General features: G+C 53.8%; 49 protein-coding genes and 1 CRISPR repeat array (2 of these 50 cut by a window edge). Of the genes, 21 read left to right on the forward strand and 28 right to left on the reverse strand.

Annotated elements, in window-relative coordinates; genetic code table 11:
- A protein-coding gene (locus AC2A1E_RS10580; RefSeq protein ID WP_484383760.1) for an amidase crosses the window boundary here: on the reverse strand, window positions 1-644 show its 5' portion. 478 nt of this gene lie to the left of the window's left edge; the window shows 644 of its 1,122 coding nt (coding positions 1-644); the start codon lies at window positions 642-644; its stop codon lies off the left edge, out of view.
- Between the two features lie 339 nt (window positions 645-983).
- A complete protein-coding gene (locus AC2A1E_RS10585; protein ID WP_484383701.1) occupies window positions 984-1,451 on the reverse strand; it encodes a MarR family winged helix-turn-helix transcriptional regulator in 468 nt (155 codons plus the stop codon).
- 410 nt (window positions 1,452-1,861) lie between these two features.
- Between AC2A1E_RS10585 and hpaX the strand changes: the two genes are divergently transcribed.
- From hpaX to AC2A1E_RS10600, 3 genes are all read left to right on the forward strand, one after another.
- Window positions 1,862-3,250, forward strand: coding sequence for a 4-hydroxyphenylacetate permease (gene hpaX, locus AC2A1E_RS10590; RefSeq protein ID WP_484383702.1), 1,389 nt, complete (start codon window positions 1,862-1,864; stop codon window positions 3,248-3,250).
- A gap of 119 nt (window positions 3,251-3,369) precedes the next feature.
- Window positions 3,370-3,657, forward strand: coding sequence for a type II toxin-antitoxin system RelB/DinJ family antitoxin (locus AC2A1E_RS10595; RefSeq protein WP_484383703.1), 288 nt, complete (start codon window positions 3,370-3,372; stop codon window positions 3,655-3,657).
- Between the two features lie 8 nt (window positions 3,658-3,665).
- Window positions 3,666-3,941 carry a type II toxin-antitoxin system RelE/ParE family toxin gene (locus AC2A1E_RS10600; RefSeq protein ID WP_484383704.1) on the forward strand — a complete coding sequence of 92 codons (276 nt, stop codon included), beginning with the start codon at window positions 3,666-3,668 and terminating at the stop codon, window positions 3,939-3,941.
- On the opposite strand, the gene nrdG is transcribed toward AC2A1E_RS10600, so the two are convergent.
- From nrdG to AC2A1E_RS10615, 3 genes are all read right to left on the reverse strand, one after another.
- Window positions 3,938-4,402 carry an anaerobic ribonucleoside-triphosphate reductase-activating protein gene (nrdG, locus tag AC2A1E_RS10605; protein WP_484383705.1) on the reverse strand — a complete coding sequence of 155 codons (465 nt, stop codon included), beginning with the start codon at window positions 4,400-4,402 and terminating at the stop codon, window positions 3,938-3,940. The genes AC2A1E_RS10600 and nrdG overlap by 4 nt on opposite strands.
- A gap of 145 nt (window positions 4,403-4,547) precedes the next feature.
- On the reverse strand, window positions 4,548-6,686 hold the full coding sequence (gene nrdD / locus AC2A1E_RS10610; protein WP_484383706.1) for an anaerobic ribonucleoside-triphosphate reductase: 2,139 nt from the start codon (window positions 6,684-6,686) through the stop codon (window positions 4,548-4,550).
- A 336-nt stretch (window positions 6,687-7,022) separates the two neighbouring features.
- Window positions 7,023-7,931, reverse strand: coding sequence for a LysR family transcriptional regulator (locus tag AC2A1E_RS10615; RefSeq protein ID WP_484383707.1), 909 nt, complete (start codon window positions 7,929-7,931; stop codon window positions 7,023-7,025).
- 105 nt (window positions 7,932-8,036) lie between these two features.
- Here AC2A1E_RS10615 and AC2A1E_RS10620 point away from each other — a divergent pair, with 105 nt between their 5' ends.
- On the forward strand, window positions 8,037-8,561 hold the full coding sequence (locus tag AC2A1E_RS10620; protein WP_484383708.1) for an NAD(P)H-dependent oxidoreductase: 525 nt from the start codon (window positions 8,037-8,039) through the stop codon (window positions 8,559-8,561).
- Here the strand turns inward: AC2A1E_RS10620 and AC2A1E_RS10625 are convergent.
- The 5 genes from AC2A1E_RS10625 to treR form a co-directional block, all read right to left on the reverse strand.
- Entirely contained in the window at window positions 8,558-8,857 is a 300-nt protein-coding gene (locus AC2A1E_RS10625; RefSeq protein WP_484383709.1) for a GIY-YIG nuclease family protein, read from the reverse strand. The two genes, AC2A1E_RS10620 and AC2A1E_RS10625, sit on opposite strands and share 4 nt — an antisense overlap.
- Before the next feature lie 227 nt (window positions 8,858-9,084).
- Window positions 9,085-10,673: a CRISPR direct-repeat array (repeat unit 28 nt; unit sequence GTTCACTGCCGTACAGGCAGCTTAGAAA).
- Between the two features lie 68 nt (window positions 10,674-10,741).
- Window positions 10,742-12,406 carry an alpha,alpha-phosphotrehalase gene (gene treC, locus AC2A1E_RS10630; protein ID WP_484383761.1) on the reverse strand — a complete coding sequence of 555 codons (1,665 nt, stop codon included), beginning with the start codon at window positions 12,404-12,406 and terminating at the stop codon, window positions 10,742-10,744.
- A 61-nt stretch (window positions 12,407-12,467) separates the two neighbouring features.
- Window positions 12,468-13,883 (reverse strand): PTS trehalose transporter subunit IIBC, encoded by a 1,416-nt coding sequence (gene treB / locus AC2A1E_RS10635; RefSeq protein ID WP_484383710.1) that lies wholly within the window; start codon window positions 13,881-13,883, stop codon window positions 12,468-12,470.
- Between the two features lie 253 nt (window positions 13,884-14,136).
- Window positions 14,137-14,493, reverse strand: a complete 357-nt coding sequence (locus AC2A1E_RS10640) for an SH3 domain-containing protein (protein ID WP_484383711.1) — start codon at window positions 14,491-14,493, stop codon at window positions 14,137-14,139.
- A 54-nt stretch (window positions 14,494-14,547) separates the two neighbouring features.
- Window positions 14,548-15,495, reverse strand: a complete 948-nt coding sequence (gene treR, locus AC2A1E_RS10645) for a trehalose operon repressor TreR (RefSeq protein WP_484383712.1) — start codon at window positions 15,493-15,495, stop codon at window positions 14,548-14,550.
- A gap of 397 nt (window positions 15,496-15,892) precedes the next feature.
- On the opposite strand from treR, the gene mgtA reads away from it, so the two are divergent.
- A complete protein-coding gene (mgtA, locus tag AC2A1E_RS10650; RefSeq protein WP_484383713.1) occupies window positions 15,893-18,601 on the forward strand; it encodes a magnesium-translocating P-type ATPase in 2,709 nt (902 codons plus the stop codon).
- A gap of 157 nt (window positions 18,602-18,758) precedes the next feature.
- Here mgtA and AC2A1E_RS10655 read toward each other — a convergent pair whose 3' ends face one another.
- A complete protein-coding gene (locus AC2A1E_RS10655) occupies window positions 18,759-19,688 on the reverse strand; it encodes a LysR substrate-binding domain-containing protein (protein ID WP_484383714.1) in 930 nt (309 codons plus the stop codon).
- Between the two features lie 419 nt (window positions 19,689-20,107).
- On the opposite strand from AC2A1E_RS10655, the gene AC2A1E_RS10660 reads away from it, so the two are divergent.
- The 8 genes from AC2A1E_RS10660 to AC2A1E_RS10695 all read left to right on the forward strand — a co-directional run bounded on the left by AC2A1E_RS10660 (window position 20,108) and on the right by AC2A1E_RS10695 (window position 31,570).
- Entirely contained in the window at window positions 20,108-20,713 is a 606-nt protein-coding gene (locus AC2A1E_RS10660; RefSeq protein WP_484383715.1) for an ankyrin repeat domain-containing protein, read from the forward strand.
- A 74-nt stretch (window positions 20,714-20,787) separates the two neighbouring features.
- Window positions 20,788-21,753 (forward strand): oxamate carbamoyltransferase subunit AllH family protein, encoded by a 966-nt coding sequence (locus tag AC2A1E_RS10665; RefSeq protein WP_484383716.1) that lies wholly within the window; start codon window positions 20,788-20,790, stop codon window positions 21,751-21,753.
- On the forward strand, window positions 21,731-23,278 hold the full coding sequence (gene fdrA, locus AC2A1E_RS10670; protein ID WP_484383717.1) for an acyl-CoA synthetase FdrA: 1,548 nt from the start codon (window positions 21,731-21,733) through the stop codon (window positions 23,276-23,278). Before AC2A1E_RS10665 ends, fdrA begins: the two co-directional genes overlap by 23 nt.
- Complete coding sequence (locus AC2A1E_RS10675; RefSeq protein WP_484383718.1) at window positions 23,278-24,696, forward strand: YlbE family protein; 1,419 nt, start codon at window positions 23,278-23,280, stop codon at window positions 24,694-24,696. The genes fdrA and AC2A1E_RS10675 overlap by 1 nt, the downstream gene beginning before the upstream one ends.
- A 239-nt stretch (window positions 24,697-24,935) precedes the next feature.
- Window positions 24,936-26,486 (forward strand): xanthine permease, encoded by a 1,551-nt coding sequence (locus AC2A1E_RS10680; RefSeq protein ID WP_484383719.1) that lies wholly within the window; start codon window positions 24,936-24,938, stop codon window positions 26,484-26,486.
- A 157-nt stretch (window positions 26,487-26,643) separates the two neighbouring features.
- Complete coding sequence (locus AC2A1E_RS10685; RefSeq protein ID WP_484383720.1) at window positions 26,644-27,594, forward strand: carbamate kinase family protein; 951 nt, start codon at window positions 26,644-26,646, stop codon at window positions 27,592-27,594.
- A gap of 13 nt (window positions 27,595-27,607) precedes the next feature.
- A complete protein-coding gene (locus AC2A1E_RS10690; RefSeq protein WP_484383721.1) occupies window positions 27,608-28,996 on the forward strand; it encodes an amidohydrolase family protein in 1,389 nt (462 codons plus the stop codon).
- A gap of 180 nt (window positions 28,997-29,176) precedes the next feature.
- Window positions 29,177-31,570, forward strand: coding sequence for a beta-N-acetylhexosaminidase (locus AC2A1E_RS10695; RefSeq protein ID WP_484383722.1), 2,394 nt, complete (start codon window positions 29,177-29,179; stop codon window positions 31,568-31,570).
- A gap of 171 nt (window positions 31,571-31,741) precedes the next feature.
- Here AC2A1E_RS10695 and AC2A1E_RS10700 read toward each other — a convergent pair whose 3' ends face one another.
- Together AC2A1E_RS10700 and AC2A1E_RS10705 are read right to left on the reverse strand one after the other, a co-directional pair.
- Window positions 31,742-32,212 (reverse strand): hypothetical protein, encoded by a 471-nt coding sequence (locus AC2A1E_RS10700; RefSeq protein ID WP_484383723.1) that lies wholly within the window; start codon window positions 32,210-32,212, stop codon window positions 31,742-31,744.
- Window positions 32,209-33,024 (reverse strand): winged helix-turn-helix domain-containing protein, encoded by an 816-nt coding sequence (locus AC2A1E_RS10705; RefSeq protein ID WP_484383724.1) that lies wholly within the window; start codon window positions 33,022-33,024, stop codon window positions 32,209-32,211. Before AC2A1E_RS10705 ends, AC2A1E_RS10700 begins: the two co-directional genes overlap by 4 nt.
- A gap of 1,137 nt (window positions 33,025-34,161) precedes the next feature.
- Between AC2A1E_RS10705 and AC2A1E_RS10710 the strand changes: the two genes are divergently transcribed.
- Together AC2A1E_RS10710 and AC2A1E_RS10715 are read left to right on the forward strand one after the other, a co-directional pair.
- On the forward strand, window positions 34,162-34,578 hold the full coding sequence (locus tag AC2A1E_RS10710) for a winged helix-turn-helix domain-containing protein (RefSeq protein WP_484383725.1): 417 nt from the start codon (window positions 34,162-34,164) through the stop codon (window positions 34,576-34,578).
- Window positions 34,579-34,620: 42 nt separating this feature from the next.
- Window positions 34,621-35,253 (forward strand): hypothetical protein, encoded by a 633-nt coding sequence (locus tag AC2A1E_RS10715; protein WP_484383726.1) that lies wholly within the window; start codon window positions 34,621-34,623, stop codon window positions 35,251-35,253.
- A 716-nt stretch (window positions 35,254-35,969) separates the two neighbouring features.
- Here AC2A1E_RS10715 and AC2A1E_RS10720 read toward each other — a convergent pair.
- The 8 genes from AC2A1E_RS10720 to pyrB all read right to left on the reverse strand — a co-directional run bounded on the left by AC2A1E_RS10720 (window position 35,970) and on the right by pyrB (window position 44,100).
- A complete protein-coding gene (locus AC2A1E_RS10720; protein WP_484383727.1) occupies window positions 35,970-37,118 on the reverse strand; it encodes a fimbrial protein in 1,149 nt (382 codons plus the stop codon).
- A 25-nt stretch (window positions 37,119-37,143) separates the two neighbouring features.
- Entirely contained in the window at window positions 37,144-37,863 is a 720-nt protein-coding gene (locus tag AC2A1E_RS10725) for a fimbria/pilus periplasmic chaperone (protein WP_484383728.1), read from the reverse strand.
- A 12-nt stretch (window positions 37,864-37,875) separates the two neighbouring features.
- Window positions 37,876-40,356 carry a fimbria/pilus outer membrane usher protein gene (locus AC2A1E_RS10730; protein WP_484383762.1) on the reverse strand — a complete coding sequence of 827 codons (2,481 nt, stop codon included), beginning with the start codon at window positions 40,354-40,356 and terminating at the stop codon, window positions 37,876-37,878.
- 71 nt (window positions 40,357-40,427) lie between these two features.
- The gene (locus AC2A1E_RS10735) at window positions 40,428-40,955 is read right to left on the reverse strand and encodes a fimbrial protein (RefSeq protein WP_484383729.1); all 528 of its coding nucleotides are present in this window, start codon (window positions 40,953-40,955) and stop codon (window positions 40,428-40,430) included.
- 68 nt (window positions 40,956-41,023) lie between these two features.
- Window positions 41,024-41,545, reverse strand: coding sequence for a fimbrial protein (locus AC2A1E_RS10740; protein ID WP_484383730.1), 522 nt, complete (start codon window positions 41,543-41,545; stop codon window positions 41,024-41,026).
- Window positions 41,546-42,124: 579 nt separating this feature from the next.
- Entirely contained in the window at window positions 42,125-42,511 is a 387-nt protein-coding gene (ridA, locus tag AC2A1E_RS10745) for a 2-iminobutanoate/2-iminopropanoate deaminase (protein WP_156293981.1), read from the reverse strand.
- 176 nt (window positions 42,512-42,687) lie between these two features.
- Window positions 42,688-43,152 (reverse strand): aspartate carbamoyltransferase regulatory subunit, encoded by a 465-nt coding sequence (gene pyrI, locus AC2A1E_RS10750; protein ID WP_484383731.1) that lies wholly within the window; start codon window positions 43,150-43,152, stop codon window positions 42,688-42,690.
- Between the two features lie 12 nt (window positions 43,153-43,164).
- Window positions 43,165-44,100 carry an aspartate carbamoyltransferase gene (gene pyrB, locus AC2A1E_RS10755; protein WP_459401118.1) on the reverse strand — a complete coding sequence of 312 codons (936 nt, stop codon included), beginning with the start codon at window positions 44,098-44,100 and terminating at the stop codon, window positions 43,165-43,167.
- Between the two features lie 358 nt (window positions 44,101-44,458).
- On the opposite strand from pyrB, the gene AC2A1E_RS10760 reads away from it, so the two are divergent.
- Window positions 44,459-44,692: a type II toxin-antitoxin system CcdA family antitoxin gene (locus AC2A1E_RS10760; protein WP_484383732.1), complete on the forward strand. Its 234-nt coding sequence runs from the start codon at window positions 44,459-44,461 to the stop codon at window positions 44,690-44,692.
- Between the two features lie 31 nt (window positions 44,693-44,723).
- Here the strand turns inward: AC2A1E_RS10760 and AC2A1E_RS10765 are convergent, their stop codons facing one another.
- From AC2A1E_RS10765 to AC2A1E_RS10785, 5 genes are read right to left on the reverse strand one after another with little or no spacing between them, the layout of a single operon-like run.
- Complete coding sequence (locus AC2A1E_RS10765; RefSeq protein ID WP_484383733.1) at window positions 44,724-45,446, reverse strand: ABC transporter ATP-binding protein; 723 nt, start codon at window positions 45,444-45,446, stop codon at window positions 44,724-44,726.
- Window positions 45,433-46,269: an ABC transporter ATP-binding protein gene (locus tag AC2A1E_RS10770; protein ID WP_484383734.1), complete on the reverse strand. Its 837-nt coding sequence runs from the start codon at window positions 46,267-46,269 to the stop codon at window positions 45,433-45,435. Before AC2A1E_RS10770 ends, AC2A1E_RS10765 begins: the two co-directional genes overlap by 14 nt.
- Window positions 46,262-47,083 carry an ABC transporter permease gene (locus AC2A1E_RS10775; protein ID WP_484383735.1) on the reverse strand — a complete coding sequence of 274 codons (822 nt, stop codon included), beginning with the start codon at window positions 47,081-47,083 and terminating at the stop codon, window positions 46,262-46,264. The genes AC2A1E_RS10770 and AC2A1E_RS10775 overlap by 8 nt, the downstream gene beginning before the upstream one ends.
- On the reverse strand, window positions 47,080-48,135 hold the full coding sequence (locus tag AC2A1E_RS10780; protein WP_484383736.1) for an ABC transporter permease: 1,056 nt from the start codon (window positions 48,133-48,135) through the stop codon (window positions 47,080-47,082). Before AC2A1E_RS10780 ends, AC2A1E_RS10775 begins: the two co-directional genes overlap by 4 nt.
- Before the next feature lie 11 nt (window positions 48,136-48,146).
- Window positions 48,147-49,715 carry an ABC transporter substrate-binding protein gene (locus AC2A1E_RS10785; RefSeq protein ID WP_484383737.1) on the reverse strand — a complete coding sequence of 523 codons (1,569 nt, stop codon included), beginning with the start codon at window positions 49,713-49,715 and terminating at the stop codon, window positions 48,147-48,149.
- Between the two features lie 573 nt (window positions 49,716-50,288).
- On the opposite strand from AC2A1E_RS10785, the gene AC2A1E_RS10790 reads away from it, so the two are divergent.
- Genes AC2A1E_RS10790 through AC2A1E_RS10800 form a run of 3 tightly spaced genes read left to right on the forward strand, consistent with a single transcriptional unit; the run spans window position 50,289 to window position 54,426 of the window.
- On the forward strand, window positions 50,289-52,169 hold the full coding sequence (locus tag AC2A1E_RS10790) for a beta-glucoside-specific PTS transporter subunit IIABC (RefSeq protein WP_484383738.1): 1,881 nt from the start codon (window positions 50,289-50,291) through the stop codon (window positions 52,167-52,169).
- Complete coding sequence (locus AC2A1E_RS10795) at window positions 52,166-53,590, forward strand: glycoside hydrolase family 1 protein (protein WP_484383739.1); 1,425 nt, start codon at window positions 52,166-52,168, stop codon at window positions 53,588-53,590. Before AC2A1E_RS10790 ends, AC2A1E_RS10795 begins: the two co-directional genes overlap by 4 nt.
- Entirely contained in the window at window positions 53,587-54,426 is an 840-nt protein-coding gene (locus tag AC2A1E_RS10800) for a PRD domain-containing protein (protein WP_484383740.1), read from the forward strand. Before AC2A1E_RS10795 ends, AC2A1E_RS10800 begins: the two co-directional genes overlap by 4 nt.
- 166 nt (window positions 54,427-54,592) lie before the next feature.
- On the opposite strand, the gene argF is transcribed toward AC2A1E_RS10800, so the two are convergent.
- On the reverse strand, window positions 54,593-55,612 hold the full coding sequence (gene argF / locus AC2A1E_RS10805) for an ornithine carbamoyltransferase (protein ID WP_484383741.1): 1,020 nt from the start codon (window positions 55,610-55,612) through the stop codon (window positions 54,593-54,595).
- A gap of 301 nt (window positions 55,613-55,913) precedes the next feature.
- On the opposite strand from argF, the gene rraB reads away from it, so the two are divergent.
- Together rraB and miaE are read left to right on the forward strand one after the other, a co-directional pair.
- On the forward strand, window positions 55,914-56,342 hold the full coding sequence (rraB, locus tag AC2A1E_RS10810; protein ID WP_484383742.1) for a ribonuclease E inhibitor RraB: 429 nt from the start codon (window positions 55,914-55,916) through the stop codon (window positions 56,340-56,342).
- Window positions 56,343-56,389: 47 nt separating this feature from the next.
- Window positions 56,390-57,151 carry a tRNA isopentenyl-2-thiomethyl-A-37 hydroxylase MiaE gene (gene miaE / locus AC2A1E_RS10815; RefSeq protein ID WP_484383743.1) on the forward strand — a complete coding sequence of 254 codons (762 nt, stop codon included), beginning with the start codon at window positions 56,390-56,392 and terminating at the stop codon, window positions 57,149-57,151.
- Between the two features lie 69 nt (window positions 57,152-57,220).
- Here the strand turns inward: miaE and AC2A1E_RS10820 are convergent, their stop codons facing one another.
- A protein-coding gene (locus AC2A1E_RS10820; RefSeq protein ID WP_484383744.1) for a GMC family oxidoreductase crosses the window boundary here: on the reverse strand, window positions 57,221-57,671 show its final stretch. 1,157 nt of this gene lie beyond the right edge of the window; only the last 451 of its 1,608 coding nucleotides appear in the window; the start codon falls outside the window, past its right edge; its stop codon occupies window positions 57,221-57,223.

Here is a 57,671-nt window from a genome sequence, read left to right on the forward strand (position 1 = left end):
GCTCCCGCCTGTTTCAACACCCGGTGAATTAACGCATCGATAGACGGCGCGGCGGCGCTAATCACGCCTATTGCTGGCAGGGTTAGCAGCCTGTTACCCGGTTGAATGGCTAAGCGGCTCAATACCTGGCGCAGCACACCTGCCTGGCGGGCAAACAGGCCCACGCAGTCTAACGAACTCAGTGCTGGCGTGACCCCCTGGCGGCTGAGCAGGCCATAGGTTGGTTTTAGCCCTAGAATGCCGCAGCAGGCCGCAGGCAAGCGAACCGAACCCCCGGTATCGGTGCCGATGGCGAAATCCACGTCACCAGCGGCCACCACCGCCGCTGAACCGCTGGAAGAACCACCGGGGATCAATGCGGGATACTGAGGGTTCAGCGGGGTTCCGCTCCATGGGTTAATCCCGGTGACGCCAAACGCCAGCTCATGCAGCGTGGTCTTTCCCACCAGAACGCAGTGTTGATTGAGCAGGGTATTCACCACCTGTGCATGCTGCTGCGCCAGGGGGGCCGATGCGAGAGCTCGGCACCCTGCCTGCGTGGCATAGCCTGCGACATCGAGGGTATCTTTCACCGCAAAGTGCAGATCGCCTTGCCCCAGGGTAAATTTCTCAACGTAGGCATTGCTGTTACTGAAATGGTTCATCATTGCCACCTTGGACTTAAAAAACGTATCTGTTTTTAGAATAACCAGGAGTTCGTTTTTTATTCAGATTGACGATGAATCCATCATGGATGATTTAGATGAAAATTCAAGTAATATTTCACATAAAAATTACATCTTGATAACAATCGATATAACATTAAAAATAGCAGGGTTAATAACCTATCATGATGAATAAAATGAAAAATCAGGTTATTTTTCCAATAAAAAAACCGTCGGGGAAAATCCCAGACGGTGGTGATAACGTCTTTATTTACAGGGTGTTAATTGCTATTTTAATCGCTCGATCACAGTTTTGCGATCGAGGTAGCGCGGGGGAGGTTACAGCTCATTGAGATTATCCAAGACTCGCCCGAGAGACTGGTTCATTTTTTCTTGCTGTGCCGCTGTCATGCCCTTAAATGCCTTTTCAAATACCTTCTGCGTCAGGCGGTGCGCCTCTTCCACTTTGGCCTTGCCGGTAGCGGTGAGTGTCACTTCTGTCACGCGGGCGTCCCGTTCGCTGCTGACGGTCGTCACTAATCCATCGTCACGCAGCCGCCCGACAATTTTAGTGACCGTCGGCATTTTAGCCATCGCATACTCGGAAATCTGCGAGATGCTGGCACTGCCATACAGGCGGGTGATCACCAGCACCCGAAAGCGCGACACATCCAGCTGAACCTTCTTGAGCGTGACTTCCATGATTTGGGTATAACGCGCGTAGACATTGACGATCCAGTAAAACGGGAATTCCTCACGGTGAAAAACCGGATCTTCCTGAGACGGACTATCTGGTATTTGGCTCATGATTTTCCTTACTGAGGGGGGTATTTTCGCGCTGATTATAGCTGCTAATGGTGGGGGTCTATAGCATTACCACATACCTCATGATGCTCTCCTTGCCGATCGCCAGCGTGTTATGGCCGAATATCGCACAGAGATGATACAAAAATGCAACATGGTTAACATTTTTGTATCATTTATGAAGAAACCTGTTGCTACCCGGATCTGTTCCTTCCTATAAGTGAGCCCATGTTTTGGTGTCGAATTGAGCAATAACGAAAAAGAGATGGTTCATGAGAACCTCTGGGAACGGCCATTTTTAATATAAATATCAAAACATTACATATTCCCCGCGAGCCGATAACGCGGTGGATCGTCTATCCGCGTGCTTGCACCGGATTTTCAACACCCATGAACCTTATTGCGGAGATATCATGAACGGTAGCCCCTCTTCTGAGCAGATACAGTGTGACCCGCCGGTGCTCCCTGCGGCCGATGGTGCGCGGCTGAATGCCCGCCAGCAGGCCGTAATTAACAAGCTGTTTCGTCGGCTGCTGGTGTTTCTATTCATCCTGTTTGTTTTCTCCTATCTGGACCGCATCAACATTGGGTTTGCCGGTCTGACCATGGGGAAAGATATCGGCCTGACGAGCACCATGTTTGGCCTGGCGACTACCCTGTTTTACGTGATGTATGTGGTGTGCGGTATTCCCAGCAACATCATGCTGGGGATCGTCGGCGCACGGCGCTGGATTGCGATTATTATGGTGATCTGGGGCGTGGCTTCTACCGCCACGATGTTCGCTACTGGCCCTAACAGCCTGTATGTATTGAGAATGCTGGTGGGCATTGCCGAGGCTGGTTTTTTACCCGGTTTATTGCTGTATCTCACCTACTGGTTCCCCGCCTATTACCGCGCGCGGGCCAACGCCCTGTTCATGATCGCGATGCCGGTCACTATGGCGCTGGGTTCGCTGGCATCCGGCTACATATTGAGCATGGACGGCCTGCTGGATCTCCGTGGCTGGCAGTGGTTGTTCCTGCTGGAAGGTTTCCCTTCGGTACTGCTGGGAGCGGTGGTCTGGTTTTATCTGGATGACAGCCCCGCCAAGGCCAAATGGTTAACCGACGACGACAAAATCTGTTTGCAGGAAATGATGGAGGCAGACAAGTTGAGCCTGGTGCAAGCCCAGGGGAGCACCAGCTATACCGCGCTACAGAGCGGCAGTATGTGGCGTGAGCTGTTTACCCCGGTGATTATGCTCTACACCTTGGCTTACTTTTGCCTGACCAACACGCTGAGTGCCTTAAGCGTTTGGACCCCGCTGATTTTGCAGAGTTTTAATCAAAGCAGCAGCAATATCACCATTGGTTTTCTCAGCGCTATTCCGCAGGTTTGTACCATTATCGGGATGATTTGGTGGAGTAAACGTTCAGACCGTTTGCAGGAGCGCAAAATGCATACGTTGCTGCCCTATCTTTTTGCTGCGGCAGGCTGGATGTTTACCGCATTGGGCACCACCAGTCTGGTGCAGTTACTGGGGATTATTATGGCGTCCAGCGGGGCGTTTGCCGCGATGGTGATCTTTTGGACCACGCCCGATCAATCCATCAGCCTGCGGGCGCGTGCTATCGGTATTGCGGTGATCAATGCCACGGGGATGACTGGCGCAGCGCTGGGCCCACTCTTGATGGGTTGGCTGAGGGATGTCACGGGAAGTTTCAATGCGGGAATTTATCTGGTCGCCGGTTTTCTGGTGTTGGGGGCGGTGGTGGTCTCGCTGATCCCCATGAAGAGCAGCCGACCCAGAGCGGCTCCTTGAGGAGTGCGTTTGACTATGAACAAAAATCAATCACCTGAGTTTATTGTGTTGTCACAAATGTGCTAACGTTGGTTGTTCATGAGTGGTGAATTATTTGAGTAGGCTCAGGGGATTTAAGAATGGAAAGCCGTATCCAGTTTCGTATTGAGAATGAAACAAAGCGATTGGCACAGAAAGCGGCGGAGGCTAAAGGCACCACCTTAAGTGAAGCCTGCCGTCGCTTGGTAGAACAACTGGCTGATGAACAACGCGCAACCGAAGAGCATGAAAATTGGCTCAAGGAGAAGGTTGACGCCGCTTTTGCCCGTTTGCATGAAGGGAATGCGGTTTACGTCAGTGAATCGCAGGCTGAACAACGAATGGATGATTTTAAAGCTAAAGTCAGGGCCAGATACGTAGCTAAATAAGGAAGATCATGCGCATCGAATGGGATGACGTTGCGTTGCAGGATCGGGAACGCATTTTTGAATTTCTCTATCCGTTTAACCCGTTGGCAGCAGAGCAGGCCGATGCTGAGATTGAGCGGGCTGCTAAACGATTATTGGATAATCCGAATCTGGGTAAGCCTTGGTATGGAGAGGCATGCAACTTATTGATCAGCAAAGCCTCTCTGGTGCTGGTTTATATGACTGTGGGGGACGCCATAAAAATCTTGGCCGTTGCCCATCAGCGTGAAAAATTCCCCAGCTAACGCAGCTTATGCACCACCTGATTGCTGCTGCCGCGCCAGATCAGCGCCGGATCTTTTAACTCCTGCACAAATTTGCCGTCGATCAGCACGTTGATTTGATCGACGATCTGCCGCTGTGCGCTATCCAGCTCATTCATCTGATAACCGGTCCACAGCCAGATATCCTTGCCGGGGCATTCGGCGCGTACCCGTTTCACCAACTGCAACACGGCGGTGACGTTGGCAGGGTGCAGCGGATCGCCCCCGGAGAGCGACAGCCCTTGGCGCGGAATGCGAACGTCGTTGAGATCGGCCACGATCTGGTCTTCTATCTGCGGGGTAAACGGCAGGCCGGAATCCAGCCGCCAAGTGCTCTGGTTGTAGCAGCCTTTGCATTGGTGCACGCAACCGGCCACAAACAGCGTGCAGCGGGTGCCGGGGCCGTTGACCACGTCGATGGGGTAATACTGGTGGTAATTCATGGTATTAGCTTCTTTTTTGTTCCCCTCACCCCGGCCCTCTCCCCCTAGGGAGAGGGAGAAAAGCGTGGCTTGGGTGGGGGCTGGACTAAAATCTGGCACCGTCCATCCCCTCTCCCTGTGGGAGAGGGTTAGGGTGAGGGGGCTGTTAACCAATCTGCCCATTCCCCAGGTGTTTCACCCGGCGTTTCACCTCTTCCTGTTTACCGGCGTTGAACGGCCGTGCATCCGGGCTGCCCAAATAGCCGCAAACGCGGCGGGTAACCGATACTTTGGCCGAATCGTGGTTACCGCATTTCGGGCAGGTGAACCCTTTGCTGGTGCAGGCAAACTCGCCGGTAAAGCCGCAGGCATAGCATTCGTCAATCGGCGTGTTGGTGCCGTAATAAGGCACGCGGGTGTAGCTGTAATCCCACACGTCTTCCAGCGCTTTCAGGTTGTGCTGCAAATTCGGGTATTCGCCGTAACAGATGAAGCCACCGTTGGCGAGCGGCGGATAAGGCGCTTCGAAATCCAGCTTGTCGTAAGGGTTAACCTTTTTCTCCACGTCGAGGTGGAAACTGTTGGTGTAGTAGCCTTTGTCGGTCACGCCCGGCACTACGCCGAACTCGCTGGTATCCAGGCGGCAGAAGCGATCGCACAGGTTTTCGCTCGGCGTGCTGTACAGGCTGAAACCGTAGCCGGTTTCGGCTTTCCAACTTTCGGTAGCCGCCTTCAGGCGCTCGACGATGGCGATAGCTTTGGCGCGCAATTTCTCATCGTCATACACGTGCTTTTCCGCGCCAAACAGGGCGTTAATGGTTTCATGTACGCCGATATAGCCCAGCGAGATCGACGCTCGGCCATGCTTGAAGATTTCCGCGATATTGTCGTCGGCTTTCAACCGCACGCCGCAGGCCCCTTCCATATACAGAATCGGTGCCACGCGAGCCTTGATGCCTTCCAGCCGCGCAATGCGGGTCATTAACGCCTTTTTCGCCAGCAGCAGGCGCTCATCCAGCAGCGCCCAGAAACGGCTTTCATCGCCGTGGGCTTCCAGCGCGATGCGCGGCAGGTTGAGGCTGATCACGCCGATATTGTTGCGGCCATCGTGGACTTGCTCGCCATTCTCTTCGTAAGTCCCCAGGAAACTGCGGCAGCCCATCGGGGTTTTAAACGAACCGGTGACCTGCACCACCTGATCGTAATTGAGGATGTCCGGGTACATGCGCTTGCTGGCGCACTCCAGCGCCAGTTGCTTGATATCGTAATTGGCATCGCCGAATTTGTGGTTCAGGCCGTCGCGGATGGCGAACACCAGTTTCGGGAACACCGCCGTTTTGCGGTTTTTGCCCAGCCCGGCGATGCGGTTTTTCAGGATCGACTGCTGGATCATGCGCGATTCCCAGCTCGTTCCCAGGCCAAAGCCGAAGGTGACGAACGGCGTCTGACCGTTGGCGGTGTGCAGGGTATTCACTTCGTATTCCAGAGATTGGAAGGCGTCGTAACACTCTTTCTCGGTGCGCGCCATCGCATAGCCTGCCACGTCCGGGATCTGCCACTGCTGCGCGATCTGCTGGTGCTTGTGGAAGCTTTCGGTGACAAAGGGTGCCAGGATCTCATCAATACGGTTGATGGTGGTGCCGCCATAAATATGGCTGGCCACCTGGGCGATGATCTGCGCGGTGACGGCGGTGGCGGTGGAGATCGACTTCGGCGGTTCGATCTCGGCATTGCCCATTTTGAAGCCGTTGGTCAGCATGCCTTTCAAGTCGATTAGCATGCAGTTGAACATCGGGAAGAACGGCGAGTAGTCGAGATCGTGATAATGGATCTCGCCGCGTTCGTGCGCCAGCACCACGTCGCGCGGCAGGATATGCTGTTTGGCGTAGTGCTTGGCGACGATCCCGGCCAGCAGATCGCGCTGGGTGGGGATCACCTTGCTGTCTTTGTTGGCGTTCTCGTTCAGTAGCGCCACGTTGCTTTGCTCCACCAGACCACGGATCTCCTGGTTCAGCCGCCCGCGCAGCTCGCGCGACACATCGCGATCGTGGCGATATTCAATATAGGTGCGTGCCAGTTGCTTGTAGTGGCCAGCCATCAGCTGGTTTTCGACCGCCTGCTGTATCTCATGGATATCGACACGCGGCTGCTGTTCCATCTGTTGAGCGACCACACGGGCGACGGTAGCGCAGTAGTCGGCATCGATCACGCCAGCGGCCAGCGCGGCCCGCTCAACGGCCTGCTTGATGCGCTCTTCGTCAAAAGAGACCTGACAGCCGTCCCGTTTAATCACTACTGGTTTCACGTTGTTACTCCTGTTCCCGTTGGGGAACGTTACACCCGCATGCTGGGGTATTGGCACAGTTTCGGCTTATCCACAGGGCAATGCCGCAGAACACAAGGGCTGCGGGGGCGTGTGGATGACTTTGTGGATAACTACTATATATAGATTATTAATTTACTGTGAGCACTATATATGGGTGTGTCGTCGGCTTTTTTGACCTGGGACAAAGAATTCAGGAGAGCGTTTGAAGGATGTACAACGGCCAATTTCAGGAAGAATGGCAGCCCTTGCTATCAGCGGGCTGAACGCCAAATGGCCGTAACACGCCAAAATCGCTAAAGCGTGATGACGATCGTATCACGCCGGAGAGTGGCGAAAATGGTCCAGTAAAAAATCGACCCAGGCGCGCACTCGTGGCGGCAGATCGGCCGAGGCGTAATACAACCAGATTTGCGTTGGCCGTGGCCAGTATTCCTGCAACAGCGGTTGCAGCGTGCCCTGTGCGAAATGCTTTTCCGCATACCAGCGAGACAGGTAGACAATCCCCAGCCCGGCCAAGGCGGCATCCAGCAGCATTTCTGGCTGGCTGCTCATCAGGCGGCCACGCAGATCCAGCGCCTGGGTTGCGCCGTGCTGCTGCAACCGCCATTTGACGCTGCGCCCGGTCGCCGGGTTGCGGTGCAGCAGGCAATGGTGTTGCAGCAGATCGGCGGGGGTTTGCGGCGTGCCGTGCTGGGCCAGATAGCCAGGAGCGGCCGCCAGCAGCATCTGCATCGGGTAGAGCGGGCGTGCTACCAGGCGGCTGTCGGGATCGATCTGGCTGCCGATCCCGACATCAAAACCTTCCCCCACCAGATTGACCACCCGCGCATCCAGTGACAGATCCAGATCGATCTGCGGGTAGCGCGTGAGAAACTCTGGGATCAGCGGCATCAGTATCTGGCGGCCAAAGCCGGGGATCATGCTGACGCGCACCGTGCCGGAAGGTTGTTGTTGCGTGCTTCCGGCCATTTCCAGCGTGGCGGAAAGCGCCTGCCACAGCGGTGCTACCTGAGCCAGCAGGGTTTTGCCCTCTTCGGTCAACAGCACGCTGTGGGTATTACGCTGGAACAGACGCAGCGCCAGTTTCTCTTCCAGCACGCGGATATTTTTGCTGATTGCCGCAGGCGTGACGCCCAACTGGCGTGCGGCGGCGGAGAAGTTCTGCGTTTGGGCCGCGCTGAGAAACGCAGGCAGCAGACGATGTACGTCAAAAGGCAGCGACATAGTGGTTGATACTTTAGGTTGAAATTAATGTGACTGATAACAGCCTACACCGGAAACGGCAGAAATGAAAAAATGGGGCATATTAAATCAATTAAGGATCGAATTATGTCACGTATTCTCGTGTTAACCGCCCACCGTTCTCCGGATGATTCCCGGATCAACAAAGCGCTGATCGACGCGTTGCGCCCATTGCCGAACGTTACCGTGCATGAACTGATGCGCAATTACCCGGATTACCAGATTGACGTGGCCCGCGAGCAGGAACTGCTGCAAACCCACGATGCGATTGTGATGCTGTTTCCATTTTACTGGTACAGCTCACCGGCGATCCTCAGTGAATGGCAGGACGCGGTATTAACCTACGGTTTCGCTTACGGCAGCGAAGGCACCAAGCTGCATGGCAAACCGTTGCAACTGATAGTGACTACCGGCGGTAATGCGCAGGCCTATTCGCCGGAAGGGTATAACCGCTATCCGGTGGCCGATTTGCTGCGCCCGTTCAACGCTATGGCCAATCTGACCGGCATGGATTATCTGCCACCGCATTTGGTGCAAGGGGTATTTGATATGAGCGATGAACGCTTGGCACAAGCAGCGGCAGGCGTAGTACAGTTGGTACAGCGGTTTTAAGCTTTTTGGCGCGTATCTGTGAGTAAATCGTTTAGGCAACTGGGCGGATGCACCACCAGGTTTTCTTTCTGTTTTTTGCTCAGTTGCTTAACCCGATATTCCAGCTTCAGTGCCGTTGAGCGATCGCCCGCCTGGCAGTGAAAAACCAGCACCAACTCACCTTTGCCCCGCAGCGCTTTTGCCCCTTTACCCGCCTGATGTTGCGCTATACGCCGCGCGACATCGGTGGTGATGCCGGTATACAGCATGCCGCCCGGCATGCGCAGCATATAGAGGTGCCAGATCACTTCATTCATAAATGCCTATACCGTTTTTCATCAAGCAAAATACCAGCCGTCATTCTTCAGCGTTGTCGAAAAGAGTTCAACGTATAAATAGCCAAGGTGCCGTGGACCCTCTTTTTTAGCGCATAACTAATGTATTGATTTTAAAGGAGAGAAAAGAAGACGGTGGAAAAAGGGTTTTTTAGCCTTTTGCGTTGTTACTCAATGATAAATAAAGCGGTTAGCGCTATTCTTGAACGGTTCACTGCCGTGCAGGCAGCTTAGAAACTGAGATGATCCATCTTAACGATATCGCCCAGGTTCACTGCCGTGCAGGCAGCTTAGAAAATGAGCACTCAGATCGCATTCCGTGACGTTAAGTTCACTGCCGTGCAGGCAGCTTAGAAAAAAACACAGTGCAGCCGCTTATCATGGCCGCCGTTCACTGCCGTGCAGGCAGCTTAGAAAAACGAGGGCGTTGTGCTGTTTCAAATCGTGGAGTTCACTGCCGTGCAGGCAGCTTAGAAATGGACGGTATCGGTAAAGATTTGGTTACTGAGGTTCACTGCCGTGCAGGCAGCTTAGAAAACGGGCTTGCAGCCCGCCGCATTGGCATTAACGTTCACTGCCGTGCAGGCAGCTTAGAAATAGAACGGTATGTCAGTGTCAAAATCAAAATCGTTCACTGCCGTGCAGGCAGCTTAGAAAATGATGTAGGGTGACGATGCGCTGCATGCGCCGTTCACTGCCGTGCAGGCAGCTTAGAAAAGCACGAAGAAAGGTCGTGATGCGATGGCTTCGTTCACTGCCGTGCAGGCAGCTTAGAAACGAGCCCGGGCGGGAGGGTGAGGACATGCGAAGTTCACTGCCGTGCAGGCAGCTTAGAAAATTCTGGTTCACTGCTAGTGCCAAAGTTGAGCGTTCACTGCCGTGCAGGCAGCTTAGAAAGTGCAAAGCGGCGTAAAGCTGCGTGAGGTTCGGTTCACTGCCGTGCAGGCAGCTTAGAAACGCGACGCTGGAAACGGGCGATAGTGCGACCTGTTCACTGCCGTGCAGGCAGCTTAGAAATGCCATGATTCCGGCAGTTCTGGCGTTCCGGTGTTCACTGCCGTGCAGGCAGCTTAGAAATGTAGCGGCATCGGCAGGTAGTCATGCGGGTAGTTCACTGCCGTGCAGGCAGCTTAGAAAAGAGATTTCCGATCCTTCCCAATGCTCGAAGAGTTCACTGCCGTACAGGCAGCTTAGAAACAGTCGGGCCTGATCTGCCAGAAGGTGTCCGCGTTCACTGCCGTACAGGCAGCTTAGAAATGGTAACCGCCCTTGTAATCTGTCGCTGCTGGGTTCACTGCCGTACAGGCAGCTTAGAAAATTAACAATGGAATACTTGGATTATCTGGAAAGTTCACTGCCGTACAGGCAGCTTAGAAAGCGATACGCTCCAGCTTTCTCTGTTGGCTACGGTTCACTGCCGTACAGGCAGCTTAGAAAGTTGTCGTAGTACAGCTTGCGGAACGTATCGGGTTCACTGCCGTACAGGCAGCTTAGAAATGAAAGCATTGTTAAAGAAATCGACAAGGAACGTTCACTGCCGTACAGGCAGCTTAGAAAAAGTTACCCAGGAATACACGGAAATCGTAAAAGTTCACTGCCGTGCCGGCAGCTTAGAAAGTAGCCATGGGCGCGATTAAGGACCGCGATGATGTTCACTGCCGTGCAGGCAGCTTAGAAAACCGGTACGAATATGCTCCATCGTGATCAACAGTTCACTGCCGTGCAGGCAGCTTAGAAAAGTTGAACCCGGCACATTCCCGCTGGCTAATGGTTCACTGCCGCACAGGCAGCTGAAATAATGCGATAAATAGCCAACCGCCATTCTGTGGTATTCCCCGCGTTAGGGGGAATACCACAGAGAAAACATTATCCCTTCACCAGCCAATATACTGCCTCAAACGGCCGCAGCGTCATGGCCTGCGGTTGTTCTGCCGCATCTGCGTAGTTGCTCATCAGCGGTTGCCACACATCGGCCAGCTCAACCCCTGCGGCGTTCCACGCCAAGGGTTCGCGGCTCAGGTTGGCGACGACCAGCAGCCGCTGCCCGTTCCAACTGCGCTGATAGCACCATAATGCCGGGTGATCCGGGGCCAGATCCTGATAATCACCGTGCGTCAGCAGTGGATACTGTTTGCGCAGGGCGATCAGGTGGCGATAGGCATAAAATACCGAATCCTGATCCGCCAGTGCCGCTTCGGCGTTAATCTGCGGGTAATTCTCTGCGCAGGCGATCCACGGCGTGCCGCGGGTAAACCCGGCGTGGGTGCTGGTGTTCCACTGCATCGGCGTGCGGCTGTTGTCGCGCGATTTGCTGGCCAGGATCGCCAGCAGTTCGGCGTCGCTTCTGCCCTGTGCGCTCAGTTCGGCGTACATATTCAGGCTTTCCACATCACGATATTGATCGATATGGTTAAAACCAGGATTGGTCATGCCGATCTCTTCGCCCTGATAAATATACGGCGTGCCCTGCATACCATGCAGCAGCATCGCCAGCATCTTGGCGGCGGTGACGCGCAGCTCACCTTCGTCGCCAAAGCGGGAAACGATGCGCGGCTGATCGTGGTTACACCAGAACAGCGCATTCCAGGCGCGGTCGTGCATACCTTGCTGCCAGTGGCGGAAAATCTGCTTTAGCTCGACGTAATTGGGCGCTGCCAGCGTCCACTTTTGCCCGTTAGCGTAGTCCACCTTCAGGTGATGGAAGTTGAAGGTCATCGACAGTTCTTTGCCGCTGTGCGCCGCGTACTGCTGGCAGTGCTCCAGCGACGTGGAGGACATTTCGCCCACGGTCATCAGGCCGCGCGGTTGGAATACCTCACGGCTCATTTCTTGCAGAAATTCATGGATGCGTGGGCCATCGGTATAAAAACGGCGGCCATCGCCTTGGGTATCGTTGGGGAAGTCCTGCTGTTTGGACACCAGATTGATCACGTCGAGGCGCAACCCGTCGACGCCCTTATCCGCCCAGAACTGACACACTTTCTTCAGTTCTTCGCGCACCGGCGGGTGTTCCCAGTTGAGATCGGCCTGTTCGGTGGCGAACAGATGCAGGTAATACTGACCGCTTGCCGCATGCCATTGCCAGGCGTTGCCGCCGAACTTGGAGCGCCAGTTATTGGGCGGTGTATCACCTTCACCGTCGCGCCAGATATAGAACTGGCGCAGCGGGCTGTTACGATCCTGTGCCGCTTTAAACCACGGGTGCTCGGTGGAGGTATGGTTGAACACCATATCCATCACGATGCGGATGCCACGCTGGTGGGCCTGTGCCACTAACTGCTCGAAGTCTGCCAGGGTGCCATAGGCCGGATCGATGGCGCAGTAGTCGGCCACGTCGTAGCCGTTATCCACCTGCGGTGAAACATACACCGGCGTCAGCCAGATGGCGTCGATCCCCAGTTCCTGTAAATAGTCCAGCCGCTGGATAACCCCCGCCAGATCGCCATAGCCGTTACCGGTGCTGTCTTGGAAGCTCTTCGGGTAGATTTGATAGATGACACCGTTTTGCCACCAGGGGATAGGATTGCTCATCGGAACCTTAGCCTCTTTATGTATTGCCATAGGCCCACCCGCAGGCAGGCCCCTTATTGATTCAGACCGGCAATTCGCCGCGGCTGGCCTTGCGTTTGTACACCATGATGGTCAACAACAGCGGGACCACCACGGCAACCAGAATCGCCAGAGAATAGATTGCCCAGAACTGCGGTTTAATGGAGAGAATGCCCGGCAAACCGCCGACGCCGATACCGTTGGCCATCACGCCGGTCAACCCGCAGATCAGGCCCGCCATGGCTGAGCCGATCATCGCGCACAGCATTGGGAAACGGTATTTGAGGTTGATGCCGTACATCGCCGGTTCGGTGACGCCGAGGTAGGCAGAAATCGCCGCTGGGACTGAAATTTCACGCTCGTTGGCCTTGCGGCTGATAATGATGATGCCGAGCACCGCCGAAGCCTGCGCGATGTTAGAAAGCGCAATCAGCGGCCAGACCGGCGTGCCGCCCATGCTTTGGATCATCTGCATGTCGATCGCCAGCGTGGTCTGATGCACACCGGTAATCACCAGCGGCGCATACAGGAAGCCAAACAGCGCAGCGCCGATCGGCGCAAAGCTGCCGGTCATCACCGCTTTCACCGCCCAGGCTACGCCGTCGCCGATCATGCGGCCAAACGGACCGATCAGCGTATGCGCCAGGAACACCGCCAGCAGCAGAGAAACCACCGGTACCACCACCAGATACAGATAATCCGGCACGATCTTTTTCAAACGGGTTTCGATCCAGCCCAGCGTCAGGCCCGCGAGGATCGACGGGATCACCTGCGCCTGATAACCCACTTTCTGAATGGTGAACCAGCCGAAGTTCCACACTTCCGGCACCTGCTGGCCGAGCAGATAGGAGTTCATTAGCTGGGGTGAAACCAGGGTAATGCCCATCACAATGCCGAGCACCGGTGTGCCGCCCATCTTTTTCACCGTTGACCAACAGATGGCGACCGGTAGGAACATAAAGATGGCCTCACCGAGCAGCCACAGGAAATCGTAAATGGTTTTCCACGCTGGGTGCATCTGGGCCAGCGTTTGGCCGCCAGACATCGGGATATCACCGATCACGTTGCGGAAACCGAGGATCAAACCACCGCTGATTAACGCAGGCAGCAGCGGGAAGAAGATTTCGGCGAAGTGCGAGATGGCGCGCTCGGACCAGGTCATGTTCTGGCGTGCGGCCAGCTTGGCCTGTTCTTTGTTGGCTTCGTTGCCGCCGGTGGTGGCGATCAACGCCTGATAGTAATCGCCCACTTCCGGGCCAATCACCACCTGGAACTGCCCGGCGTTGGTAAAGCAGCCTTTGACCATTCGCAGCTCTTCAATAGCTTTGGGGTCGGCCTTGGCGGGATCGTTAAGCACGAAACGCAAGCGGGTAATACAGTGGCTGACGGTGGCGATATTCTCGCGGCCGCCCACCAGCACAATCAGGCGGTCAATATCCTGCTGCTGAACTTTACTCATGATGAAACCCTTTTTTAGGCGCAGAGGTGGGGATAAATAAAGCTTAGTCATTCGTGGGTTTTTATGAAATGGGAACGTTCCCATTTTGAGTTGAGGATCACAGAATGGCGAATAAAACTGCAATAGCATGAAGATAAGCTCTGGTGTTGAGCAGATTGAAGCGTTGCTCGTTCTATGGCAAAACCCGTCTTTTGCGACAAAAGACGGGTAAATTGGCTTGTTTGGTGCGGTTATTTCTGAAAAAACAGCTAACTTATTCTATTCTTTTAAGGATTTTTATCGGCACCCACCCAATGTCATTATCTGAGAGTCGCTGGCACCATAACCAGCCGTTCAGGAGTTTTATCGCCTGAAACTTATCACCTTCATCAACATCAAGCTCTTTTGCCGTATAGTCATCTTTCGCCACACCCTGGCCAGGTTTGATGCTTCGCTCTATAAGTTGTTCAGGAACCCAGCCGCCGGAATGGTTTGGTACGGTACAGAAATACCAATTATCCCAATCTTCATCACCTTCATACTTATCCCCTATAATAAGTTGAGTCCCACTTGTGAACGTTATAGGGTCTGGGTATTCACTTCGATGTTGACCAATTGCAATGAATTGCATCTTGTTTTCCATAAATAACTCACTTATCTAATTTGTTGTGCTTCAGGCCCCTAATCAGGCCAACTGGCTGGGGATAATAATCTGGCGAATACCGAGCTCACCGCTGAGCTGGCCCAGTAGCTGTTGTGCAGCCTGCTGTCCGGCGGATCCATAGCCTAGTTCGACGGAAAAAACCTCAGGGAACAGGAAGTTAAGCAACGGGGTATTGCCGATTGCGCACACCTGTATCGGTGAAGTGGGCTGCTGTTGCAGGTATTTCATCGCGCCGAGGGCGATGGTATCCGACGCGCACACCAGCGCGGTGGTGTGTGGCTCAATCACGCTGGCGGCCAGTTGGAAACCGCTCTGATAGTTCAGTTCACCGAGTGCGGCAACCGGCGGGATCTTTAACTCACGGCAGGTGTCGAGATAGGCCTGGTGGCGGCGCATCCCGGTGGTGGCGTCCGCTTCCTGCACACCGAGGTAGCTGATATGGGTATGGCCTTGCTTGCGCAACCGTTGCATAAGCAGTTTCACCGCACCGTCATCGTCGTAACAGACGGAAGAAATCCCCGGGTAGTCACGCGCCATCACCACCATTTTTTCCTGCCAGGGGGCGAGCATCGCGGCGGTCAGGCCGGTAAAGCCGAACAGGATCACCCCGTCGACATGGCGCTGTTGCAGCACATGCAGATGCTCCTGCACCAGCCGGGTTTCAAACTGGCTTTCCATTACGATCGGGTCAAAACCTTGCTGATACAACAACGGCAGCATGGTGCGCACCGCTTGGTTTTCCGATGGCGAATCCAGCCGCGAAACGATAATAGCCACCACTTTATCGCTTTGGCCGCGCATGGCCCGCGCCGACTTGGATGGCGTAAAGCCATGGCTGCGGATCACCGCTTCCACCCGTTCACGGGTTTGCGGGCTTACGCTGCCTTCGTTATTAAGCACGCGTGAGACGGTGGACTTGCCTACTCCGCTCAGGCGGGCGATATCCTTGATTGTCAGCCGGTTTTGCATGGTTTACTTACTGTTTATGTTAATAGGTCTAGACTTACAGCATACGATTTATACCCGTCACAATAGCGTATTTTTCTCAACGAATCTTTGTGCAAAACAGAATGACTGCGATTGTCGTTCACTCTTTTTATTTACCGGAGATGATTGCCCGTATGGACCCTGATCCTAGCCCCGAAAACAGCTATTCGGTTCCCCGGTAAAGCCTCTTCGCGCTGCGTGGCTGTTTTATCGGTGAAATAAACGGTAAACAGCGGCGTGTGCTTCGCAATTCGCCCCTGTTGTTAACATATAGAGCATCTGCCTAGGCGGGCGTTTTTTGGCGTGCCAAAAAGCGTTGCGGCGTGCAGATTTGCTGTTCATCCACTGTCGTGAGGCATTGGGCGACAAGGTGCGCACCATGAAATTCAAAAATATTCCCCGTCAACTGCTCGGCTTGTTTAGCCGCAGCCTACCGCGCCGCCTGGTACGGCGCGATGCCCTGCTGGCAAGCGTCAGCGGAGCGGCACATGAACTGCCCACTGGTCTGGCCCAGCAGCGCCTGGAGTGCGCGGCAGCCAGTAAAATGCAGCTTTATGAGCGCTTCAACAGCCACCCGGAAGGCATCACCGACCGCGAGGCGGAAACCGCACGCAGCCAGTTTGGTGCCAACGTAATTGAAAACCAGCAGGCCGAGACCTGGTGGCGCCACCTGTGGCACTGCTATCGCAACCCGTTCAACCTGTTGCTGACGCTGCTGGGGCTGATCTCCTACGCCACCGAAGACCTGACCGGTGCGCTGGTGATTGGCCTGATGGTGGCGATCTCCACGCTGCTGCACTTTATTCAGGAGGCCCGTTCCAACAAGGCGGCGGATGCGCTGAAAGCAATGGTGAGTAACACTGCAACGGTTTACCGCAGCGACGCGCTGACCGGCAAAAGCGCGCATGTGGAACTGCCGATTTCTCAGCTGGTGCCGGGCGATATCATCAAACTGGCCGCCGGAGATATGATCCCGGCGGATCTGCGACTGCTTTCCGCCAAGGATCTGTTCATCAGCCAGGCGGCGCTGACCGGTGAATCGCTGCCGGTAGAAAAAAGGGTTGAATCGCGTGCTCCGCTGGATTCGCCGCTGGAGTGCCAGAACCTGTGCTTTATGGGCACTAACGTGGTGAGCGGCACCGCGCTGGCGATGGTGATTGGCACCGGCCGTAATACCTACTTCGGCCAGTTGGCGCAGCGTGTGATCGGCCAGGATGAGCAGCCGAACGCCTTCCAGAGCGGCATCAGCAAAGTGAGCTGGTTGCTGATCCGCTTTATGCTGGTGATGACGCCGATCGTGCTGTTGATCAACGGCTACACCAAGGGCGATTGGTGGGAAGCCGCGCTGTTTTCGCTTTCCGTGGCGGTGGGTTTAACCCCGGAAATGCTGCCGATGATCGTCACCTCTACCCTGGCGAGGGGGGCGGTCAAACTGTCGCGCCAGAAAGTGATCGTCAAACGCTTGGATGCGATCCAGAACTTTGGTGCTATGGACATTCTGTGTACCGATAAAACCGGCACTCTGACCCAGGATAAGATCGTGCTGGAGCGCCATACCGACGTGTTTGGTGCCAATAACGAACGGGTGTTGCGCTATGCCTGGCTGAACAGCTTCTATCAGACCGGGCTGAAAAACCTGCTGGACGTGGCGGTGCTGAACTGTGCCGATGAGCACCAACAGCCGGAGTTAATGCAGCATTACCGTAAGGTGGACGAGATCCCGTTTGATTTCGAACGCCGCCGGATGTCGGTGATCGTGGAGAAAGACCAAGAGTATCACGAGCTGATCTGCAAGGGCGCTCTGGAAGAGATGCTGACGATCTGCAGCCATGTGCGGCAGGACGAAGAGGTGATCCCGCTCAGTGACGCTTTGCTGACACGCATCCGCCGCGTGACTGACGATCTCAATCAGCAGGGGTTGCGCGTAGTGGCCGTCGCCAACAAGATCCTGCCAGCGGCAGAATATGAATATGGCGTGCTGGATGAAGCGGATCTGATCCTCGAAGGGTATATCGCTTTCCTCGATCCGCCGAAAGAGAGCACGGCTCCGGCATTGGCAGCGCTGAAACAGAACGGCGTCACCGTTAAGATCCTCACCGGTGATAATGAGCTGGTGGCGGCCAAAGTGTGCAAAGACGTTGGCCTGGCGGCGGATCAGGTGCTGCTTGGCCGCGACGTTGAACGGATGAATGATGAAGAACTGACTCAGGCGGCGGTGCGCACCACGCTCTTCGCCAAGCTGACGCCGTTGCACAAAGAGCGCATTGTGCAACTGCTGCGCAAGCAAGGGCATGTGGTCGGCTTTATGGGGGATGGCATCAACGATGCTCCGGCGCTGCGGGCGGCGGATATCGGGATCTCTGTGGATTCGGCGGTGGATATCGCCAAAGAAGCGGCAGATATCATCCTGCTGGAAAAGAGCCTGATGGTGCTGGAACAGGGGGTGATCGAAGGCCGTCGCACCTTTGCCAACATGCTGAAATACATCAAGATGACCGCCAGCTCCAACTTCGGCAACGTGTTTAGCGTGCTGATTGCCAGCGCCTTTTTACCTTTCTTGCCGATGCTGCCGCTGCACTTGCTGATCCAGAACCTGATGTACGATATTTCACAGATCGCCATTCCGTTCGACAACGTGGACGACGATCAGATCACTAAACCGCAGCGTTGGAACTCCGGCGATCTGGGGCGCTTTATGGTGTTCTTCGGGCCGATCAGCTCGATCTTTGACGTTTTGACCTTTTGCCTGCTGTGGTTTGTGTTCAAAGCCAATACGCCAGGAATGCAGACGCTGTTCCAATCTGGCTGGTTTGTGGAGGGGTTGCTGTCGCAGACGCTGATCGTCCATATGATCCGCACGCGCAAAATCCCGTTTATCCAGAGCCGCCCTTCCTGGCCGCTGTGCGTGATGACGCTGGCGGTGATCGCCACCGGTATCGGCCTGACCTTCTCGCCGCTGGCCGGTTTTCTGCAATTGCAGGCGTTGCCGCTGAGTTACTTCCCATGGCTGGTGCTGATTTTGGCCGGTTACATGGTGTTGACCCAGTGCGTGAAAGGCTGGTTTGTGCGCCGTTATGGCTGGCAGTAATTTTTGTGGGGAAATCATACATCAATGGCTAAAGGAGTCGCCCCCTCTCCCTGTGGGAGAGGGCCGGGGTGAGGGGCTTGTAGTGCGGTGCTCGTCTCCTCTCCCCAAGGGAATGGGTTAGCCTTAACTGACAAGCATTAGGGCTAGATGTCCCCCCTTAGATACGATAGAGCAAATCGGCATAAATCTCGGTCAGCGCTCCGCCCGGCGCGAACTGCTTTTTGATCCACTGGGTAACCTGCCCGGTTGCCGCATGCTGCGTGGCCAACAACATGCGGGAATCCTGCCGTGGGTTATGAATGTTGCGGATCACCAGAACCCCTTCGGTCACCGCCTCACGCACCATATATTCCGGCAGAAAACCAATCCCTTCGCCCAAAATCTGACACTGGCACTTGGTGTTAAAATCCGGCACCAGAATCGCTTCCTGGCCGTGTAACAACCAGCCCACTTTTTTATTGATGGTATGCGCGGTGTCTTCCACCATGATGTTCGGATACAGCCGCAACTGGCTCTCGGATATCGGTTCCGGCATAAACGCCAGCGGGTGATCGGGCGCAATGGCGAACACCCAACGGATGGCACCAATTTCGGTGTAATCAATCCCACCGCCATCCAGCAGGGTATCCGGTGCGCCAATCGCGACATTGGCGTGATGAGTAATGATGGAATCCCAAACGCCGTTGTACACCTCGGTGGTCACCGTGATATGGCAGGTAGGGAACTGCTTTTTTAATACCTGCAACAGCCGGGCGGTATGGCGTGGGGTATAGAGCAACTGATTAATGCAGATGCGCACCCGCGCCTCAATGCCCTGCGAGATGGTATCAATGCCGCGCTTGATGGCGTGAAAATCGTTCAGCAGATCGGTGGCCTTACGGTAGAAATAGAAGCCGGATTCGGTGAGCTCAATGCTGCGGGTGTTGCGGTTAAACAGCACCACATCCAGCCCGGTTTCCATGCGCTTGATGGTGTAGCTGATGGCCGATGTTGTCAGGCCCAGTTCTTCGGCCGCTTTGCTGAAGCTGCCGAAGCGCGCCGTGGTGGTAAAAGCCAGCAGGTTCTCTTCGGTAAAAATGGAATTCATGCGTTGGGCTCCGAATTCATCCCACCTGATGGTGGTGACCGAAGAAGGGGAAATCCACTCCGGCCGCAGGGTTGAATGTATTGGTAATTCTCCTGATGGGCAACCAGTATTGAACGGAATTTAACACTGGCGTTACAACTGATTTGAAGAGAGTCACACTTCTGATGATTTGTTGAAAGCCTGATGTAGCAAGCGATAAAAGCCAGTTTATCGCAGAGGCGTTTCCCCTGAATAAACAGTGAAAACGCCAGAGAAAGCCTGCGCTGCCGCACATTTTGCCCTGATTGTTGAAAACCATTCAATAATGCTTCCCTTTGCGATGAATGATTTTTAAGCGGATGTTTTTCTTCTGCGTCTGTTGCTATTCTCAGTAGCAATGAAAAGTATCAGAAGCCCACAAGAAAAGAGGGAGCCAAAATATGCCAGAGCAAGAATTGATAAGCGCATTTCTTTTTGCTGCGGAACAGGGCGATAGTGATGCACTGAAAAAATGCTTGGCTAATGGTGTGGATATTAATACCACCAATCGCCAAGGCAGAACCGCTATTACGCTAGCCAGCTTGAATAAACATTACGACTGCGTGGCATTATTAATCTCCGCCGGTGCGGATGTTGATAAGCAGGATCAAACCTGTTTTAATCCTTTCCTGATTAGCTGTTTAAATAATGATTTAACACTATTGCGTTTGGTATTGCCCGCCAAACCAGATTTGGATCGTTTAACCCGTTTCGGTGGCGTAGGGATCACCCCCGCCAGTGAAAAAGGCCACGTTGAAATTGTGCGCGAATTATTAACGCGCACCGATATCAACGTCAACCACACCAATTTTGTCGGCTGGACGCCGTTGCTGGAAGCGATTGTGCTTAATGATGGCGGGGCCAAACAGCAGGAAATTGTCAAATTACTGCTCGATCACGGCGCCAATCCCCATATGACCGATAAATATGGTAAGTCGCCGCTGACGCTGGCGCGTGAAAAAGGCTATCACCAGATTGCAGAACTGCTGGTTGCTGCTGGCGCATAATATACCCGTCATACTTCAAGTTGCTTGGGTGTTGGCTGCCTTCACTCACCCTAGTCACTTACTTGAGTAAGCTCTTGGGGATTCGTTCAGTTGCCGCCTGCAAGCAACTCGAATTATTTTGGGTATCAAGGAGAAACGCTATCGCACCGCCACTCAGGCAGTGCATCACAGCGCTATCGGCGGAGGGGGCTTTCCCCCGCCAGCGGCTAAGCGGGCAGGTCGAACAGGTGTTTTCCCGCGCGGTAAACCTGTTCGTTCCAGAGCAGCACATGCTCTATACGTTATTAAGTGATGAGTACGATAACGCCCCCAATAGCTGCCGAATAGCGCTCAGGCACTGCGATAAGGTATTTAGCCCCGGTGAACGGGTACAGTTTTCTCCGGGCGGTATTGAAATTGGTCAGGATAAATGGATTGATTTTTCCCACTGCCAGTTATGGCAACAGCCTGAGCACTGTTTAACGGCTGAAAGCATTAAATATATTGATTGGCAGCGATGGGGGGAATGGATTAATCAGCACGCAATATCCGGCAATTCACTTTTTCATTATCGTGGTGACAATATATTTCATCAGGAGATAGCCAGGTTATTACAGCGTCATCGTGAAGCATTATTAATGGCAATGCGGCGGAATAAAATTCCTGACGAAGCAATATATTCCCTTATTGGCTTAGGGATTGGTTTAACGCCTTCCGGTGATGATTATCTGGTTGGGCTTTGCGTGATATTACTTATTCTTGGCCACCCGGCGCAACATTATCGCGAGAATTTTCTCGCCGCGCTGGAAAAGGCGAAAGAAAAAACCACGCTGTTGAGCGCAATCACTTTAGCGGAGGCAATCAATCAGCGCTATCGGCAGGTTATTAGCAACCTGATAACCCAAATAGTGCATGACGATCGCCACCTTATTATTCACACCATTAACGAGATTAAACAGATCGGCTCAAGTTCAGGTTACGACATGCTGCATGGCATGGCGGATGCCTGCCTCTTGACCTCATATTTTGGAGAAAAATATGCCCATCAGGATCATGGTTAAAAAGAACACCTGGTTTGATTCCGTTTCGCTGATGTCGATCTCGACCAAAGCCAACCAGTTGGACGGGGTTGAACAGGCGTTTGTGGCGATGGCCACCGAGATGAACAAAGGAGTGTTACAGAACCTGGGGCTGTTAACCCCGGAGCTGGAAGAGGCCAAAAATGGCGACCTGATGATAGTCATCAAAGGGGCCAGCGAAGAGGCGAACCAAGCCACGCTGCAAGCGATTGAAGCGCTGTTCACCCATAAAGATAAAGGCACCCGGCACGAGGCGCGCTATGCCACCTTGGCCAGCGCCAAGGTCAATATCCCAGAGAGCAATCTCGCGGTGATCGCGGTAAACGGCCTGTACGCGGCGCGCGAAGCCCGCCAGGCGCTGGAGAACAATCTCAACGTGATGCTGTTCTCCGATAACGTCTCGATTGACGATGAGCTGGCGCTGAAACAGTTGGCACATGAGAAAGGGCTACTGATGATGGGGCCGGATTGCGGCACGGCGATTATCAACGGTGCGGCCCTGTGCTTTGGCAACGCGGTGCGCCGGGGCAACATCGGTATTATCGGCGCGTCCGGCACCGGCAGCCAGGAACTGAGCGTGCGCATCCATGAGTTTGGCGGCGGTATTTCGCAGTTGATTGGCACCGGCGGGCGCGATCTGAGTGAAAAGATCGGCGGCCTGATGATGCTCGACGCTTTGCAAATGCTGGAGGAAGACGACGGAACGGCGGTGATTGTGCTGATCTCCAAGCCGCCTGCGCCAGCGGTGGCGCGCAAAGTGCTGGAACTCGCCCGTGCCTGCCGCAAGCCGGTGGTGGTCTGTTTCCTCGGGCGCAATGCGCCGCCTGCAGACGAAGATGGGTTGCAGTTTGCACGCGGCACTAAAGAGGCCGCGCTAAAAGCAGTGTTGCTCACCGGTATCAAGCAAGAATCGCTCGATCTCCACCCGCTCAACTGGCCGCTGATTGAAGAAGTGCGCGCCAAACTGACGCCGCAGCAAAAATATATTCGCGGGCTGTTCTGTGGTGGCACTTTGTGTGACGAGGCGATGTTTGCCGCCCTGGAAAAATACGCTGATGTTTACAGCAATATCCAACCCGACCCGGCGATGCGCCTGAAAGATCTGAATAAGAGCGTAGCGCATACCTTCCTCGATTTTGGCGATGATGATTTCACCAACGGCAAACCACACCCGATGATCGACCCGACTAACCGTATCAGCCGCCTGCTGCAAGAGGCGCGCGATCCTGAAGTTGGCGTGATCGTGCTGGATTTTGTGCTCGGCTTTGGTGCTCACCAGGATCCGGTGGGGGTGATGATCGAGGCGATCAAAGAGGCCAAGGCGATTGCCGCCCGCGAGCAACGGCCACTGGAGATCCTCGGCTATGTGCTGGGGACCGATCTTGATACGCCATCGCTGCAACAGCAATGCCAGATGCTCACGGACGCGGGCGTGATCTGGGCGAGCAGCAGCACCAATACCGGGTTACTGGCGCGTGAATTTGTCTGCAAAGGGGAGAAAGCCTGATGAGCCATACATTATTTAACCAGCCGTTGAATGTGATCAACGTTGGCCTGGCGATGTTCAGTGACGATCTTAAAAAACAGCATGTGCCGGTGACCCATCTCGACTGGACGCCGCCGGGGCAGGGCAACGTGGCGGTGATCGAAGCGCTGGATCAGATCGCCTCGCCAGATCTTGCCGACAAGATCGCGGCGGCAAACCAACTGGCGTTGGAACGCATTATTCAGTCGCACCCGGTGCTGGTGGGTTACGACCAGGCGATTAACGTGGTACCGGGCATGACCCGCCACACCATTTTGCACGCCGGCCCGCCGATTAGCTGGGAAAAGATGTGCGGCGGCATGAAAGGGGCAGTGACCGGGGCGCTGGTGTTTGAAGGATTGGCGGCCAATCTGGACGATGCGGCCAAGCTGGCGGCCTCTGGCGAGATCGTCTTCTCGCCGTGCCACGAGCATGACTGCGTGGGTTCGATGGCGGGCGTCACTTCTGCGTCAATGTTTATGCACATCGTCGAGAACAAAACCTACGGCAACCGTGCTTATACCAATATGAGCGAGCAGATGGCGAAGATCCTGCGCATGGGGGCCAACGACCAGAGCGTGATTGACCGCCTGAACTGGATGCGTGATGTGCAAGGCCCGATGCTGCGGGATGCCATGAAGCTGGCGGGGGAGATCGACCTGCGGCTGATGCTGGCCCAGGCGCTGCATATGGGCGACGAGTGCCATAACCGCAACAACGCGGGCACTGCGCTGCTGATCCAGGCGCTGACGCCGTGGATTATTCAGACCGGTTACCCGGTGGAGCAGCAGCGTGAGGTATTCGATTTTGTCGCCAGCAGTGATTACTTCTCCGGCCCGACCTGGATGGCGATGTGCAAAGCGGCGATGGATGCGGCGCACGGCATTGAGTACAGCACCGTGGTCACCACCATGGCGCGTAACGGCGTGGAGTTTGGCCTGCGCATCAGCGGGTTGCCCGGCCAGTGGTTTACCGGCCCGGCGCAGCAGGTGATCGGCCCGATGTTTGCCGGGTATAAAGCGGAAGACTCCGGGCTGGATATCGGCGACAGCGCAATTACCGAAACCTACGGCATTGGCGGCTTTGCTATGGCGACCGCGCCAGCGATTGTCGCGCTGGTGGGCGGCACGGTGGATGAGGCGATCGATTTCTCCCGCCAGATGCGCGAGATCACCCTGGGCGAAAACCCCAATGTCACCATTCCACTGTTGTCGTTTATGGGGATCCCGACGGCGATCGATATCACCAAGGTCGGCAGCAGCGGCATTCTGCCGGTGATTAACACCGCCATCGCGCACAAAGACGCGGGGATCGGCATGATTGGCGCCGGTATTGTGCATCCGCCGTTTGCCTGTTTTGAGCAGGCGTTACTGGCTTATCGCGATCGCTACTGCCAATAACCCCGTCGTCTTTCAAGCCGCAGCGTTGTTACCTGCGCTAACTCACCCCAGTCACTTACCTGAGTAAGCTCCTGGGGATGAGTTAGCTTGGTGCCTGGCTGCAACTTGAAAAACAATAACAGGGGCTATAGCCCCAAGGTAGCAAACCAACACCAGAACCAGAATGTTGTTCACCTGCAGGACCGATAGCGATCCCGTGGATCGTAGAGCGTGTTTTAACGACCTGTGAAGGACAGTCCATGAACAGAATAAAATTAGAGTGGAAACGCGGTGACTGGGCGGCCTATTTCGGGCTGATGACCAATAACCTGACCAACCTGCTCACCATGATGGGGTTGCTCATCTTTGTGGTGGGTATTCCGAAAGAGATTGTTTACGGGCGCATCGCTCCGGCCTTTGGGCTGGCGGTGCTGATGGCCAGCATCTGCTACACCTGGTTTGGCCTACAGATGGCGCGCCAGACCGGGCGTACGGATGTGACCGCGCTGCCGTCCGGCCCCAGCGCACCGTCGATCTTTACCGTGACCTTTCTGGTGCTGATGCCGGTTTATCAGCAGACCGGTGATGCCAACTTCGCTATTCAGATCGGCCTGGTGTGGTGCTTTGTCGAAGCGCTGATCCTGGTGGGCGGTTCATTCCTCGGCGAAACCATCCGCAAGATGATCCCGCGTACCGTGCTGCTCTCCTGCCTGTCTGGCCTGGGGCTGTTGCTGCTGGCGATGAACCCGATGTTACAGGCGTTCGAAGCGCCCACCGTTTCGTTTATCGTGCTGCTGCTGATCTTTATCAACTGGTTTGGCAAAAAGCCGATCTTCGCGCGTATTCCCACCGGTTTACTGCTGCTGCTGGCCGGTACCGCGCTGGCGTGGATCTCTGGCCTGCAAAGCCCGGAAGCGATTAAAGCGTCGATGTCTTCCTTTGGTTTCAACCCGCCAGGCGTGCACGTTGACAGTTTCCTGCAAGGCTTACCGCACGCGCTGCCGTACCTGGCTTCCGCCGTTCCTCTGGGCTTGGCGAACTACATCTTTGACCTGGAGAACATCGAGAGCGCGCACGCGGCGGGGGACAACTACAACACCCGTAAAGTGATGATGGCCAACGGCCTCTCCTCAATGCTCGGTTGCCTGATGGGCAACCCGTTCCCGGTGACCGTTTACGTGGGTCACGCGGGTTGGAAAGCGATGGGGGCCAGCATTGGCTACACGCTGGCTTCCGGCGTCACCATGTTTATCGTGCCGTTGTTCGGGCTGGGGGCCTTTATGCTGGCGGTGATCCCGATGACCGCGATTGTGCCGATTCTGGTATTTATCGGTGTGGTGACCGCCAACCAAGTGGTGAGGGAAACGCCGAAAGCGGAGGTGCCGGTGATCTTTATCTGCCTGTTCCCGTGGATTGCCAACTGGGCGCTGACCATGGTCAACAGCGTGATGGCGGCGGCGGGCACCTCGGCCGCCAAGCTTGGTGCTGAGGTACTGCACAGCAAGGGCGTGTACTACCAGGGGCTGGTGCATTTGGGTAACGGCGCGCCGCTTGCCAGTATGCTGTGGGGCTGTATCGCCATTTTCGCCATCATTAACAAACCGCTGCGCGGTGCGGTGGCGGCAGCAACTGGCGCGCTGCTGGCGTTATTCGGCGTGATCCACTCACCGATGGTCGGCTTTGCGGGGGGCAACTCGTTACTGTTCGTGGTGGCCTATCTGATGATGGCGGGCATGTTTGTGGTGAAACATTTCCTCGATAGCCGCGAAGAGGCCCCTGCTGTAGCGCCGGAGCCCAGTAAAACTGTGTAACTTCAGTGAGTTCCCCTCACCCCGTGGGAGAGGGGGCCGTTAGGGGTTGTGGTTGGTACAGGCGTCAATTTGTGGCACGTTCAACCCCCTCTCCCTGGGGAAGATCACCCGGCCCTACCTTGAACGGATAGGCAGCATTTCTTACCGGATAACGCAGATGAAAGAACTTGTGGTGGTTGCCATCGGTGGCAACAGTATTATCAAAGACAACGCCAGCCAGTCGGTTGAACATCAGACCGAGGCGGTGAAAGCGGTGGCCGAATCGGTGCTGGAGATGCTGGCAGCGGATTATGACATCGTGCTCACCCACGGCAACGGCCCGCAGGTGGGGCTGGAATTACGCCGCGCGGAGATTGCGCATGAGTACGGAGGATTGCCGCTCACTCCGCTGGCCAACTGCGTGGCGGATACTCAGGGCGGCATCGGCTATCTTATTCAGCAGGCGCTCAACAACCGGCTGGCACAGCGTGGTGAGCAGAAAGCGGTAACGGTGGTGACCCAGGTGGAAGTGGATAAAAATGATCCCGGCTTTATGCGCCCCACCAAGCCGATCGGGGCATTCTTTAGTGCTGAACAGCGCGATGCTTTACAGCAGCAACAGCCGAGCTGGCGTTTTGTGGAAGATGCTGGGCGCGGTTATCGCCGGGTAGTGGCTTCGCCGGAGCCCAAACGGATTATCGAAGCCGACGCTATTAAAGCATTGGCACAGCAGGGATTTGTGGTGATTGGCGTCGGTGGTGGCGGTATTCCGGTGATCCGCAATCCGCAGGGGGATTATCAGAGCGTGGACGCAGTGATCGATAAAGATCTCTCGACCGCGCTGCTGGCCCGGGAGATCCGTGCAGATGTTTTAGTGATCACCACCGGCGTGGAGAAGGTGTGCATTCACTTCGGCAAGCCGAATCAGCGCGAGCTTGATCGGGTGAATGTGGCAGAGATGAACCGCTACATGGCGGAAGGGCATTTTCCTCCCGGCAGTATGCTGCCGAAGATTGCGGCCAGCCTGGCGTTTTTACAGGATGGTGGAAAACGCGTGGTGATCACCACGCCGGATTGTTTGCCCGCCGCATTGCGCGGTGAAACCGGTACCCATATCGTCAACCTCTGAAAGGGAAGAACAGATGAATGAGAATAAAAGCCGTCGTGAGTTTTTAAGCCGCAGCGGCAAAGTGGCTGCCGCCTGTGCGTTTTTGAGCGCGGCCAGCTCGGTCAGTTATGCAGCTACTACCAAAACGGCCGAGGCGGAGGCACCGATGAAAATTACCGACCCGCACTATTATTTGGATAACGTGCGGTTGGAAGCGGGCTTTGAGTTTGAAGGGGCGACCCCGGTCAGCACCCGTACTGAACTGAAAACCCTGGAGATCAACCAAGGCAAAATTGTTGCTCTGCGCGATAACCGCCAGCACCCGGACAGCACGCTACCGGCGTATGATGCTGGCGGTAAGCTGATGTTGCCCGCGATGCGCGATATGCATATCCACCTGGACAAAACCTTTTACGGCGGCCCGTGGCGTGCGCTCAATCGCCCGGCGGGTACTACCATCAAGGATATGATCGTGCTGGAGCAGAAATTGCTGCCCGAGCTGCAACCTTTTACCCAAGAGCGGGCAGAAAAGCTGATCGACCTGATTCAGTCATTCGGTTCCACCACCGCCCGCAGCCATTGCAACGTTGAACCCACCTCGGGGCTGAAGAACCTGGAAAACCTGCAAGCGGTGTTGGCGCGCCGTCAGTCTGGTTTCAGCTGTGAGATTGTGGCTTTTCCACAGCATGGCCTGCTGTTCTCCAAGTCTGAATCATTGATGCGCGAAGCGATGCAGGCGGGGGCCCACTATGTGGGCGGGCTGGACCCGACCAACGTTGATGGAGCGATGGAAAAGTCTCTGGACACCATGTTCCAGATCGCGCTGGACTACAACAAAGGCGTGGATATCCATCTGCATGAAACCAGCCCGGCGGGGATGGCGGCGGTGAATTATATGTTGAGCACCGTGGAGAAAACCCCGCAGTTGAAAGGCAAGCTGACCATCAGCCACGCCTTTGCGCTGGCAACGCTCAATGAGCAGCAGGTCGATGAAGTAGCAGCCCGCATGGCGGCGCAACAGGTGACGATCGCCAGCTCGGTGCCGATCGGCACGCTGCATATGCCACTTAGCCAGTTGCGCGACAAGGGGGTGTTCGTGATGACCGGCACCGACAGCGTGATCGATCATTGGTCGCCGTATGGTCTGGGGGACATGCTGGAAAAGGCCAACCTTTATGCCCAACTCTACATTCGCCCGAACGAGAAAACCCTGTCGCGCGCGCTGGCGGTGGCTACCGGCGATGTGCTGCCGCTGAACGATAAAGGCGAGCGCGTATGGCCAAAAGCCCAGGACGACGCCAGCTTTGTGCTGGTGGACGCCTCCTGTTCCGCCGAGGCGGTGGCGCGGATTTCGCCGAGAACCGCCACCTTCCACAAGGGGGAGATGGTGTGGGGGCGAGTTGGGCAGGGCAGCAAAGCCTGATAGCTACACCTTCTCTATGAATAGGGGTTGGAGTAAGGGACAACATCGCCACCTTCCCAATCCCTAAATCCATCTGTGATCCACCCCCCTTTTTTGCCCTCGCGGTTGGACATCCCCACGCCGCTCGGTCTTTATCTACCTCTTTGGTTATTTTGATTTTTTTCCTTTGAGGAATTTCTGATGCACAAACCCTTCAGTTATACGCTACTGGCTGCTTCGCTGTTATTTTCCCTCAATGCCGCAGCGCTGCCTGCGGGTGATTTACCGCTGATGCCTTGGCCGCAGCAGGTTGAACTAGCGCAGCCGCAAGGCAAACTGCCGCTGGATTATCGTTTAACCCTCAGCATACGGGGGGGCGATCTGGCAGAAGCTTTGCCCCGCTGGCGCGATCGTCTCGAGCGCCAAACCGGCTGGACGCTGGCACCGCAGGTGGAGCAAAACGGGGCGGCCACCATTGCTATCATCATCAAACAGCAGGTGGCACCACAGCCTATGCCGGATAGCGACGAGAGCTATCAATTGCAGGTGACGCCACAGGGCGCAACGCTCACCGCCAACACGCGTTTTGGTGCGTTGCGCGGCATGGAAACGCTGCTGCAACTGGTGCAGACCGACGGTGAGAATACCTTTATGCCGTTGGTGAACATCACCGACGTGCCGCGTTTCCCATGGCGTGGTGTGCTGCTGGATTCGGCGCGTCACTTCCTGCCGGTTACGGATATTCTGCGCCAGATCGACGGCATGGCGGCGGCAAAACTCAACGTCTTCCATTGGCACCTGACCGACGATCAGGGTTGGCGTTTTGCCTCTGAGCATTACCCCAAACTGCAACAACTGGCCAGCGATGGCCATTTTTACACCCGCGAGCAGATGCAGCAGGTGGTGGCCTATGCCACCGCACGCGGGATCCGCGTGGTGCCGGAGATCGATCTGCCCGGCCATGCTTCCACTATCGCCGTGGCTTACCCGGAGCTGATGAGCGCACCGGGGCCTTATCAGATGGAACGTGCCTGGGGTGTGCATAAGCCGACGCTCGATCCTGCCAACAGCCGGGTGTATCAGTTTATCGACAACATTATCGGCGAACTGGTGGCGATCTTCCCCGATCCTTATCTGCATATCGGCGGCGATGAAGTGGATGCCAGCCAATGGAACGAGTCGAAAAGCATTCAGGCATTTATGCAGCAGAACCAACTGGCGGATGCCCATGCGCTGCAAGCCTTCTTCAACCAGAAGCTGGAAAACATCCTCGAAAAACATCAGCGCCGCATGGTGGGGTGGGATGAGATTTATCACCCGGCCTTGCCGCATAACATTGTGATCCAATCCTGGCAGGGGCCGGACTCTTTGGGAGCCAGCGCGCAGGACGGTTATCAAGGCATTCTTTCCACCGGTTTTTACCTCGATCAGCCGCAAAGCACCGCTTACCACTACCGCAATGAGATTTTGCCGCAGCCGCTGGGCGTGGTGACGGAGGTGCGGGAGGGGGAAAACGCGCAAAGTTGGCAGTTCAGCATGCCGCGCTTTAAGGGCAGCGCGGTTGAAGGCTCTTTCACGCTGATTGAAGGCAAAGAGGGTTGGCGTGGATTTATTGATTTCAAAGGTAAATCGCGCCGTGCGGTGCAGGATATTCAGTGGCGCACGCCGGAACAGGTGACTTTCTGCCTCGACAGTTGGATGGGGGAAACGTGCCCGGTGTTGACGTTGCAGCAGGATCAATTGACCGGCTATACGCGGGTGGGCAATGTGCGTTATCCCACTACTGGCAGCCAATTGGCGGCGATCCCGACAGGTAAAATGCCGGTGGTGCCGGATGAACAGCATCAGGCCAATATTCTGGGTGGCGAAGCTGCATTCTGGGCGGAAAACATTCGCGCGCCGATCCTCGATATCAAAATGTGGCCCCGCACCTTTGCGGTGGCGGAGCGCCTGTGGTCGGCGAAAGAGGTTACCGATGAAAGCAATATGTATCAGCGGTTGGCGGCGGTGGATGCCTGGTCGGTGGTGTCCGTCGGCTTGCAGCAGCATGCTGCAACCGCGCGCGAGTTCACCCGCTTGGCTAACAGCGTGGAGATCGCGCCGTTGCAGATCCTGGCCGAAGCCGTGGAGCCGGGGCAGTATTACACTCGCAATCATCTGAAGTTCAAAGCCGATAACTATCATCAGTTCGAACCGCTAAACCGTTTTGCCGATGCGTTGCCGGCGGAAAGTGCAGCGGTGCGTGATTTGCACGCTCAGGTGGCATTGCTGCTGCAAGACAAGAATCAGCAGGCGGCAGCTCAGGCGATTCGTGCGCGTTTACAACACTGGCAGCGTAACGGTGCGCCAGTGCAGCAAGCGATCGCGGGCAACGTGGTGATGAAGGATCTGGCTCCGCTGGCGCAGGACGTTAGCGCGTTGGCCGATCTGGGGCTGATGCTGTTGGATCGCTATCAGCAAGGCAAGCCATTGAGCCAAGCCGAAGCCGAACAGGCACAACAGCAACTGGATGCCGCTGCGCAGATCCGTGATGAAGTGGTAATTGCGGCGGTGTACCCGTTGGAGGCGTTATTGCGCGGCATTACGGTACGTTAACTCTATCATTGCAGGGCTCAGCCTTGGCCCTGCAATGAGCGTTCGATACTCTCATTATCATCAAGAAATGCTGAAGCAGTCAGGTTGATAGTTAATATTTATTCCTGGCTGCGATAAAACGGGGCATAAAATAGTCGAAGGTGAGATGAATGGTGCACACGTATAGAGGGGCTAACGAGAACAGTATAAGGTCACAAATTTGTCACTCATAAAAATGAAGTTACTATCTCCTAAGGAATACATGTTAAATCTATAATCTTCGCCATTAAGCAACATAAAAGAAGGGAACATGCTCCTTAATACGTCTGCTGAGGCTGTATTTCCTGGGAGTTCGGAGACGATAGATTGACTTATCATATAGCCATTTTCGTGGCGGGCCAGAAAGAATGAGGACGCTCTGCGTATAACGGTTATCCGATGGTTAGCACTCTCTACGATGCCATCGAAGTTAACTCGCCCGCGATTTCCGTTCAAGAATAAAGAAACCCGCATCCTACTTGCTGTATGCTGATTGCCACTCACCAAGGTACCATGACAAGAAATGTTTATATTATCTGGCGACTTATTGATAAAGGCATAGTAAAGCAGAGCAAACAAAGCCAGAACAGCAAGAATGTTGGCGGTGATATATATTTTTTTCATCTTATGTCCTTCCCAATAAAATTATAAGTTATGCAGGAAGGGGGCGGGTTACTGTCTATTCGGGTATTACAGGAAACGGCGGAAGTCCGAGTGCTATAACTAAATAAGGTGATATACAGATAAGGTTTTTTTTGGCAATCGACACCTAACTCTTTAATCATTTGTATCCTTCTTGACACCTCGGGAATGAAGGTGTTGGCATAAGTGGTACACTCAGTCTCATCAGGATAGAGCGAATAATGGCTTAGCGGTGAGGATTCTGTTCCTTCCAAAGAGAGATAGAGTATCGCCGACGTCATTATCAACATGAGAATCACACAAGCCAGGAGACATTTTAGTACGGCATTCTCTTGGCTCCACCAGGATGACGGTGAGTTGGCCTGCACGAGCACGATCTCTTTATGTGGAACTTCATCAGTCAGGATCTCTGATGGGATATTGGTGGTCGTATCGATCACTTCCTCACCCAGTTTTTCCTGCACGGTAAAAATAGGATTGAGTTTAAATCCCTGCCTAGTGACCGTTAGCACCATAACTGCATATTTATTGGAGATACTTTTTAGCGCTTTACGAAGCAGGGCTATATTCTGATAGAGCGTGTTAACCGAAACGCTATGACCTTCCTCTCCCCAAACGTATTCGTAAAACTCATTCTGGGGAACGAGGCTGAAACGCTGCTCGATAAGCAGTTCCAAGCAGCGACTGGCTGGCATATTAAGGGAGATGGTAATATTTTCAGCTCCGAAAGCGACCAACTGATAGGTCTCTGGCCAAAATTCAAAACTTGAATCAATGATGTATCGCTTGCTCATGTTCCACCAGGCTAGTGAATTTATTTTTATATATCATTATGTTAAATCTCAAGTGATGTCTCAAGTTAGCGCTGACAACCTAAACAACACCAAGATTAGCCCTGTTGCTTATCATATGACGGCCACGTTATTGATATCACAGCAATATCGTGACGCTTCGTCTACAAAACAATGTGTTACCTAAGTGTAATTCAAAATGGCAGTCTCTGGTTATATCAAATGATTTTATTTTACGATTTTCATATTCCATTGTTATTTATTGATTTTAATCAAGAGAAATGCTCTGCTCCCCATAAGTATAACTATCGCTATCGTGCTGGCACAGCGTGTTGATGTGCACAGAAAGGGAGTATTCGGGGTTTACAGTGAGACGAAGGTGATGGAATAGAAGCGCATTTTTTTTTAGAAACATTTTAGATTAATGGTTTAAATAGCTTGATAAGCAGCTTTCATGTCTTTGACTCATTTTATGAATATGTCTTTACCATTTATCTTGTTTTGGCAAATCATCACGAGGTCAAACAAAATAATAGGTATATGATGTTGATTTTTATGTGTTTTTTATTTTTGATTTTAGGTTTTCTAAAAGGCTTAAATTTCTTTTAAGCGTGGTTTAGATACTTTTTAGTCTTAATTAGATATCTAAATACAACGTTTTCTCTTTCATCAGGGAAATTTCAGCGATACGATAGGCCTCATGAAAATGTCATTGTCAGTACGTTAATGTTATCAACAAGAGATATGTTGTGAAAATATTAAAATGATATGATTATAGTGTATGTATGCAGGTAAATAAATGAAGAGTAATACCTGAAAGCGAAAAAAGGTGATAGCTCTATAAAATACAGTAAAAAAGAGAAAAACGCTTACTCTATACTGCGACCAGTAATTAGATTTTAATTCTGCATATCCTTAATTTTTTCACTCTACAGCCACTATATTACTGTTTTTTTGATAAAAAATAGTAAGTAATATAATAATCTGACAAATAATTACATTAAAGTATTGGGATTGTGGCACCCAATCTTATAACAGAGAATAGTCTTAGCCAGGAGGTTATTATGGGAGTTTATAACTTTACCGTGATTATATTAATGAGCAGTGCTGAGGAGTTGAGTTTTTCAGCAAGGAGTCTGCATGTTGGATAAAAATAACCATTATGGATATTTGATAAAGTTTGATAATGGATGTTGTCTGCAAGTCGACTTATTACATCAAAACTTATTCAAAGTGACAACCACAAAAAAAGACGAGCCCAGGACTCTTTCAGTCAGGACGACCAAAATGAAGTTGCTTTGTTATCTTTTGGAGAAAGCGAACAACATTATTGTCAGCAGAGAGGAGTTACTGAGTAACGTTTGGGAAGCCAGCAGTTTAAGCTCTTCTTATCCACGACTGTTACAAGTGGTGAAAAAATTAGAAGAAGACCTCCAGTATTTAGGCGTACCTGATGATTTTATCAATTACTCCCGAGGTGAAGGTTATAGCATAACCTGTAAATATATATTAAAGCTTTATTTCAAGACAGAAGATGATTGTAGCGTTGTCAGTTAAGTAATAGCACTTTCAACGTGCCGTAGATGATAAGGAATTAACATGAAAGTAGTAAAACCACTAAACGTTGCATTGCTTGATGAGGATAAGTTCGCAAGTTTAGGTGTGAAAGAGTTACTTAAAAACGTCTATTCTCCTGTGACAAATTTGGATGTTTTTCACTCATTTAATGAGTTAGCAGAGATGCCATCCTCTGATTGGGATGTCATTATCATTGATATGAGTGGTATTGAATTCACTCTATTAGCCGTTTTTACTTGGCTGGATGAGATCTACGAGTCTCATAAGAAACGACCTAAAGTGATCTTTACACATAGGTACCCCGAAGGGCAGTTTCCGATAGCGATTCTGAAATTTTACTCTTGTAGTATTTACAATAAAGCAGAGCCAGTTTTGGCTTTGCTACGTAAAATTAATAACATACTGCACATCACAGATTCAAGACGAGTAAAAAGGCCCTATCTCACCAGAACAGAAAGAGCTGTTTTGGCGGAGCTAGCCAAGAGAAAGAGTATTAATAATTTGAGCCAAAGCAGTGGCAGAGAGCAAAAGACGTTGTATAACCATAAAAACTCAGCCTTGGCGAAGCTTGGTGTCACGTCTTCAGATCATTTTTTTGCTAATTATAACGGTGAGCAATTTTCTGCGTTAATGAAGCTTTCCTGTTTCGCTTAATGATAATCACGGGGACTTGTAAATTATTCTGTATAATTGCCAGTGCACAACGGTGATCGCTCGGACGATCACCGGACCCGAGAGTAAAACTAAAACCGCGCATTGCCCCCCATCGTCAGTTCTGTCGCCGCATCCTCCACTTTTCGATGTGCCAGATAACCCCCCACCTTTAACACATCTATGCTGGTGAATTTATTCAGTGTCACTAGCACCGCACCGCCTGTATGCCTCTTTTCAGTGTAGTGAATCTGAGTTACTGCTAACTCCTCTCCAATAGAACTTTCAGATATTCGGAGCTGCTACCCAGAGCAAAGCGCAGGGAGTAGTTGATCACTTCACCACAGTAGCGAACCTTAACAACAACCCAGTCAGGATAAACATTGGGATCGGTGAGCCTAGCAACCGGTTCGGTCATTCCGTTTAATCCGTTGTGGTGTAAAGGGGCTTTTGTAATCACGGGGCGCATTCGGTTCAATTTTGCCGGCGCGACAGAACCGCGTTTGGGATGGGGAGACATTATGGGGATGGTGTTGTTTTTTTTGGCATTTTTCTCATTCCCTAGAGGGTGGGATTTAGCGTTGAGCGGTTGCTCAACGCTTTACTGCAACGCGAATGATTGAGGATATATTCAGGTATTCAAGGAGAGTTAATGAAGAATACCTGCCTTTATCATTGAGTCATAGCGTCTATCTTATGTTCAAGCATTCCACGGAAACTTAAGGGTAAGCGATGGTGAAAATAGCATCAGCTTTTACCTCGCCCGCTTTCAGCTCGGCATTGGTGCGAATATATTTAGCCGTTAAATTCAGTGGAATTGAACTGCCGTCTGCTGCTGAGGTGCCGACTAAGTACTGCCCCACATTGCTGCCACTGACACTGGTGTTCTGTGCACCAAATTGCACTAAATTGCCGCCACTTCTTTCGATCACGATCCCTACGCCAGTGGCGGTACTTGCCGCAGATAATCCCAGCGTTGTAGAACGATTGGCTTTGTTGTTGCTGTCGGTAAACGTGATATAGGGTTTAGCATCTTTACCGCAGTTACCTAACGGGATGGAAAACGATTTGCTGCCACTGATATCACCGCTGTTCTTGAGGGTGGAACTGTCCACACTCGGTAACGGCACAACAATATTGGCGCCGCCTAAGTCGCAGGTCGGGTTTTTGGGCACGGGTAATGGAGGGATAGCCGCAGCTCCCCCACCTTCTGGCGCCAAGGCACTTGACCCGATAAAGGCCTGATAACTCACACAGCGGCTGGCACCTGCGGCAGTACTCTTGTCATCCCAGGCTTTTTGGTTACCGAATGCGATGGCGACCCCCGCACTGCCAAGGCTGGTGATTTGTCCCCCTACGTAGGTGGCAGCATTAGTCACCACCAATTCCTGCAACCAGTAATCTACAGCAGTAAGATTGGTGCCCGGAGTAGAGACCGTGCGGACATTGAGCTTGTTGAATATGGTGCTATCGGTAAACCCACCTGGAAAACTGCCGATATTAGACATGCGGAAACCGACGCCTGGCACGAGATTCGCAGCGCTAGCTGTGCTACTCACTGGCACGGTATTATAGGTACTGTTATAGGTTCCGCCAACAAACCAACTCCCGGTTATCAAGGTATCTGCCGTGGTACCGGTTTTGCTGTATTTAAAGGTGGTGGTTAAAACGCGCGAGGCCAGTACGGTCCCGTTGGTTAACGTGGTAGGCAACGCCTGCGCAATATAGGGACCTGCACTCATGCCTGCTGCGACGCAAGTGTTTGCAGTGATAACTGCCATACCCGGCAGGCTATACGATGCCAGGCAGAGAGTCCCCGCCACCAGTGCCATTTTCCGCAGGCTATGGATAAACCTATCCCTTTTCATGTTTCTTCCCCCTGGCAATCGCCATTTATGTCGGTTTTACCACTTGGCAATTACCCGCGTTACAACTGAAATTCAGTACTGGTCGGCCACCGTAATCGTTAACGTAAGTCAAGACAGGTTGGCTGAAATGGTTCGATTTCAGTTCACCCGTGGATTTAGGTGCGATCATCAATGGCTGAAAATTGTCATCAACCTTGGTGCTATTTTTCTCTGCCAACCCAATGACGGTCAGATAATAAGGGGTTGGGTTTTCAATCCGGTAACCCTGTGCCGTTTGTTGCAGCGTCACTTGCTCTTGCCAAATTTCACCTTTTTTAGGGGCAATCGCCTGTGGTCGGTAAAACAGTTTGATCTGTGTTTGCAACGCGATCTGCATCACATTGCCCTTCTCGCTGCGCGGCGGAATTTCGCGCAGGTTGAAATAGAACAGTGACTCACGATCCTGAGGCAAAGCCATGGCTTCCGGTGTGGCAGCAATACGGACTGCACTTTTAGCACCGGGTTCCAGCCGTTGTACTGGCGGTGTGGCGACCAGCGGCGTGGTAATTTTCTGATGCTGGTCATTCTCAATCCAGGCCTGCGCCAGATAAGGCAACTCTTTATTTTCATTGCTGATATTCAGGCTGACCGACTTACTCTGTCCGTCATAGATCACCCGGGTACGATCCAGTGCGATAGCTGCATTGGCTGCCTGGCTTCCCAGGAACAGCACGGCCAACAAGGCGACTTTCTGTCTGATTTGCATACTCTTACTCACCTATTTCATTGGGTGACAGGGCAGCAGCAACTGCGACTGCGCCTGTACTTTTTCTGGTATGTTGACCTGGCACTGTTTGCTGCCATTCCAAGAGATATCCAGCGTCTCTCCGGCTGAAATACCACTCAGGTAGGCGAAACCATCATCACTGACGATCGCCAGTTCCTGGCCTTTACTGTTCGTTACACTGCTGCCAAAGGGCGGGTAACTGCCATCCGCCTGGCGCAGTGTTGCGACGGCTTTGAGGCCTTTTATTACACTAAAGCGTCGATAACCGATGGCCCCTTCAGTCAAGGCCGACTCAACCACCGATTGACGAGCTTCAACATTATCGTCCAGTTGGTTGATATCGATCCGCGTATCAGTGCGGTAATAGCTGGCAACATCATTGAGTACTGCGATACCAAATGCATTGGAACGGAGACTGCGTCCTTCAATCGGTACTCCGGCTATACCATCAGTATTGACCATCAGGCGAGTTCCGCCATTCATATTATTGCTATGCAGCGCGGCACCTTTGGCTGTCAGCGTTGCACCGCCTTTTAGCGCCAAACCATGCGAAGTAAAATTATCCTGAGCATAGTTAGTGTTCAGGCTGAGTTCAGCGATGCTGCTCCGTTGGGTATAAAAGCCGCTGAACTGGCCTTTGGGGCCGCCCTGCTGCTGGTTGTTCAACCCGGCACTCAGACGATAATTGCTGTCCTGAGCGCTGTTATTGAGATAACTGACAGTTTGATTATAGCCTCTCTGGTTATGCTGCCCGCTGTAAGTGAGAGTCTGCAACCCCCCGAGCGGTACCGAAAAGCTAAGGAATACGCTGTCGTCATTCATGCCATTATTTTTACTACGGCCAGCGGACAGGTTGACCGCCACATCTTTCATATCAAGCACGTCAAAATAGTGGTTGAGAGAGAGGCTGTAATTGTCCGCAGCCTGCTGATCCCAATAGGTCTGATGACTGTAAGAGAGATACAGGCTGAGCCGGGCATCAGTGAAGTTTTTATTGGCCGTAATGGTGTACATCTCTTTGTCATTACCACGGTTATTGCCGCGGTAACGGGCGTCAAGATATTGATCCATCGTCATAAACTGACTCTGCGAGAAACGGTAACCCGCAAAGGCGATTTCACTGTCCAACTGGTCAAAACGCTTGGCATAGTTAAGACGGAATGATTTCCCCTCTAGTGACGTTTGTTCCGGCAAATGCGTTGCCCAGGATTGAGTAACGTCGGCGGAAAGGGCTCCCAGTGCGAACAGATCGCGGCCAATCCCCATGGACAGAGAGTTGTAATCACCGGCAGCAATACCGCCACCATACATTGACCAACTGTTGCTCATGCCCCAGGAGAGTTCGCCGCTGGCGAACGATGGCCCTTCCAGGTTGCGGCCAGAGTTTGATGGCCGCCCGACGGCCGCTTTGTAACGTATCGCTCCTGGCCGGGTCAGGTAGGGGATGGTTGCAGTGTTGACCTGGAAGGTCTGCACGCTACCATCTTGTTCTTCTACCCGCACATCCAGCAAACCGCTCACTGAACTGCTCAAATCCTGAATGCGAAACGGCCCGGAAGGCACCGTGGTCTGGTACAACAACCGCCCTTGCTGGCTGACCGTGACCTTGGCATTGGTATGGGCAATACCACTGACTTCTGGTGCATAACCACGCAGATTGGGTGGCAACATGCGCTCGTCACTGGCTAGGCTCAGGCCGGTATAGCGGAAGGTGTTAAAAATATCCGAGGTGAAATAATTTTCTCCTAACGTTAACGTTGCCGCCATCGAGCGTATAGCACGGAACAGGTACACCCGGTTCCAGTCAAAGTTGTGTTGGGATTGGCTATTGCTGGCGCCAATGTCGGTGTAATTACCTTGATAATCGCCGCGCAAGCGCCATGGGCCCAGGTTCGCTCCCGCCGTGCCGTTCAGGCTGGCGCTGTTGATCGATGCGCCATGCTGGGGTCTGCTGACCAAGCTGTTCAGGTTATAGTCCAGCAACATACCGGGGATACCATCGTCCCAGCGCGAGGGGGGCAGCCAGTTTTGATCGCTGTATTCCAGCCATGCCTGAGGGATGGTGATATATAAGATACCGGCCCCGAGATCGGTTCTGGTGACGATGCCATCAAGTGCTTTCAGGTCTGCGCAGGTATTGTTATGCCAATAGCTGACTTTTTCCGCGATATTGGGTTTCATCCCAAACGAAGCAACCACATTCTCCGTCAGGCAAGGTTCGCTGCTGTCTGGTTTACCTTCATGAGGAAGAAAAGTGACAGTCTGTTCAGGTAAGTTATGCTGATTGATGTTGATGACCAAGGGGTAGTGCCCAGGCATCACGTAACCAGAAGTGGCAAAGCGTGATAAGTCGATGTTCTGTTTATCTTCGATATCTAAGACATCGGTATTGAATTCTATGGCATGCGTAGCGCCACTGAGCCCCATCAATGATGTCGCAAATGTAACGCAGAGTGTTTTGACACAATCCATTGTATGGCTCATATAAATGGTTCGATTATCTCTTTCACGAACCGATAGTCAGTATCCATTCATGAAGGTATTTATTGATACACCAGTGTGAAATGCACGGCTGTTTGAAATGTTCCAGGTTTGACCTGTTGCGATGTTTTAAACAAATGCAGCGAGTAATTGAGTTTTTTATTTTCTGCCGCCTGTTCATTGATCTTCATCATTGCGCCTGGGATAACAATATGATTCTGCTCGTCGCGGATTTCGAACGCCAATCCCTGACTAGACTCACCCAGATTGAACAATGTATTGCCTGGCTCGCTTGGCCCATCAAACTTCAAACTAAAAGTATGCTGCGTGCCCGCCTCGGTTTTGGAGGTTGCTAAAATGCAGCTTATTAAAATAATGGAAAAGGGGTATATAATTGGGGTGTTCGCCTGTTCAATTCTTTCTTGAGTAATAACACCTAAATCAACAGTTTGTTCAGCATTATCAGAAGATATGCCACAAGCCGGATTAATAATGACCCCATTCATATTCACTCTGCCATGTTCTTCCCGTGCTGCTAACGTTGTAGAGGAAAAGATCAGGCAGAGTAGTAATAACAGAGGTCTAGACATACTTATCTTTAACACCATTATTGTTTAGTGATAAAGCATACGGCTTTAGCCGTATGCTTTCGCAACAATTACTGATAAGCCAGAGTAAAGTTAGCGATGCTGGTGAATGAACCCGGCTTCACGCTATCTGGAGCTGCGCTTTTACCTTTCAGGTAAGCAGAGAACAGCAGTGTGTTGTTGCCATCGCTCAGCAGGCGTGCAGTAGAGGCCTGGCCAAGCTTGATTGCAGTACCGCTACCGTCGGTGATCACGATACCTGCGCCTTGTGCATCACCAACGATGCCAAGCATGTCGCCATCGGCAGTACCGTTAAAGGTGATAGAAACGTTCTTCAGTGTGGAAACGTCGCACTTCTCCAGATCGATAGTGAAGGTCTGTGGTGTAGAAGTACCTTGGTTAGCCAGCAGTGCTGCGGAAACCTGACCCAACGGAACAACCTGATCTGCAGTCTGTGGGGTAATTGAACATGGCGCATCAATAATAGAACCGGTAAAGGTTACAGTACCTGAACCTTGATCGGCAGCATGTACTGCAAATGTTGAAGCTGAAATCAATGCTGCGGCCAGTACGTTCATTTTGAAGCTAGACATAAATAATCCTTTATTTTCTTTAGGTTAAAATAATGCAACGACTCATTGTAGGTAATGGCACATTGACATCATGATTCTAGGGTATGAACTATCTCGAGGGAGTTAGAGCTATCATCAGAGTTAGAATCTATTTTAATTAGGATTCTTCCTTGTAATCTTTACAGTGTTGTTAATAACAGTGCGTGGTGATTAACATTAAAATAAAAATCTATTTTTACTCTTTATAATATGCGGTCATTTCCGTTTGTTTAATTCATGATGTGAAGACTACGTGGTTTTTAATCTGTGGTCAATGCGATAAAACATGCCAAATAGGCTGCTTTGGCTTGTTTTTGTAGTGTTTTGTGCTTATGTAATGCCGAATATATAAACTATATTATCTGCGTTATTAGAATTATCTGAACTAAATGTTCGTTGTTGGGGTTTTAGATGGATTTAAATATTAAATTTCTCTGCCGTTGATATAAAAGGGAAAATATATTCACAGTACATTGAGGGGGATGGAAACATCAAATAATGCAATGCCTAAAAAAATAAAACGGCTAGCCTTGGCTAGCCGTATCAACTATCGCGCGGGGATTAACGGCGAACGGCGATAGCTTCGATCTCAATTTTCACGTCTTTTGGCAAGCGTGCCACTTCCACGCAGGAACGGGCAGGGAATGACGCCTGGTGCTCGGTGAAGAAGGCTTCATAAGTGGCGTTAACGGTGGCGAAATCGTTCAGATCTTTCACGAAAACGGTGGTTTTAACGATATCGCCCACTTTCAGGCCAGCGGCTTCGACGATCGCTTTGACGTTTTCCAGTGACTGGCGGGCCTGAGCGGCAACGTCATCGGCGACTGCACCGGTTTTTGGGTCTACCGGGATCTGGCCGGAAGTGATGATCATACTGCCCAGATCAACGCCCTGTACGTAAGGCCCAATGGCGGCTGGCGCGAGTTCAGTGCTGATGTTACGTGACATTTTATCTCCTGATGGTAGATAACACCGTTCACTTAAGCGCAATGCTCAAGGTAACGCCCCTCTCCCTGTTTCGGAGGGAACTCAATGAACAGTGTTGTGATGGCGAAGCATGATTTTTGTCAGAAATCCCATTATAGGGAGTGGCGGGCAGATTAACAGCGCCACTCCTGAGGAAATCAATCGGCTTGCAAGACGACCTGATGCTCGAACTCTTTCTCGCAGTAGCGGCATTTCAAATACACTTCGCCAGCGCGGGACTTCACGCTGAAGCCGGAAGCCACCGGCTCGCTGCGGCTGATGCAGTTGCTGTTCGGGCAGGTCAGTACGCCATCGATATGATCCGGCAGGCTGAGGTTCAGCTTCAGCACCACTTCGTAATTGTCGATGCGGTTGACCGTGGCTTTGGGCGCATACATCGCCAACTGGTTGGCCTGCTGCTCGGTCAGGAAAGTATTCTCGATCTTGATCAGATCTTTGCGGCCCAGCTCGCGCGAAGGCAGGTTCAGCCCGATGGTGATGCGTTGATCGGTATCGGTCAGTTTGAACAGCGACAGCAGCTTAAAGCCGATACGCGCCGGAATATGGTCGATCACCGTACCGCATTTGATCGCTTCAACCTGGAGTTTATTATCGTGAGTCATGACGGTTCCCCCTTAAAGAGCCAAATCTGCGTTTAATACCAGTGCCAACAGCGCCTGCCGGGCGAAAATACCGTTGCCCGCCTGCTGGAAATAGTGCGCGTACGGCGTTTTATCCACATCGGTGGTGATCTCATCAATCCGTGGCAGCGGGTGCAGCACTTTCATGTTGTCGCGAGCCCCTTCCAAGTCTGTCGCTCGCAGCACAAACTGGGCTTTCACGTTGGCGTATTCGGAAGGGTCGAGGCGCTCTTTCTGCACGCGGGTCATGTACAGAATGTCCAGCTCCGGTACCACTTCTTCAATGCTGTTGTGGTGGCTGTAGGTAATACCTTTTTCTTCCAGCATCTTCAGCAGGTAGCCCGGCATCGCCAGTGCGTCCGGGGCGATAAAGAAGAAATGGTTGCCGTCGTATTTCGCCAGCGCTTGCGCCAGCGAATGGACGGTGCGGCCATATTTCAGATCGCCCACCATGGCGATGTTGATGTTGCTCAGCCGACCTTGGGTTTCCTGAATGGTGAACAGATCCAGCAGGGTTTGAGTAGGGTGCTGGTTGGAGCCGTCACCGGCATTCAACACCGGGATACCGCCAGCGAATTCCGCCGCCAGGCGTGAAGCTCCTTCCTGTGGATGGCGCATCACGATGGCATCCACATAGGTGCTGATCACCGAGATGGTATCGGCCAGCGTTTCGCCTTTCTTGCCGAGGGAGGTGTTGGTGCTGTCAGAGAAGCCGACCACCGACGCCCCCAGGCGCTGCATGGCGCTTTCAAACGACAGGCGGGTGCGCGTTGACGCTTCAAAGAAGCAACTGGCGATCACCTTGTGTTTAAGCAACTCCGGCTGCGGATTGGCTTTCAGGCTGGCGGCGGTGCGCAGCACCAGTTCCAGATCCTCGCGGCTGAGATCGTTAATAGAGATGATGTTTTTGCGATACAGCGGGTTGGCCATGTTCACTCTCCTCGACTCGTGCAGTTCTTAAGGCAAAAAAAAGCCCCTCAATGAGGGGCTTAAATAATGGGATCATGCAACAGGAGAAACAACGGCTGCTGGCTGCCGATGGGCAGTCGGTTTTGTCGATGGTTGCGAACAAAACAAGCGGCGTTTTTCATGCTTTCTCCTGGCAAATTGTCGCGCATTATACTCGCGCTTTTCGTCACTGCAAGCGCTAAAACATCACTTTTTGCCATTTCGCAACCGATTGGCTGCTGAGCGATGGCGTAGCCAATATGGGTGTTGGTTATTTGTTAGACACAAAGAGGTTTATAATATCTGTTCATAATTGATGTGCATAAGGAAGAGCTAAATCGTGAAAAAACCGACCAATGTTTTTGTCGATGCTGAGTTATTGGCGGAGGTCAAAAAATTCAATATTAACCTGTCCGCAACGCTAGATACGGTATTGCACCGTGCTGTCGCTGAACGCAAACGTGAAGAATGGTTGCGGCAGAATCAGGAAGGGCTTCTACTTTGTAACGAAGTCGCCGAGGAGTGTGGACTTTTTTCGGATGAATATAGCAAAAATACTTGGAGTTGCAGGTAGAGGGAACCCCAAGTAATAAGGAGATAATTGTTTAACTCTGCACGCTATGATGCTTGCCCGCCTGCAAATCCCCCCGGCTGAAATGGCGCACGATATGGCCGTTTTCCATCAGCGCGGCGCGTTCAGACATATGGGCGATCACCTCACCGTCGTGGCTGACCAGCAGATAGGTCATGCCGTGTTCGCGCTTCAGGTGATTGAGGAGGTTAAGGATCTCCGCCTGCACCGACATATCCAGTGCCGAAGTCGGTTCATCCAGCAGTAACAGCTTAGGCCGCAGCAGCAAAGCGCGGGCGATCGCCACCCGCTGGCGCTGGCCACCGGAAAGCTGATGCGGATAGCGTTCGGCCATCGCTGCGTTCAAACCGACCTGTTGCAAGGCCTTATTGATACGCGCCGGGATGCGTTTTTCGCCGTGGATCTTCAGCGGTTCCCCCAGCGTGCGGCCAATCTTGTGTTGCGGATGCAGCGAGGCGTACGGATCCTGAAACACCATCTGCACATCACGACGCAGCTGGCCGGTAAAGCGCTGTAGTGGCTGAATAGTCTGGCCGAGCAGCCGCACTTCGCCGCTCCATTCGCGTTGCAGGCCCGCCAGCACGCGCAGTACGGTGGACTTGCCGCAGCCGGAGGCCCCAATCAGGCTGAAGGTTTCCCCGGCCTCGACGGCAAAACTCACCGATTCCACGGCGATTTTTTGGCCGTGGCCCTGTGGGAAACTGACCTGTAGGTTTTCAATTTCAATCAGCGCCATGTTCGCTCCGGGTAAAATCGATGCTGCGATCCAGCACCGGCAGTTCCTGGCCATAGGTGGCGGCGCTCGGGCGGCAGGCCCACAGCGTGCGGGTATAAGGGTGGGTGGCTAACGGCAGATCGGCGGCGATGCCCTGATCCACCAGTTTGCCCTGATACATCACCAACACCCGATCGCAGTGCGCTGCCACCAGCGGCAGATCGTGGCTGATCAGCAGCAGGCCCATATTGCGCCGCTCGGTTTGCTCGACGATCAGATCGAGGATCTGATTACGCAGCCGGGCGTCCAGCGCAGAAGTGGGTTCGTCGGCAATCAGCAGTTGCGGATCGTTAACCAGCGCAATTGCCAGCATAGCGCGCTGGCCCATGCCGCCGGAAAGTTGGCCGGGATAGCTGTGGTAGAGGTTTTCCGGCAAGCCGACGGCGGCCAGGGAGTTCAGCACCCGCTCATGGCGATCGGCGCGGGTCAGGGAATGATGCAGCGTTAGGGACTCCTCGATCTGCTTGCCGATGCTGCGCACCGGGTTCAGCGCGTAGCGCGGATCCTGCAACACCATCGCGATTTGGGCCCCGCGTACTTCGTTCCACTGGCGCGGTTTCAGCGTCAGCAGATCGGTTTGGCGATAGCGCAAGGTATCGGCGCTGACGATGCCCGGTTTACGCACCAGCCCCATTAGCGCACGGGCGGTCATCGATTTGCCGGAGCCGGATTCCCCCACCAAGGCCACCTTTTCCCGGCCAATCGTCAGAGAAAGGTTATCCACCACCTTGTGACCGTTAAAGTTAATGCAGAGATTGCGTGCTACCAAGAGTGGCTCAGTCATGATGCGGATCCAGTAAGTCGCGCAGGCCGTCGCCCAGCAGGTTAAACGCCAGGCTGCTGATCAGGATCGCACCGCCGGGGATCGCGGCGATCCACCATTGATCGAAGATCACCTGCATCCCGTCGGCCACCATCGAGCCCCATTCGGCCATCGGTGGTCGTGCTCCCAAACCGAGAAAACCCAGCCCGGCAGCGGCGAGAATAATGCCAGCCAGATCGAGTGCCAGCCGCACCACCGCAGAAGGCAGGCACATTGGCAGAATATGGCCCCACAGCAGGCGCGGCCCCTGAATGCCCATCATTTCGGCGGCAGCCAGATAGTCGCTTTTGCGCAGCAGTTGGATCTCGGCCCGCGCCTGACGGGCATAGGCGGGCCAAGTGGTGAGCGCCAGCGCCAATGCGCCGTTGATCAGCCCCGGCCCGAGCATCGCCACAAAGGCGAAGGCCAGAATCAGCCGTGGCATCGACATCACCACATCGGTAAAGCGCATCAAGACGCGCTCCAACCAGCCGCCGTAATAGCCGGACAGCACGCCGATCAGCAGGCCGAGCGGCAGGGTAATCACCGTCACCAGTAGCACTAGCCCGAACGTTGGTCGGGTGCCGTAGATCAGGCGGGAAAGCACATCGCGGCCATAGCCATCGGTGCCGAGCCAGTGGCCTGCGCCCGGTGGCAGCAGGCGGTTGGCGGCGTTCTGCCAGTTAGGGTCAACCGGGGCCAGCCAGGGGGCGAACAGGGCGATTAACACCAGCGCCAGTAGGATCAGCGCACCGCAGGTGGCAGAAGGGGAACGTTTGAGCATCGCGATTATCATCTTGGCCGCGTCCTTGGGTCGATCGCGCGTACCAGCAGATCGGTAAAGGTGTTGATCAGCACAAAGCACAAGCCGATCAGCAGAGTGCCACCCATAATCGCGGTGGTATCACCGGCAAACAGTGCGGTAGTGAGGTAGCGGCCGATGCCAGGCCAGGAGAACACCGTTTCGGTCAGCACCGCGCCTTCCAGCATGCTGGTGTAAGACAGAGCGATCACCGTCAGCAGCGTGCCGCCGATATTCGGCAGTATGTGGCACAGCATTATGCGCATCTCGCTGGCACCCTTGGCGCGCGCCAGCGTGACGTATTCTTTATTCAGCTCACTCAGGCAGGCCGAGCGTGTCAGGCGAGTAATGCTGGCCAGCGAGTAATAAGCCAGCAAGCAGACCGGCAGCACCAGGTGCGCCAGCGCATTACGCACCGCACCAAGGTCGCCGGAAAGCCAGGTGTCTATCAGCGCGAAACCGGTTTTGCTCTCCACGCTGTATTGGTAGATATCATCCAGCCGCCCCGGCCCGGCGCTCCACTGCAATTTGGCGTAAAACAGCAACAACATCAGCAACCCTAGCCAGAAGATTGGCACCGAGTTGCCGAGCAGGGTGATAAAACGCACGAAGATATCCAGCTTGCTACCGGCAAAACGGGCACAGAGCACGCCGAACAGCACGCCGAGCGGTGCGCCAATCACCAGAGACAGTGTGGCAAGTTCCAGGGTGGCGGGGAAGGCGTGCAGCAGATCCTGCAACACCGGCTGACCGGTGGCGCTGGCGGTGCCGAGATCGCCATGCGCTAGCCGCTCCAGATAGTGCCAGAACTGCACCGGCAATGAGCGATCCAGCCCGAGCTGATGTTTTACCTGTTCATAGGTGGCGGCGCTGGCGTGATCGCCGACGATCTGCAACACCCGATCCACTGGCGACAGCGCCGAAAGCAGAAAGGTGATCAACAGCAGGCCGAATAGGGTCAGCACCAGCGTAAGCAGGCTCTGGGCCAACCCCAAAATATGACGCCGGGAAAAGCTCCCCGGCGTGGGTTTTATTGCTACCGACATGACAATCCTGATTATTTGCTGACGCGATCGTAGTAAACCATATCCGCATTCAGGCCCTGTTGATAGCCTTTCACGTTATCGCGCAGCACCACCTGCGTTTTGGCCTGATCGATAAACACGTAAGGCGAACTGCGTTGCAGCTCCTGCTGCATGGCGGTATACAGCGCGCTGCGCTTGGCCGGATCGGCTTCTGCTACGGCCGCCAGCGTTTTCTTGTTCAGTTCCGGGATCTGCCAGCCGTTCAGCCCAGCCACCGTGCTGCTTTTGCCGTCGTTATAGGCAAAAGCGCTGGCGTTGGAGTGTGCGTCGAAGTAATCCGGGATCCACAGGCGGATCGCCGCCTGGTGCTGCTTGGCGCGCACGCGGGCATACACCTGGCTGCCCGCCGCAGGCAATAGCTCAAGTTTTACGCCGCCCTGGGCAAAACTGGCCTGTAACGACTGAGCGATGTTGATAAACGGCGGTTTGTTTTCCACGTCCAGCGTCAGGCTGGCGTTAGCGATCCCGGCTTTTTCCAAGATCGCCTTGGCTTTAGCGGGATCAAAACTGAAAGGGTTATCTTCCAGCGCACCTGGCAAACCCACCGGCAGGAAGCTTTGGTGTACGAAGTATTGCCCTTTCAACAGATCTTTCGTGATGCCCTGATAATCCACCAGATAGCGCGCGGCCTCCCAGAACGCCGGGTTATTCAGCAGCGGATTGGCCTGGTTGCCGCTATTGAACACCAGATAATTCTGCTCGGCGGAGGGGATTTCCAGCACCTTCACGCCCTGCTGGTTTTTCAGCGCGGCAGTCTGATCTGGGCCCAGTTCACGCGCCACGTCGGCATCGCCTTGCTGGATCAGCAGGCGGCGCGCGCTTGGGTCTGGCACGTTTTTGATGATGATATTGCTGAGCAGCGGCTTATCGCCCGGTGAGCTTGGGTTGGCATCCAGCACGATCGCCTGGTGCGGCTGATAAACCCGCATCTTGAACGGGCCGCTACCGGCAGAGTGCATTTTCAGCCAGGCATTGCCGAAGTCGTCGCCTTTCACGTTGGATTGCACCGCTTTGCTGTCGACGATTGAGGCGATCGGCGTTGAGAGAATATTCAGCGCTACCGCCGGGCTGACGTCCGCCGTCCAGCTCAGTTGCACGGTATGATCGTCGATCTTCTTCAACTGTGTAGCGATATTGTCCGGCTGCCAGCCGAGCACGTTAAGGATAAACGCCGGTGATTTGTTCATTTTCACCGCGCGCTGATAAGAGAAAATTACGTCGTCGGCGGTCAGCGGGTTGCCAGAGGAGAACACCGCCTGCGGGCGCAGCTTGACCGTCAGGGTTTTGGCGGCGGCATCATCCTGCCAGCTTTCTGCCAGCACCGGGATCACCTTGGCCGGGTTGTCGCGATCGGCCTGTACCAGCCGTTGATACAGGCTGGGTACGGTCTGGATGCTGGAAAGCTCGTTGGCTTCTGCCGGATCGAGGCTGACGATATCATCCAGCGATTGGACGACCACCAGCGTATTGGGCGGCGTGGCGGCGAATGCGGCTCCGGAAAGTGCGGCGAGAATAAACAGCGGTAAGGCTTTGGCTTTCATAGACGTTTCCCTTGAGTGTACTGGTCAACCAGAACGGAGAAGAGGTTGTTATCGTTGATTTTTTTACGGCATTTCCGCCGCCAGGATGCAACGGTAGAACGTTCGTAAAAAGCAGGCAAAGGCCAATCTGTTATTTGATATGACGAAAAAGACTATACGATGTGGGTGAAAATAAAACCCTCTCTAAAATGGCCGGGGTTTATACCCGTCATACTTCAAGTTGCATGTGCGTTGGCTGCGTTCGCTCACCCCAGTCACAGAGTTGGGGGACTCACATTGCTGATAACTGAGCGTACAGATCCGCAACTGCCTTCTCCCACGTTATCCTGTCCTGAGATTCTGTCGCATTAAGGTGTCAGCAGCCTCCCGGTCGATATTTACTCAATCCAGCTCACATTTTTGTTTGATTGCCATTGAAATCGTCAAAGGCCGCTTAGATAATCCAGCGGAATAACCCATTTTTATGATGGCGTGCTACTGCGAAAGCAGGCAAGACCAAAATAGAAATGCTCTCCCACAAAGGGGAGCGTCTCTGTTTTGGTCTTTTTTTTTGCTCCAACACCAGGGAACACTATGAACTATAACGAAACAGCAGACAAAATCCTCCACTCGGTGGGCGGTGCGGAGAATATCCGTATGCTTACCCATTGCGCGACCCGGCTGCGCATGGAATTCAACGACCGCGCGAAGGTTAACGATGCGCAGATTGGCACTATCCCCGGCGTGATCAGCGTGGTGGAGAAAGGCGGCCAATTTCAGATTGTTATCGGCAATGAAGTGCAGCAGGTTTATCGCCTGCTCAATAAGGCCCTGCCGGAGAAGAATAATCCGACCGGCGGCGACAAAAATGCTAAACCGACCGGTATTGTCGCGCGCATTATCAGCGTCATTTCGACCACCTTTACACCGGTGATCCCGGCCATTACCGGCGCGGGGATGATTAAAGCGCTGTTGGCCATTCTCAAGCTAACGGGAGTGATTAGCGAAACCAGCTCGACGTATCAATTGCTCAATATTATTGCCGACGCTGCCTTCTTCTTCCTGCCGGTACTGCTGGCCTACGGGGCATCGCTGAAGTTTGAATGCAACCCGATTCTGGCGATGACCCTCGCAGGCGTGCTGCTTCATCCGGGCATCGGCCAGATGCTGGCGGCTGGTAAAGCGGTCGATTTTGTCGGTATCAACGTCCTGCTTTCCGATTATGCCGGTTCGGTGCTGCCGATCATTCTGACCGTATGGCTGATGTCGTGGGTGGAGCGCTTTGCTGAAAAAGTGTCGCCATCGATTATCAAGTTTTTCGTCAAGCCGATGCTGATTCTGCTGATTACCGCGCCGCTGGCGTTGGTGTTTGTCGGCCCGGCGGGCATTTTGCTTAACGACCTGGTTGCTGCGGGGGCTGGCGCTATCGACCGCCACGCCAGCTGGTTAATCCCGATGCTGATGGGCACCCTGCAGCCCTTCCTGATCATTACCGGTACCGCCTGGGCGATGACGCCGATCGCGACCGGTCAACTGAGTAAAAGCGGTTACGAGATGATTAACGGACCGGGGATGCTGGCGTCAAACGTGGCAATGGGCGCCGCGACGCTGTGCGTGGCGCTGAAAACCAAAAATGGCAACCTGCGCCAGTTGGCCTCCTCGTCGGGCTTTACCGCGCTGCTGGGGATCACCGAACCGGCGCTGTACGGGGTGTTGCTCAAGTTCCGCCGCGTGCTGATTGCCGCCATGATCGGCGGCGGCTGCGCCGGGGTATATGCCGGAGTCAGCGGGCTGGTGCGCTACGCCTTTGTTTCTCCTGGCCTGGCGGCGCTGCCAGCGTTTATCGGCGAAAACCCGATGAACATCGTCCATGCGCTGGTGACCTGCGCGATTTCCATCGTGGTGACCTTTACCCTGACCTGGTTTATCGCTTTTAAAGATACCCCCGAGGAGCAAGAAGAGGTGAGCGAGAGTCCGCAGCCTGCGGTCAGCCCGAAAAGCGAGGATGAGATGGAAGTGTTAAGCCCGCTGCGTGGTCAGGTGGTGGCGCTCAGCGAAGTGAACGATGACGTTTTTTCCAGCGGTCTGCTGGGTGAGGGCGTGGCGATTCTTCCGCACGAAGGGGTACTGCGCGCGCCGTTTAGTGGCACGGTGGTAATGCTTCTGCCCTCCTGCCACGCCGTTGGCCTGCAGAGCGACAGCAATCTTGAGCTGCTGATCCATATCGGTATTGATACGGTGAATCTTAACGGTCAGCACTTTAGCTCAGCGCTGAAGGTGGGCGATAGGGTGGAGGCCGGACAGGAGCTGATTCGCTTTGATATTCCCGCCATCGAGCAGGCCGGGTACGATCTGATTACCCCGGTGATTGTGGTCAATGGCGACGAGCAGCATTCTCTGCGCCTGACCGCCGCCGCGCAGGTTGATTACGGCGAGCGACTGATGGTGCAATCTGCTAAGGGGGCGCATGCATGATTTATCAACAGCAGGCCCGATTCCCGGACGGTTTTTTGTGGGGCGCGTCCACTTCAGCCTATCAGGTTGAGGGGGCGTGGGATGAAGACGGTAAGGGGCCGTCGGTGGTCGATATGCTCAGCCATCCGCCGGGAACGGCGGACTTTCGCATCGCCAGCGACCACTATCATCGCGTGGAGGAGGACGTCGCGCTGATGGCGCAGATGGGGCTGAAGGCCTACCGCTTTTCGGTAGCCTGGTCGCGGGTGATCCCGGACGGCGACGGCCCGGTGAATCCGGGCGGGCTGGCCTTTTATCGCCGCCTGATCGACGCCCTGACGAGCTACGGGATAACGCCCATCGTTACGCTGTACCACTTCGACCTGCCGTGGGCGCTGGAGCTAAAAGGCGGCTGGCTGAACCGCAAAACCGCAGAGGCCTTCGTGCGCTATGCCCGGCTGCTGTTCAGCGAGTTTGCCGATAAAGTCCCGCTATGGCTGACGATTAACGAACAGAACACCATGATCCTCCATCCCGGGGCGATTGGCGTTCCTGCCGATCGCGAACTGCCGGACAAGAAGGCGCTGTACCAGCAGAATCACCATATGATGCTGGCCCAGGCGCAGATCTTCGCCCTGTGCCAGCGCGAGTTTCCCGGGCTGCGCATCGGCCCGGCGATAAATACCACTTCGATGTATGCCGAAAGCTGTAAACCGGAGGACGCTATCGCCGCGCATAACTGGGAGACGCTGCGTTGCTGGAGCTTTTTGGATATTGCGGTGCATGGCCGCTACAACGCCCTGGCCTGGGCCTATATGCAGGACCGCGGCCTCGCGCCGGAGGTGCAGCCAGAGGATGCACTTATTTTACAGCAGGGGCGACCGGACTTTATCGCCATTAACTACTACTCGACCGCCACCATTGCTGCCAGCCGAGGCGACGGTGGGGATATTGCGCCCCGTGCGGGCGACCAGCAAATTATGCTGGGCGAAGAGGGGGTTTATCGTCCGGCGGAAAACCCATGGGTCGACAAAACGCCGTACGGCTGGGTGGTCGACCCGGTGGGGCTGCGTCTAACGCTGCGCAAAGTGTGCGAGCGCTACGGTCTGCCGATTCTGATTAGTGAAAACGGCATGGGTGCGCCGGACAAGCTGGAACATGACGGGACGGTGAATGATGCTTACCGCATCGCCTTCTTACAGGCACATATTAAGCAAATGCGGCTGGCGATTGCCGACGGCGTCGAGCTGATGGGCTATTGCCCGTGGGCGGCGATTGACGTGGTCAGCACTCATCAGGGATACGCCAAGCGCTACGGTTTTATTTATGTCGATCGCGGCGAAGATGACCTGAAGAGTTTGCAAAGGATCCGTAAACGCAGCTTCTGGTGGTATAAGGAGGTCATCGCGCAAAACGGCAACTACAACGAGTCTCAGAGATGATTGTTCAGAAGGTGCTTAATAATAGCCTGGTGCTCTCTATGGATGACGATAACAGGGAGGTTATCGTCATGGGGAAAGGTATTGGCTTCAACAGCAGACCCGGGGATGAGATTTCCCCGGAGAAGATAGAGAAGCTGTTCGTAACCCAGGTGCTCGGCACGCGCAGCGGCTATCTTGAGGCGCTCTCCGCCATCCCGGACGAGGTCATCGAAATGGCCGCGATGATTATTTCCCGCGCCAATAAGCAGCTTGCCAATAAAGTTCGCGAGCAGATTTTCTTTACCCTCGCCGACCACCTCACCTTCGCCATCGAACGCAGCCGCAAAGGGATCGCCATTCAAAACCGCCTGCTGCCGGAAGTCAGGCGGTTTTATCCGCAGCAGTTCCGCGTCGCCAGCGAGGCGGTGACGATTATTCTCCAGCAGTACGGTATTGAACTGCCGGAGGAGGAAGCCGGAAATATCGCTTTTCATCTGGTTAACGGCCAGAGCGAGGGTGACGACGTGGCGCAGACCATGCATTCGGTGAAAATGCTGAAGGATATTTTTAATCTCATTCAGTACCACTTTAAGCAGCAAATCGACACCGAATCGATTAACTACTCGCGCTTTCTGGTCCATATGCAGTTCTTCTTCCAGCGTTTACAGGAGGGAGAACTGGACGGCGCGAGGGACAGTTTTCTGCTGGTGCAGGTGATTAAGGAGTATCCGGATGCTTACCGCTGCGCGCTACTGATCCGCGATTACGTCAAGGTCCAGCTCGATATTACTCTCGGCGGGAACGAACTGCTGTGGCTCACCGTTCATCTGGTGCGGATTGCTGGTCTGGATGCGTGAGTTTGTTCACGAATAGAGAGCATGAAAAAGGCCTAGTGGGATCCTGCCCTGGGGCGTACACGCAATACGTGAGGATTGTGAGCACTTCCCAGGGACAAAATGGCAAATAACATAGCCCAATGAGATGGGCTCTTAGTCTGGCAATGGGCCATTCAGCGTAATATCATCACAGCACCTTGCTCAGGGTGGCCACCATCACCGCTTTAATGGTGTGCAGGCGGTTTTCTGCCTGATCGAACACTACGCTGTGCGCGGATTCGAATACCTCGTTGGTGACTTCCATGCCGCCATGCAGGCCGTACTGCTCTGCCATCTGCTTGCCCAGAGTGGTTTGATCGTCGTGGAACGCGGGCAGGCAGTGCAGGAATTTCACCTGCGGGTTGCCGGTCAGCTTGACCATCGCCATATTCACTTGGTAAGGCTTCAACAGGGCGATACGTTCCTGCCACACCTCTTTCGGCTCGCCCATTGAGACCCAAACGTCGGTATACAAGAAGTCAGCGTCTTTCACCCCTTCGGCGATGTCTTCCGTCAGCGTGATTTTACCGCCGGTCTGCTGCGCCAGCGCCTGACACTCTGCTACCAGTTCCGCCTGCGGCCAGCAGGCTTTTGGTGCCACTAGGCGCAGATCCATCCCCACCAGCGCGGCAGCTTCCAACAGGGTATTGCCCATATTGTTACGCGCGTCGCCGATGTAGGCGAACTTCACTTCGCTCACCGGTTTGCCCGGCAGGTGTTCACGCACGGTGAGCAGATCTGCCAGCAGTTGGGTGGGGTGGAACTCGTTGGTCAAACCGTTCCACACCGGTACACCGGCGTGGTTTGCCAGCGTTTCCACCAGGTGCTGGCCAAAACCGCGATACTGAATACCGTCGTACATGCGGCCCAGCACGCGAGCGGTGTCTTTCATTGATTCTTTATGGCCGATCTGGCTGCCGCTTGGGCCAAGATAGGTGACCTGTGCTCCCTGATCGAATGCGGCAACTTCGAAAGAGCATCGGGTACGGGTTGAGTCTTTTTCGAAGATGAGCGCGATGTTTTTGCCTTGCAGGTGGCGGGTTTCCTGGCCTTGCTTTTTGGCCTGTTTTAAATCAGCAGCCAGTTGCAGCAGAGACTGGATCTCGGCAGGAGTAAAATCCATTAACCTCAAAAAGTGACGACTGTAAAAGGGGTTTATCTGGTTCATCTTCGTATATCCCTAACGTTTCAATTGAATTAAAATTCACTTTATATGTATGAATATTCAATTTCAACCCCGGGAAAGAAATCTTTCACGTTTATCATGGCAGCTGTGACATTGGTGTGTGAAAATAGAAGTATTGAAAGAGATTGATAACAAAGTCGCTTTTGAACCCGAGATACCCGGGCCTAGCGCACCGAGGGGCGCTCCGGCGGCTTACGCCGCTACGACCCCTTCGGCACGCTCTCCCGAATAACGGGCTTTTGTTAGCAGTCTGATTGAAAACCATTTTATTGAGGATAGAGGCATGGCAAACCGCGAATTGCTGGAAGAACAACGTGAAGAAACCCGCCTGATCATCGAAGAACTGCTGGAAGACGGCAGCGATCCGGATGCGCTCTACACCATTGAGCACCATTTCTCTGCCGAAAAGTTTGAAGTGCTGGAGAAGGCCGCGGTTGAAGCCTTTAAGCTGGGCTACGAAGTGACCGATGCCGAAGAGCTGGAAGTGGAAGATGGCTCACTGGTGATGTGCTGTGACGTGATCAGCGAAGTGGCGCTGAATGCCGAGCTGATCGACAGCCAGGTGGAGCAACTGGTGGCGCTGGCAGAGAAATGCGGCGTTAACTACGACGGTTGGGGCACCTACTATGAAGATCCGAACGGTGAAGATGGTGAGGATGACGACGAAGACGGCGAATTTATCGATGAAGACGACGACGGTAAGCGCCATTAATTAATCTAAAGGGCCGGGTTCCCGGCCCTTTTCCTGTGTAAGCTCAAATGACATACCATTCTCTATTAACTCCAATTCTGAACTTCCTGCACTGTGAAACCCCCGATGGCTGGATTAACGCTGCGCGCCGCCCGGAAAACCTGCCGCTGTTGCTGACCGACCATATGGTTTGCGAACTGAAAGCCGCACAAACCGGTATGTGGCTGATCCGCCGCTATGTGGCGGACAAAGAGAGTGGCGATGCACTGCTGGCACTGCTGCGGCCTTATGAGGCCTTTGTGCATGAGGAAGAGGGCGTGCCGGAAGCTTTATTCCGTCAGAGCGCGTTCACCAAGAAGATCCTGCCAAAGAACGGTTCGGCCTACGGGCAGGATCTGGTGGATAAAATGGTGCTGCTGATTAAGGAAGAGCTGCATCACTTCTCACAGGTGCTGGAGATCATGCAGGCACGGCAGATCCGCTATAAAAAGATCACCGCCAGCCGCTATGCCAAAGGCATGATCCGCGAAGTGCGCACTCACGATCCGGCTACCTTGATCGACAAATTGATCTGCGGTGCTTATATCGAGGCCCGCTCCTGCGAGCGCTTCGCTAAGCTGGCACCGTTTTTGGACGACGAACTTAACCGGTTCTACGTTTCTTTACTGCGCTCTGAAGCGCGCCACTATCAGGACTACCTGACGCTGGCGCAGCAGATTGCCGAAGGTGATATCAGCGAGCGTGTGGCACATTTTGGCCGCATTGAAGCCGAGTTGATCCAGTCGCCGGATAATGAATTCCGCTTTCATAGCGGTGTGCCGGCGGGGTGATGTTTTCTCCAAATTAACCCTCTCCGGTGGGTAAGGAGAGGGGACTGTCCATACTACAGATCTACGTTTTTACTCTGCGGTGCCCAAAATCAAATCCACTGCCTTTTCCGCCAGCATAATGGTCGGAGCGTTGGTGTTGCCGCTGGTGACCTGCGGCATAACCGAGCAGTCTACCACCCGCAGGCGTTCAAAGCCGTGTACCCGTAGTTGCAGATCGGTCACCGAGTCTGAGCTGTGCTGGCCCATGCGGCAACTGCCTACCGGGTGATAGACCGTCTTACAGAAGTTACGCACAAACTCCTCCAACTGTGCTTCGTCGTTGGTCCACTGTGGCTGAGGCATTAGCAGATCTTTAATCAGCGGTTTAAGGGCGGCGGTTTGCAAAAAGCGCAGGCCAAATTTAACGGCGCGAATGCTACCGGCCAGATCGTCCGGGTGGCCAAGGTAGTTGGCCTGTAGCTTGACCGGGTCGCTTGGGTTGCGGCTGCGCAGTTGCACTTGGCCGCGTGCTTTGGGTTGT

The organism is Serratia sp. HNCC26DJ206, from assembly GCF_057180605.1.

Bases quoted from the DNA above. Each gene is read 5' to 3' on its own strand.
- AC2A1E_RS10800 (WP_484383740.1), top strand. From the start codon at position 53,587: ATGATTGTTCAGAAGGTGCTTAATAATAGCCTGGTGCTCTCTATGGAT.
- AC2A1E_RS10640 (WP_484383711.1), bottom strand. From the start codon at position 14,493: ATGCAATTCATTGCAATTGGTCAACATCGAAGTGAATACCCAGACCCT.
- AC2A1E_RS10680 (WP_484383719.1), top strand. From the start codon at position 24,936: ATGAACAGAATAAAATTAGAGTGGAAACGCGGTGACTGGGCGGCCTAT.
- AC2A1E_RS10660 (WP_484383715.1), top strand. From the start codon at position 20,108: ATGCCAGAGCAAGAATTGATAAGCGCATTTCTTTTTGCTGCGGAACAG.
- rraB (WP_484383742.1), top strand. From the start codon at position 55,914: ATGGCAAACCGCGAATTGCTGGAAGAACAACGTGAAGAAACCCGCCTG.
- AC2A1E_RS10715 (WP_484383726.1), top strand. From the start codon at position 34,621: ATGAAAGTAGTAAAACCACTAAACGTTGCATTGCTTGATGAGGATAAG.
- hpaX (WP_484383702.1), top strand. From the start codon at position 1,862: ATGAACGGTAGCCCCTCTTCTGAGCAGATACAGTGTGACCCGCCGGTG.
- AC2A1E_RS10780 (WP_484383736.1), bottom strand. From the start codon at position 48,135: ATGTCGGTAGCAATAAAACCCACGCCGGGGAGCTTTTCCCGGCGTCAT.
- argF (WP_484383741.1), bottom strand. From the start codon at position 55,612: ATGAACCAGATAAACCCCTTTTACAGTCGTCACTTTTTGAGGTTAATG.
- AC2A1E_RS10740 (WP_484383730.1), bottom strand. From the start codon at position 41,545: ATGTCTAGCTTCAAAATGAACGTACTGGCCGCAGCATTGATTTCAGCT.
- AC2A1E_RS10620 (WP_484383708.1), top strand. From the start codon at position 8,037: ATGTCACGTATTCTCGTGTTAACCGCCCACCGTTCTCCGGATGATTCC.
- AC2A1E_RS10765 (WP_484383733.1), bottom strand. From the start codon at position 45,446: ATGGCGCTGATTGAAATTGAAAACCTACAGGTCAGTTTCCCACAGGGC.
- pyrB (WP_459401118.1), bottom strand. From the start codon at position 44,100: ATGGCCAACCCGCTGTATCGCAAAAACATCATCTCTATTAACGATCTC.
- AC2A1E_RS10700 (WP_484383723.1), bottom strand. From the start codon at position 32,212: ATGAAAAAAATATATATCACCGCCAACATTCTTGCTGTTCTGGCTTTG.
- AC2A1E_RS10790 (WP_484383738.1), top strand. From the start codon at position 50,289: ATGAACTATAACGAAACAGCAGACAAAATCCTCCACTCGGTGGGCGGT.
- AC2A1E_RS10710 (WP_484383725.1), top strand. From the start codon at position 34,162: ATGTTGGATAAAAATAACCATTATGGATATTTGATAAAGTTTGATAAT.
- treB (WP_484383710.1), bottom strand. From the start codon at position 13,883: ATGAGTAAAGTTCAGCAGCAGGATATTGACCGCCTGATTGTGCTGGTG.
- AC2A1E_RS10695 (WP_484383722.1), top strand. From the start codon at position 29,177: ATGCACAAACCCTTCAGTTATACGCTACTGGCTGCTTCGCTGTTATTT.
- treC (WP_484383761.1), bottom strand. From the start codon at position 12,406: ATGAGCAATCCTATCCCCTGGTGGCAAAACGGTGTCATCTATCAAATC.
- nrdG (WP_484383705.1), bottom strand. From the start codon at position 4,402: ATGAATTACCACCAGTATTACCCCATCGACGTGGTCAACGGCCCCGGC.
- AC2A1E_RS10770 (WP_484383734.1), bottom strand. From the start codon at position 46,269: ATGACTGAGCCACTCTTGGTAGCACGCAATCTCTGCATTAACTTTAAC.
- AC2A1E_RS10785 (WP_484383737.1), bottom strand. From the start codon at position 49,715: ATGAAAGCCAAAGCCTTACCGCTGTTTATTCTCGCCGCACTTTCCGGA.
- AC2A1E_RS10730 (WP_484383762.1), bottom strand. From the start codon at position 40,356: ATGGATTGTGTCAAAACACTCTGCGTTACATTTGCGACATCATTGATG.
- mgtA (WP_484383713.1), top strand. From the start codon at position 15,893: ATGAAATTCAAAAATATTCCCCGTCAACTGCTCGGCTTGTTTAGCCGC.
- AC2A1E_RS10690 (WP_484383721.1), top strand. From the start codon at position 27,608: ATGAATGAGAATAAAAGCCGTCGTGAGTTTTTAAGCCGCAGCGGCAAA.
- AC2A1E_RS10775 (WP_484383735.1), bottom strand. From the start codon at position 47,083: ATGATAATCGCGATGCTCAAACGTTCCCCTTCTGCCACCTGCGGTGCG.
- pyrI (WP_484383731.1), bottom strand. From the start codon at position 43,152: ATGACTCACGATAATAAACTCCAGGTTGAAGCGATCAAATGCGGTACG.
- miaE (WP_484383743.1), top strand. From the start codon at position 56,390: ATGACATACCATTCTCTATTAACTCCAATTCTGAACTTCCTGCACTGT.
- AC2A1E_RS10675 (WP_484383718.1), top strand. From the start codon at position 23,278: ATGAGCCATACATTATTTAACCAGCCGTTGAATGTGATCAACGTTGGC.
- AC2A1E_RS10725 (WP_484383728.1), bottom strand. From the start codon at position 37,863: ATGCAAATCAGACAGAAAGTCGCCTTGTTGGCCGTGCTGTTCCTGGGA.
- AC2A1E_RS10685 (WP_484383720.1), top strand. From the start codon at position 26,644: ATGAAAGAACTTGTGGTGGTTGCCATCGGTGGCAACAGTATTATCAAA.
- AC2A1E_RS10655 (WP_484383714.1), bottom strand. From the start codon at position 19,688: ATGAATTCCATTTTTACCGAAGAGAACCTGCTGGCTTTTACCACCACG.
- AC2A1E_RS10795 (WP_484383739.1), top strand. From the start codon at position 52,166: ATGATTTATCAACAGCAGGCCCGATTCCCGGACGGTTTTTTGTGGGGC.
- treR (WP_484383712.1), bottom strand. From the start codon at position 15,495: ATGCAAAACCGGCTGACAATCAAGGATATCGCCCGCCTGAGCGGAGTA.
- AC2A1E_RS10585 (WP_484383701.1), bottom strand. From the start codon at position 1,451: ATGAGCCAAATACCAGATAGTCCGTCTCAGGAAGATCCGGTTTTTCAC.
- AC2A1E_RS10705 (WP_484383724.1), bottom strand. From the start codon at position 33,024: ATGAGCAAGCGATACATCATTGATTCAAGTTTTGAATTTTGGCCAGAG.
- AC2A1E_RS10625 (WP_484383709.1), bottom strand. From the start codon at position 8,857: ATGAATGAAGTGATCTGGCACCTCTATATGCTGCGCATGCCGGGCGGC.
- fdrA (WP_484383717.1), top strand. From the start codon at position 21,731: ATGCCCATCAGGATCATGGTTAAAAAGAACACCTGGTTTGATTCCGTT.
- AC2A1E_RS10615 (WP_484383707.1), bottom strand. From the start codon at position 7,931: ATGTCGCTGCCTTTTGACGTACATCGTCTGCTGCCTGCGTTTCTCAGC.
- AC2A1E_RS10600 (WP_484383704.1), top strand. From the start codon at position 3,666: ATGCGCATCGAATGGGATGACGTTGCGTTGCAGGATCGGGAACGCATT.
- ridA (WP_156293981.1), bottom strand. From the start codon at position 42,511: ATGTCACGTAACATCAGCACTGAACTCGCGCCAGCCGCCATTGGGCCT.
- AC2A1E_RS10720 (WP_484383727.1), bottom strand. From the start codon at position 37,118: ATGAAAAGGGATAGGTTTATCCATAGCCTGCGGAAAATGGCACTGGTG.
- AC2A1E_RS10595 (WP_484383703.1), top strand. From the start codon at position 3,370: ATGGAAAGCCGTATCCAGTTTCGTATTGAGAATGAAACAAAGCGATTG.
- AC2A1E_RS10735 (WP_484383729.1), bottom strand. From the start codon at position 40,955: ATGTCTAGACCTCTGTTATTACTACTCTGCCTGATCTTTTCCTCTACA.